The following is a 54404-nucleotide window of genomic DNA, read 5'->3' on the forward strand; positions in this document are numbered from 1 at the left end:
GCTCGAAGTCGTAGCCGTGCGTATAGGGCACGAAATGCAGGGTGATCTGCGGATGGCGCCGCTGGAAATCGGGCAGGCGCGGAATGAGCCATTTGGCACCGAAGGTCGGCAAGGTGGACAGGTGCAACGCGCCGCCGCCGTCGCCGCTGGTAATGAGCTCCAGCGTGGCGGCCTCCAGCTGCGCGAGCACGGCGCGCACCGACTTCTCGTAGCGCTCGCCCGCGGGCGTGAGCGCCAGCCGCTTGCGGCTGCGCTCGAACAGCGGCACGCCGATCCAGCGCTCCAGCTCCTGCACCTGCTTGCTGACCGCGCCCTGGGTCAGGTGCAGCGCCTCGGCGGCGCGCGACACGCCGCCGAAGCGCACCACGGTGGAAAAGGCGCGCAGCAGGTTCAGAGGCGGATTGAGGCGGCGGAGCGACATGGCTGGAAGCCCATTAAAACATTCCAGATCAGAATGTTAGCTGGTCTATCCTTTGCTTGAAGTGATGCAGCAACTTTTGCTTCATTACCCTCTGCCTCATTGGAACAGTCCCCATGCAACGTCGTCATCTTCTTTCCGCCCTGGCCGCCGTTTCTGTCGCTCCAGGAATATCTTTTGCCCAACAAGGAAAACCGATCCGCATGATCGTGCCCTTCCCGCCCGGCGGCGCCACCGACATCACCGCGCGCGTGCTCTCGGAGCCACTGGCCAAGATCCTGCAGCAGCCCGTGGTCATCGACAACCGCGCCGGGGCCGGCGGCTCCATCGGCATGGCCGAAGTGGCGCGCTCGGCGCCGGACGGCCTTGCCTTCGGCGTGGCCACGCTCTCTACCCACGGCGTGAACCCGGCCGTGTACCAGAAGCTGCCCTACGACCCGATCAAGGGCTTCGTCGCGGTGACCGAGCTGGTGAAGGCGCCGGGCGTGGTGGTCATCAACCCGCAGGTGCTGCCGGTGAAGAGCTTCGCCGAGCTGGTGAAGTACCTGAAGGCCAACCCGGGCAAGGTGTCGTACGCCTCGCCGGGCAACGGCACCATCGGCCACATGTGGGGCGAGCTGTTCAAGAGCAGCACCGGAACCTCGATGGTGCACATCCCCTATCGCGGTGCGGGCCCGGCCATCAACGACGTGCTCGCAGGCGAAGTGCCTGTGTATTTCGACCAGGTGGCCTCCTCGCTGCCGCACGTGAAGGCGGGCAAGCTGAAGGCGCTGGCCGTGTCGTGGAGCAGCCGGCTCGACGTGCTGCCCGAGGTGCCGACGTATCGCGAACTCGGCTACCCGGCCAACAACGATCCCTCGTGGTTCGGTCTTGTGGCACCCGCCGGCACGCCGGCCGACGTTGCGCTGCGCATGCAGCAGGCCGTGGCCACCGCGCTGAAGGACGCCTCGGTGCGCGAGCGGCTGGCGCTGCAGGGGCTCTATGCGTCGGGCACCACGCCGGCCGAGTTCGCGAAGCAGATCGACAGCGAGATCGAGAAGATGAAGAAGGTCGCGGCCTTTGCTCGAATCCGATTGGACTGACCCGCCTATGCATCCTGTCCTGAAACTGATCCAAACCCGCGCCCAGGTGACCAGCGTTGCCGGGCATGCGCCGCTGGTGCTCGATTCGCCGCACAGCGGCACTGTGTACCCCGAGGACTTCCGGCCCGTGTGCGACCTGGCCACGCTGCGCCGGGCCGAAGACACGCACGTCGAAAAGCTCTACGCCTTTGCGCCCGCCATGGGCGTGGCGTGGATCGAGGCGCACTTTCCGCGCAGCTACCTGGACGCCAACCGCGACACCACCGAACTGGACACCACCCTGCTCGACGGCACGTGGACCGAGCCGCTGTCGGACGACCCGCGCGTGCTTTCCAAGGTGCGGCTCGGCAAGGGATTGATCTGGAAGCTCACCGACGAAGGCCTGCCGATCTATGACCGGCTGCTGAGCGTGGACGAGGTGCGCGGGCGCATCGACCACTGCTGGCGGCCGTATCACGCCGCGGTGGCCCGGGCCATCGACGACGCGCATGCGCGGCACGGCTACAGCATTCACATCAACTGCCATTCGATGCCGGCCATCGCGGGCAGCCATGCCACCGACTTTCCGGGGCTTGCGCATGCGGACTTCGTGATCGGCGACCGCGACGGCAGCACCGCCGACCCGGCGCTGTCGCACAAGATCTGCGAGCACCTTCGCGAGCGAGGCTACAGCGTGGACTACAACCACCCTTACAAAGGCGTGGAACTGGTTCGCCGGCATGGCCGGCCAGCGGAAAACCGGCACAGCATCCAGGTCGAGATCAATCGCAAGCTCTACATGGACGAGGCCACGCTGGCGCTCGACGAAGCGGGCGCGGCGCGGCTGCAGGAGCACCTGAAGTCGCTGGTCGAGATGCTGCTGGCCACCGATCCACGCAAGGGCTGAACACCCCTGCGCGTGCGGCCCCCGCGTGCATCCCATGCGGGGTGCGTGTTGTTACAGCGACTTGACGAGCCCCACGCCTATAGTGGGCCAAGTCAAACCTCCTGGAGATTCTGTGAAGCCATTCATTGCAGCTGTTCTTGCCATTGCGATGGGCGTCCTGGTAGCGGGCTGCGCCGGCACAGGGTCGGCCGGCAGCAGTGACCGCGCCGCGTCGTCGTCGGGCAGCGGCGTCACGGTGTTCGGCACCATCGACGCCGGCGTCAGCGGCAGCACCAACCGTTCCGAACGGCGCTAGCCGGCCTTTTCGGTCGGCGCTCGGCCGGCGTTCGGTCAGCGCCTCAGCAGCGCCTGGCGCAGCACGCGTGCCGCACGGTCGCGAATGCGGCCCTGCCCCGCGTTCGGCGTGGTGGTGCGAGGCGCCACCTTTGCTGTGGCACAGGCCCACAGGAAGTCATGCAGGATGGGCGTGTCGTCGACCGTCTCGGTGCTGCCGTACTTGTGGAACTCGGGGTGCCACTGCGTGGCCGCGATGTAGCTGCGGCCGCGCTCGGGCCGGCGCCGGATGGCCTCGGGCACGCGGTCGGGCAGGCTCCAGGCCTCGATCTCGAAACCCGGTGCAAGGTCTTTCACCCCCTGGTGGTGAATGCTGTTGACCCGCGCCTTCTTCACCTCGGGGTAGAGCTTGGACAGGCGCGTGCCGTCCACGATTTCGATATCGTGGAAGTTCTGGTCGTAAGTCACCGGGTCGCGGTGCCGCACGGCCTCGGGATGATGGTGCTGCGCCTCGATGTCCTGGTACAGCGTGCCGCCGAAGGCGACGTTGATCAGCTGCAGCCCGCGACACACGCCGAAGATGGGCTTGCCGGCCTGCTCGAAGGCTTCGACCAGCGCCAGGTCGTACAGGTCGCGAATGCGGTCGCCCACCCACGCGTCCTTGAGTGGCACCTCGCCGTAGCTGCCGGGCCACACGTCGGCGCCGCCGTGCATCACCACGCCGTCGAGCCATTCGGCGTAGTGTGAGAGCTTGGTGTCGCCGCGCGCGGTTTCGCCCGTGGGGCAAGGCACCATCACCACCATGGCGCCGGCCGACATGAGCCAATGCGCGATCGACTGCTCTACGTACTGCAGCGTCTTGTTGGTGAACAGCGAGCGTGCCGGGTCCGCGTGGGAAAAGCAGGCGGACAGGCCGATCTTCAGCCGGGCGGAAACGGGTTGTGGCATCGCGATGCTGGCAGCGGGTGCAGTGCGAAAAGGAAAGTCCATTTTGGCGCTTTGGCCTCTCGCACGGGGTCGGACGACACGCCAAGTATGCTTTCAACGCTGCCACGACCAAGAAGGAAGACAAAGCCATGAAGACGATCAAGGGCCCGGCCATTTTTCTGGCCCAGTTCGCGGGAGACGAAGCCCCGTTCAACTCGCTCGACGCCATTGCCGGCTGGGCCGCCGGCCTGGGCTACAAGGGCGTGCAGATTCCCAGCTGGGATGCGCGCCTGTTCGATCTGAAGAAAGCCGCCGAGAGCAAGACCTACTGCGACGAGGTCAAGGGCACGCTTGCCGCGCACGGCATCGAGATCACCGAACTGTCGACCCACCTGCAAGGCCAGCTGGTCGCGGTGCATCCGGCCTACGACGCGGGCTTCGACGGCTTTGCGGCGCCCGAGGTGCGCGGCAACCCGGTGCGGCGCCAGCAGTGGGCCGTGGAGCAACTGCATTTCGCGGCCAAGGCCTCGGCCAACCTGGGCCTCACGGCGCACGCCACCTTCTCGGGCGCCCTGGCCTGGCCGTATCTCTATTCGTGGCCGCCGCGTCCGCCGGGACTCATCGAGGAAGCCTTCGACGAACTCGCGCGCCGCTGGCGGCCGATCCTCGATGCGTTCGATGCGGCGGGCGTGGACGTGGGGTATGAAATCCACCCCGGCGAAGACCTGCACGACGGGGTGAGCTACGAGATGTTCTTGGAGCGCGTGAAGAACCATCCGCGCGCCTGCCTGCTGTACGACCCGAGCCATTTCATGCTGCAGCAGCTCGATTACCTGGCCTACATCGACCACTACCATGAGCGCATCAAGATCTTTCACGTGAAGGACGCGGAGTTCAACCCGACCGGCAAGCAAGGCGTGTACGGCGGCTTCCAGAGCTGGATCAACCGCGCGGGCCGCTTCCGTTCGCTGGGCGACGGGCAGGTCGACTTCGGCGCCATCTTCTCGAAGATGGCGCAGTACGACTTTCCGGGCTGGGCGGTGCTCGAGTGGGAGTGCTGCATCAAGCATCCCGAAGACGGCGCACGCGAGGGCGCTGCCTTCATTGCCGATCACATCATCCGCGTGGCCGAGCGGGCGTTCGACGACTTTGCGGCCGGCGGCGTGGATGTGGCCGCAAACAAGCGGATGCTCGGTATCGCCTGAAGCTCTTTAGCTACATTTTTGATAGCGTCAGACGTACCGGCGGCGGGCACCGACAGTTAATTCATGCAATCGTTGTTTTTAAGACAAGCAACTGTCATGCCCCGCGGGCTATAATGTCGGGTTCGTTTCGATACCACGACGAAGCACTTTTCGTCACTCCGCCGGCTGACCTGTACCGTCCCTTGGATTTTTCAGGCCTCTTTCTTTCAAGCCGGCTTCACAGTGTGTTGGAGCGCCAGACCGGGCGCCCATGATTGCCACCACTGCCTTCGTTCTTGTTGAAGCGAATAGCGCGTCCGCCGCGCCGTTCTGGCCGGCCCACGCCCGTTTTCAATTATTTTTTCGGCATTTTGCGCGCACTTTCCGCGCAGCGTGCCAAGGCTTCATGGACATCATTCAACACAGTATCGCGGTGGGCAAGTACCTTGTTTCCCCGCTCATTCGCCACCAGGACGACGGCAAGTACGCCGCATCCGTCTCGATCCGCTCCGGCCGGGGCAGCGGCATGCACGACCGCGTGATGCGTTTCACGCCGCGCTTTGCCAGCCACGCCGCCGCGGTGCGCTATGCCGTCGACGAGGGCCTCTGCTGGGTGCGCGAAAGCAGCAGCCCCCGCAGCGTTGCCCCGCTCGCGCTTTCGTGCGCAGGCTGAAACAATTACGCCCATCTTCATATCCAACACACATCGAACGAGAATTCAGAGGTAATCACACATGCCCAAGGAAGAACTGATCGAAATGAACGGCGCAGTGACCGAAGTCCTGCCCGACTCGCGCTACCGCGTAACGCTCGACAACGGCCATCAGCTGATCGCCTACAGCGGCGGCAAGATGCGCAAGCACCACATCCGCATCCTGGCGGGTGACAAGGTGTCGCTCGAGCTCTCGCCCTACGACCTGACCAAGGGCCGTATCACCTTCCGCCACCTGGAGCGCCGCGGCCCGCCGCCGACGAACTCCGGCAACAACAACGCACCTCGCCGCTGATCCGCGACGGACGAAGGGCCTTGCGGCACCCCGCGAAGGGTGCTGGCAAGGCCTTTGTTTTTCCGGGTCCGGCTGCCGCACGATGACCACGACCAATTCCACAGCCGGCGGCTCCCCAGCCCAGGCCCAGGCCGACCACGGCTTTGCCACGCTGGCGCTCTCGCCCCAGATGCTGGCCAACCTCACGCAGCTCGGCTACACGCAGATGACGGCCATCCAGGCCGCCGCGCTGCCGCCGGCACTGCTCGGCAAGGACCTGATCGCCCAGGCAAAAACCGGCAGCGGCAAGACCGCCGCCTTTGCCCTGGCGCTGCTCTCCAACCTGAACCCGCGCCGCTTTGCCATCCAGGCGATGGTGCTGTGCCCCACGCGCGAGCTGGCCGACCAGGTCACGACCGAAATCCGCCGCCTGGCGCGCGCCGAAGAAAACATCAAGGTGGTCACGCTTTGTGGCGGCGTTGCGCTGCGCGGGCAAATTGCCAGCCTGGAGCACGGCGCGCACATCGTGGTGGGCACGCCGGGCCGCATCATGGACCACCTGGAGCGCGAGAACCTGAACCTCGAGGCGCTCAACACCCTGGTGCTCGACGAAGCCGACCGCATGCTCGACATGGGCTTCTTCGAGGACATCGTGAAGGTGGCGCGCCAGTGCCCGAAGGAGCGCCAGACGCTGCTGTTCTCGGCCACCTATCCCGAAGGCATCGCCAAGCTCGCGCAGCAGTTCATGAAGAGCCCCGAGCAGATCACGGTGCAGGCGCAGCATGAAGGCAGCAAGATCCGCCAGCGCTGGTACCAGGTGAAGGAAAGCGAACGGCTGCACGCCGTGAGCCTGCTGCTCGATCACTTCCGCCCCGTGAGCACGCTCGCCTTCTGCAACACCAAGCAGCAGTGCCGCGACCTGGTCGAGGTGCTGCAGGCCCAGGGCTTCAGCGCGCTGGCGCTGTTCGGCGAACTGGAACAGCGCGAACGCGACCAGGTGCTGGTGCAGTTTGCCAACCGCAGCTGCTCGGTGCTGGTGGCCACCGACGTGGCCGCGCGCGGGCTGGACATTGCTCAGCTCGAAGCGGTGATCAACGTCGACGTGACGCCCGATTCCGAAATTCACATCCACCGCGTCGGCCGCACCGGCCGGGTGGGCCAGCAGGGCGGCGCCGAGGGCCTTGCGCTCAACCTGGCCAGCATGGACGAGATGGGCAGCGTCGGCAAGATCGAGCAGCTGCAGGGCCGCGAATCCGAATGGCACGACCTGGCCGAGCTCACGCCCGGCAATGGCGAGCCGATGCGCCCGCCCATGGCCACGCTGCAGATCGTGGGCGGCCGAAAAGAAAAGATCCGCGCCGGCGACGTGCTGGGCGCGCTCACCGGCGACTGCGGCTACACCAAGGAGCAGGTCGGCAAGATCAACGTCAATGAGTTCTCGACGTACGTGGCCGTGGAGCGCGGCATTGCCGCCGAAGCGGCGCGCAAGCTCTCGAGCGGCCGCGTGAAGGGCAAGAGCGTGAAAGTGCGCCTGCTGGAACTCTGAAAGAAACCCTGTCATGCCCGTTGCTTCGGCTTCTGGCAGGCAAAATCCCCGCTGTGGCCTAATTGAGCCTCGAACATCACTTTTTTACCCGAGCTTTTCATGCCCAAGAAAATTCGTACCGAAGCCGACCGCGTTGCCACCCCGAAGCCGACGCCCCTGCCCGGCTACGCCGTGCCCAGGTCCGGTGGCGGCCAGAAGGTCAGCCTGGAACGCGGCACCGCCACGCGCAGCAAGAAGAACCCCGGCAAGCGCGCCAAGAAGGGCGGCTGATCCAGCAGCCCCCGCCGGCTCGCAAGGGCCACGACGAACGCGCCCCCGGGCGCGTTTTGTCATTGGGGCAGCCACAGGATGCACGCGCGATGTCCGACGACAACCAGATCTTCATTCCGCCCTCGTTCTTCGCGGTGTACAGCGACGCGCGCCAGCGCCTGCTGGAGCCCATCGGTGTGGTGCGGGAGCGCTACGAGATCTGTGAAGACCTGGCCAACCATCTCGTGGGCCACGCGCAGATCCAGCACCACACCGAGGTGCCGGTCGAAAGCGAGATCCTGCGGCGCATCCACGCCGGGCTGGCCACCCCGGAATCCGGCGTGTCGCCCGCCGAGGCCGGCTGGATCGTGCAGCGGCTGGCCGAACTGCTGGGCTGGCCCGGGCCGGAGCCTGAACAGGCCGGCAACTAGCTCGCCGCATCGAACCGAATGACGAGCCGAACCACCGACGTCCTGCTCACCGCGGCCGCGCCCGCCATCTGGGGCAGCACCTACATCGTCACCACCGAGCTCCTGCCGGCCAACTACCCGCTGACGGTGGCGCTGCTGCGCGCATTGCCGGCGGGGCTGCTGCTGCTACTGATCGTCCGCCGGCTGCCTGAACGCGCCTGGTGGGGCCGCATCTTCGTGCTGGGGGCGCTGAACTTCTCGATCCTCTGGGCGATGCTGTTCGTCGCGGCGTATCGCCTGCCGGGTGGGGTCGCGGCAACGATCACGTCGGTACAGCCGCTCTTCGTGGTGTTTCTTGCGAGCTTCTTCCTCGGGTCGGCGGTGCGCGCACTTTCGGTGGCGGCGGCGGTCGTCGGCATCGGCGGGGTGGCGCTGCTGGTGCTCACGCCCAATGCCGCGCTGGATGCGCTCGGCATTGCCGCGGCCTTTGCCGCCGCGGTGTCGATGGCCTTCGGCACGGTGCTGAGCCGCCGCTGGCAGCCGCCGGTTTCCGCACTGACCTTCACCGCTTGGCAACTGACCGCGGGCGGGCTGCTCCTGCTGCCGGTGGCGCTGTGGCTGGAGCCACCGCTGCCGGCGCTCAGCGCGGCAAACTGGATCGGCTTTGCCTGGCTCGGCCTGGTGGGTGCCGCGCTGACCTACATCGTCTGGTTCCGCGGCGTGGCCCGGCTGGAATCGTCGGCGGTCGCGCCGCTGACTTTCCTGAGCCCCGTCACCGCCGTGATCCTGGGCTGGGCGCTGCTCGGGCAGAGCCTGTCTGTACCGCAGGTCGTGGGCATCGTCGTCGTGATCGCGAGCATCTGGCTCAGCCAGCATGCGCAGCGCGGTGCGCCGCAGGTACTGGCAAGGCCCGCAGCGCGCTAGGCCGGCTGGGCCGAGGCTGCGCGCTTCAGCAGGCTCAGGTAGCCGGGCTGCACTTCCATGCGCGCAGTTGCGCCGCGTCGCTGCAGCAGCCGGTGCGCCTTCGGCAGGCTCCAGCAGGGCAGATTCGTGAACATGTGGTGTTCGCAGTGGTAGTTGACCCAGTAGGGCGCGACCAGCGCGCGCTCGAGCCAGCCGGCATGCGTGGTGCGCGCCTGGCGCAGCGGATCGGCCTCGTTCTGCGCCACCAGCGCATGCTCGGCGATGTTGCGCACGCGGCTCACGAGCGGCAGCCAGGTGGCCATGGGCAGCAGCCACATCAGCAGCCAGGCCCACCAGAAGCCCGCCAGTGCAAATGCCAGGAAGCCGAGGCCGTTGCCAAGCAGAAAGCGTCGGTCCTTCGCGAGCTCGCGCGCCAAGACCGTGAGCGCCGATTCACCCGGCGCGCGATTCCGGATGCCTTCGGCGATATGGCCGAAGCGCTGCTTGTAGAAGGTCTGGCCGCTCAGGTCGCGCACGACCTTGCGCCACATCGACGCACGCGTGATGGGGAAGGGCGCCGACAGCACCAGGTCCGGGTCTTCGGTCTGCTGCACGAAGCGGTGGTGCTGCAGGTGATACGGCCGGTAGTCGCGCAGCGTGGACGAGCACAGCCAGTAGGCCACCCAGTCGTTGACCTTGCGGTTGCGGTGCAATCCCGCGTGCGCGGCGTCGTGCATGAGGATGAAGAGCCCCAGCTGCCGCGCGCCAACGATCGGCACCATGAACGGCACAGTCCAGGGCCACGCGATGCCCACGAGCATCGCGGCGCCGATGACACCCCAGCAATGCGCAACCAGCCACAGCCCCTTCCATGAGGAACGGCTGGTGAGCGACTGCCACTCTTCAGCAGTGAAGAAGTCTTCGGGTTGCGCGCGGGGTGCGACGGCCATCGGGCCAGTATGCGCCGGAGGCCTCGGCAGATCACGCGTAGTTCCCCGGTGTCGGGCGCGAGGCCCTTTGGCCTACTTGTCGATGATCTTCCGGGCGAAAAGCTCGAGGTAATCCATGAGCCGGTTGGCGCCCGCGACGGCCGCGGCCTCGTTGCCGGTGGCAATGCCCTGCGCCAGTTCGAGGTGCGCATTGGCGCCTTCGACGATCTCGCCTTCATGCTGGTAGGCGTACCAGAAGCGCCGGCACTGCACGATGAGCGGAATCACCGCCTTCACCGCCGAATCGTTGTGGCTCGCCTGGTGATTGACGAGGTCGAGCGCCCGGTCGGCCTGCATGTAGTCGTTCAGGTCGCCGCGATGGGCCGCCTCGACCATCACCTCGGCGCAGCGCACGATCTCCTTGCGCTGCAACGCGGTGGCGCGGCGCGCCGAACACGCCGCAATCAGCAGTTCGAGCACCCGTCGGGTCTGGATCACGTCGAGGTGGTCGGCCAGGTCGATGGTCGACACCAGCAAGCCGCGGCGCGGCTGCTGCACGATGAGGCCGATCGACACCATGCGCATCAGCGCCTCTCGCACGGGCGTGCGGCCAAGGCCGGTGCGCTCGGCCAAGTCGGCTTCGACCACCTGGCTGCCGGGCTCCAGCTGCATGGTGGAAAGCAGCGTCTCGATCGCGTCGTAGGCGAGGTCGGCGGCCCTTCGCTTGGGCTGGAGGCGGGAGACGGTCTTCGGAGGGGCCATGGTTTTTTTCTTCTGGAGCTGCTTCGGTTTCATTGTCGGTCCACATCGTTTCCGTGGGCCGCAAGGCCTGCAAGAGTTGCGATGCGCGCCGGCGAAAGCGGCGGCCGTGGCGAGGGCGGCGTCCAGCCGAACAGGAACTGCGCCGCATCGCCGCACACGCGGCCCTGGCAGGCGCCCATGCCGCAGCGGCGATGCAGCTTGGCGTCGGTCCAGCCGTTGCAGCCGGCGAGCGCGGAAAGCGGCACGTCTTCGCAGCGGCACACGAGGGTGTCGGGCTGCGGTATCTGGCGGATCTCGGCGGACAACGCAAAGCTGCGGTTCAGCTGCGAGGCAAAGGCATTCCATCGGGCGCGTTCGTGTTCATGCTGCTCTGCGGCGCGTTCGTTGCCGACCGCTGCGAGCCCGGCGATGCTGCCCTGCGCAAGGGCGCGCTCGCTGCCGCCGAAGCCGGTGCATTCGCCGGCCGCATAGACGCCTGGCAGGCTGGTGCGCTGCAAGGCATCGATTGCCAGCGCCCGCGCACCGCCGCCTTCGGGCGTGAGAGCACAGCCGAGCATCTGGCCGAGTTGCGTGTTGGGCGTGAGGCCGAAGCCGCACGCCACGCGATCGCATTCGATCTGAACTGCGCGCCTGCCCTGGCGGAGCCTTGCGGATTCGACCTGGCCATTGCCCTGGACGGAGACGATGCGCGACGAGGTGCGGTATTGCGCATCGCCCAGCGCCAAGGCTTGAACAGCCTTGCCCGGCCAGCGCAGAAGGTTGACGGCAAACCCCGCCACCGCCGCGAGCGAGGCCTGCTCGGCGATGCGCACGACCTTTGCGCCCGCGGCGCGCGCGGTGGCTGCGGCTGCGAGCAGCAAAGGTCCGCTGCCCGCAACGACGATGCGCTCGCCCTCGACGGGCAAGCCCGCCTTGATGAGCGCCTGCAAGCCGCCCGCGCCCGTGACGCCCGGCAGCGTCCAGCCCGGAAAGGGCAGCAGCAACTCGCGCGCGCCGGTGCAGAGAATCAGCTTCTTCCATTGCATGCGCCAGCCGCGCACGGCGTCTTCGAGCAGCAGCTCGTCGTGCGCGGGTGCAGCAATCACGCGCGTGCCGCTGCACACGCGGATGTTGGCGTGGCGCTCGAGCGCCTCGCGCCACTTGCGTGCGGCCGGCGGCAGGGCGGCGCCGGGACCGTCGCGCCAGATCTGGCCGCCGGGCGCGGGGTTGTCGTCGATCACGACGATGGATGCGCCGCTGGGCGCCGCCGCCACCGCCGCGGCCATGCCGGCAGGGCCCGCGCCGACGATCAACAGGTCGCACTGCTCCAGCGCCAGGGCGGTCATGCCGTGGTCTCCACCTGCATGCCTTCGGCGCAGACCGTCTGGCAGGCCAGCATGCGGCGCCCGTCGACCCGCACGCGGCATTCCTGGCACACGCCCATGCCGCAGAACGGGGCGCGCGGCTGGCCGGTAACGGAGGTGCGCGCAGTGCCCGTGCCGCCGGCGACGCGCAATGCTGCAGCCACTGAGCTGCCCGCCTTCACGCGGACCAGGCGGCCATCGATATGCAGCTGGGTGGTGCCGATCATGCTGGTTCCAGCAGGCCGCGCGGCGCATAGGGCGCCGCGTCGAATTCGGGATTGGCGCCGTTCATCAACGCCGCGAGCAGATGTGCGCTGCCCGGCGCGGTCGTCACGCCCAGGCCTTCGTGGCCGACCGCGAGCCAGAGCTTCTCGCGCCACGGATGCTTGCCTAGAAGGGGCAGCCCGTCGGGCGTGGCAGCGCGCATGCCGGTCCACGAGCGCACGGCGGTGAGGTCCGCAAGGCCCGGCAGGTACTCGAGCGTTCGTTGCAGCATGCGCGCGAGCATCGGCGCCTCGACGGCCGGGTCGGTAGTGTCGAACTGGCGCGAGGAACCGATCAGAAGTTGCCCCGTCGGGCGCGGCTGCACGTTGAAGGCGACCGAATCTCCGTCGCTGTGGTGCGCGCTGGTGACATAGCCGAGCTCGACAAGCTGGTGATGCACGGTGCCCGGATAGCGGTCGGTAATCAGCAGGTGGCCTTTCTTGGGTCGGATCGGCAGTTCGGGGCACAGCGTGGTGGCCTCGATGCCGTTGGCCAGCACGATCTGCGGCGCGTTACGGCGGCTGCCGTCAACGAGCCGCAGCGTGCCGTCGCCTTCAATCTCATCGACCTTCGCATGTTCGACGCGGACCGAATCTCCGGCCTGCGCGAGCAGCCAGCGCGCCGCATTGGGCGCATACAGAATGCCGTCGCCAGGCACTTCCAGCGCGCCTGCAAGGCCTTTGCGAAGCGCTGGCTCTGCGCGCGCCAGTGCGGCCCCATCGAGCAGGCGGCTTTCGATGCCGTGCGTCCGCAGTCGCTGCTGCTTGCGTTCGGCCTCCGCCATTTCTTCTTCGTTCGCGGCAATCCACAGAGTGCCGCAGGCGCTGTATGCGCAGTCTTCGATCATGCGCGGCGCCAGTGCGCGCCATTGCGCCGTCGAATGGCTGCTCAGCGCGAGTTCGGCCGGGTTGTCGTCCATCACCACCAGGTGCCCCATGCCGGCGCCGGTGGCTCCACCGATTCGCGCGTCGAGCACCAGCACGCGTCGGCCGATTTGTGCCAGCGCATGCGCGCAAGCGGCACCGACGATGCCGGCACCTATGACGATGACCTCGGCGTGCACGGCCTATTGCACTTCGCGGAACACCGCGGAACCGGCTTTGCCGGGCCGCTGGTGTTGCCCCCGGTAGGGGGTTGGCGTAGCGACACGAAGTGCGCGAAGACTGGGGGCGAGCTTCATATCCGGATGCCCCACCCGAAAGGATCGTTGTCGTCGATCAGCAGCGTGGCTTCGGCGCTGATGTGCGCCCGACCGCGCAGGGTTGGAATGACCTTGCCGTCTTCCACCGTGTAGCTGGCTTCGAAGCGGCTGCCGATCACGCTGGCCTGCGTCCACAGCTCGCCCGGCGCGAGCTTGCCGTCGGCCGCGAGGCAGGCGATCTTGGCGCTGGTGCCGGTGCCGCATGGCGAGCGGTCGTAGGCGTTGCCGGGGCAGAGCACGAAGTTGCGGCTGTCCGCGCCTGCATCGTCATCGGCAAAGAGTTCGATGTGGTCGATCTCCGCGCCTTCCGCCCCCGTGATGCCCTGCGCAGCGAGCGCTTTGCGAAGTGACTCGGTGTAGCCGGTCAGCGCGGCGAGGTTGTCGCTGGCCACGCGCTGGCCGTGATCGCTCACCAGGAAGAACCAGTTGCCGCCCCACGCCACATCGCCATGCACAGTGCCGTGCCCCGGAAGCTCGACGGCCACCTGGTGAAGATGCCGGTAGGCAGGCACGTTGCGCACACTCACCGAACCATCGGCATGCAGCGTGGTCGTGACGGTGCCCACGGGCGTCTCGATGCGGTGCTCGCCCACGCCGATGCGCCCCATGTGCGCGAGGCTGGCCACCAAGCCGATGGTGCCGTGGCCGCACATGCCGAGGTAGCCGGTGTTGTTGAAGAAGATCACGCCGGCCGCTGCATCCCTGGACACGGGTTCGCACAGCAGCGCACCCACCACCACGTCGCTGCCGCGCGGCTCGAGCACCGCGGCGGCGCGCCACTTGTCGTGCCGCTCGGCCAGCAGCGCGCGGCGCTCGGCCATGCTGCCGCCACCCAGGTCGGGAAACCCGCCGGTTACCAGGCGCGTGGGCTCGCCGCCCGTGTGCGAATCGACGATCTGGATGCGCTGCATGTCTTCCTTCGGCTCAGTAGCTGGCCAGGGGAACGGGCGCTGCGTTCTTGAAGGTGTACACCGTGATCGGCGCCTGCTTCATGTTGCCCTGCTCGTCGTAGGCGTAGGTTGCGGCCACGCCCTTGTAGGTGGTCTTGTAGAGCTCGGCGCCCACCTTGTCGGGGTCGATGGAGTTGGCCTTCTGCATCGATTCGCCGATGAACATCACCTGGTCGTAGTACGAGGCCGCATAGGCGTCCGCGTCGACGTTGAAGCGCTTCTTGAACTTGGCCTTGAACGCCGGGCCGCTCTGCGCCTTTTCGAGAATGGAGCCGCCCTGTGCGCAGAACACCAGGTCGTTGACCGCGTCACCGCCCAGCTTGCCGGTGGCCGGGCTGCACACCGTGTCGCCGCCAAGCAGCTTGCCGGGCACGGCAAGCTGCTTCATCTGGCGCGCCATGGGTGCGGCCTGCGGTGCATAGCCGCCGAAGAAGATGGCTTCGGGTGCCTTGGACTTCATGTTGGTGAGGATGGCGGTGAAATCCACGGCCTTGTCGGTGGTGAACTCCTGGCCGACGATGGTGAGGCCCTGCTTCTTCGCCTCCTTGGTGAACTCTTCCGCAAGGCCCTGGCCGAAGGCGGTGCGGTCGTCGATCACGCCCACCTTGGTGACCTTGAGCACCTTGGCCGCGTACACGGCCATGCTGGAGCCGATCTGGTTATCGCTCGCGATGATGCGGTACAGGTTCTTGTAGCCGCCCTGCGTAACCTTCGGGTTGGTGCCCACGGTGGAGACCATGGTGCCGCCGCTGGCGTAGATGCGCGAAGCCGGAATGGCCACGCCCGAGCAGTACGGGCCCATGACGTACTTGACGCCATCGTCCACGAACTTCTGCGCAACGCTCACGCCGGTCTTGGCGTCGCACTGGTCGTCTTCGGACACCAACTCGAACTTCAGCGTCTTGCCCCCGGCGGTGATCTTCTTCGCGTTGAGTTCTTCGATGGCAAAGCGCACGCCGTTTTCGTTGTCCTTGCCCGCGAACGCATTGGGACCGGAGAGAGGACCGCTGTGGCCGATCTTGACGACCTGCTCTTGCGCACCGGCGTGGCCTACGAGGGTGAGGGCGGCCAGGCCCACGAGGCCGATGAACGGAACCATGCCTACTTTTGTCTTCATGCTTCTTCCTAGGTTGGGGAACGACGAAAAGACCGGTTATTACATAACCGACTGGTACTGCACAGGCCGCGTTGCCAGCGCCTTCTTCACGATTGCCTCGACCGCCGCGCGCTCCTCGCCGATGAGCGGCAGCCGCGGGCGGCGCATGTGCTCGCTGCCTACGCCCACCAGTGCATCGATCAGCTTGAGGTTCTGCACCAGCTTGGTCGACACGTCCAAGTGCAGCATCGGCGTCATCCACTGGTAGAGCTTCAGCGCTTCGGCAAACTTGCCGGCCTTCATCAGGTCGTACAGCGCCACCGTCTCGCGCGGGAATGCGCAACCAACGCCGGCCAGCAGGCCGTCGCAGCCCAGCGCCAGCCCTTCGTAGGCCAGGTCGTCCACACCCAGGAACAGCTGGTAGCGGTCGCCCACCGTGTTGCGCAGGTCCGTGATGCGGCGGATGTTGTCCGTGCTCTCCTTGATGGCCGCGATCCATTCGCAGTCCGCCAGCTCCACCATGTGCTCTGGCTTCAGGTCCACGCGGTAGGCCACCGGGTTGTTGTAGACCATGATGGGTTTTTGCGCCGCATTGGCGATGGTGCGCACATTGAGCATTGCCTCGCGCGCATCGGCCACGTAAATCACCGACGGCATCACCATGAAGCCCGCCACGCCCAGCTTGTTGGCTCCGTCCACATAGCGCAGCGCTTCGCGCGTGCTGGTTTCAGACACATTCGCCAGCACCGGAATGCGGCCGTCCGCGGCTTCGAGCGCGATCTTGGCTACCTGCAGCTTTTCTTCCAGCGTGAGCGTGCTCGCTTCACCCAGCGAACCGCAGGTGACCAGGCCGTGGATGCCGTTGCGGATTTGAAAATCGATGTGCCGCGCAGTGCCCTCGGCATCGATGCTTTCGTCGGCGTGGAACTTGGTGGTGATGGCGGGAAAGATGCCTTGCCAGCGGGGATTGGTCACGGATGGTGCTCCTGAGGTGTGCGGTGGAAATCAGGTGCACTTTAAATATATTAGCAATATATCGTCAAGACATTTCTGCTTTGCTGCGGCGGTGGGCACAAGGCCGGCTCGCCCAAGACTTGCGTGGTTGGGGTCTTATTCGACGCGCGGCGAACCGGCATTGCCAATGTCGGCAAGGCCTGAACGAAAGCGCTCGGCTTCGCTTCGCATGCCCCGCGAAATGGCTTCCCAGGTTCGTACGGGGAAGCCGGCTGGCAACAGGGCCTCCACCTCGCCCAGTGCCTCGTCCAGCGACTCCACCATGTCCAGCATGGCGTTCCACACCTCGATGCCGCCGTTCTTCATTGCCAGTTGGTGCCAATGACGCGTGTGGATGGTGTGGAAAACGTAGTGCTTGTTCCTGGAACGAACCGCCATCGCCAGGCCCGCCTTGCGCGGCTGAAACTGGTTGGGCCCGTTGCCGAAATAAGGCCACATCGAAATAATGTCGTAGAGCGGCGTCATGTCATAGACGTCGCCTTGGTACAGGCGGACCGAAAAGTTCTTGGCGTGGCCGTCTGTCGCGGCCAGAAGAAAGAAGGCCAGCTGGGTCAGGAGAAACCGGGTGCGGTCGTCGGCGCTCCGGCTTCCTTGCAGGAGCTGCAGGCAATTGGGCATGCCGGGGCCTTCGTCTTGCTCGTACTTCCTGGTCGACGGCAGCCCCATGGCTTGGCAAAAGTCTTCTTGCGGCAGGCGCGCGATCCATGTGCCGCCCTCCATCCACTCGCGATCGAAGCGCTCCACCACCAGAACCGCCTGGCCCTCGAAGGTCGCCATGGATGTAGGCGCCACAGGCAGGCCGAGCGCCTCGACGATCTGCGCGCACAGCCATTCGTTCTGCACCGAGTCGGATGCGTCCACGCGCCGGGAGCCGCCGATGAGCCCAAGCGGCAGCTTGATGATGTGCGTGGTGGGCGTGGCGCCGTGCGGGCGGCACCATGCACCATTCCAGCGGGTCAGGGCAGTCTTCTCCTGGGCGCCGGCAAGAGAGATGCGAAACAGATCTTCGTCACGCATGCTTTCGGGCGTGGCGTCGGACGGAACGGTGCGCAGCAGCTCGGCGACCTCGTTGTCGCCAAGAGGCTCGCAGTTCATGGCCCTCCAGCCCTCGGGCGCGGCTCCTTCGGGCAGCAGCTGCACGGCACCGACGCAGTCGCGCCCAATGGCTTCGAGCAGGCCGAAGGTGCCGATGTCCTTGAGCTTGAAGCGACGGCCCAGGCGCACCCGGACCGCGATGTTGTCCGGCAGCAGGTTGTCGAAGTAGTTCCTGACCACGTCGCCGCGGACTTCGAGCGTGCTGTTGATCGGGATCGACAGCGACAGCGATCGCTGCCGCGGCGACTCGAGCCACCGCGGGTGGTACCGGAAAGTGTGGGAATCACGATCGACAAGCCAGGTGCCGACCAGTTCACCGTTCATCCACGCATTCAGCGCCTGCATTACCAGGAGCCCGTCTTTGGCCGGATGACGAAGCTGCGGCGCGAGGTCGGCTTGACGTCCTTGTCCGGGTTCAGGGCTTGCAGCTGCCGTAGCAATGTGCCCGGTGCAGCCGATTGGGGCGCCGGAGCGCCAGTCTCCCCGGGAGACAGCGTGACCAGCACGGAGCCATCACTCATCTGCCTGGTCGTCCACGGCCCCGCCGGAAGGTTCACGGCTGCGTCCTGGAGCGGCTCATATGTTGTCGAGGGCTCCTCCCTCGCGTACAGGACGCCGCCCGAAGGCGTGTCTTCCCGCAGGAAGAAAGTCGCGCCGAAAGTCGACAGAAGCTTTGCCAGCTGTTCGAGACTGACAGCTCCGGGATTCGCTTCGATTTCTGCGATGCGTGCCTGGCTGACACCGACGAGCGCACCGGCTTGCGCCTGTGTCAGACCACGTTTTTTCCGTAGCGCCTTCAGGTGAGGCCGCAGCTGGTCGACGAAGCGAAGGGGATAGTCCATCTTGCAAGCAAGTTATCGTCCCTGGCTTGTTTTGTCAATATACAAGGCTTAAATTATTTTTCCTCGTTATAGGCTGAGGCTTGTATCAAGTAAAAACAAGGGGAATCTTGTAATGTCCGCCTAGTCGATCTTGGCGCCCGAAGCTTTCACCACCGCGCCCATCGCATCCCAGTCCGCGCGCAGCAGCTTCTGAAAATCCTCGGCGCTCTGCGTGCGGGGCTCCACGCCCAAGCGCTTGAAGCGCTCCTGGATCACCGGATCGGCCAGCACCTTGTTGGTGGCCGCGTTCAGGCGCTCGACCTCGGCCTTGGGCGTGCCGGCAGGTGCGAGCAGGCCGATCCATGAATCGAAGGCGTAGCCCGGCAGCCCGCTCTCGGCCACCGTCGGCAGGCTGGGCAGGAACGGGCTGCGCGCCTTGCCGGTGGACGCGAGCAGCTTCATGCGCGGGTCCGCCTGGAAACCCATCACGCCGATGCTCGAGGAGATGACCGCCTGCACGCGCCCCGCGAGCACTTCGTTTACCGCCTCGCCCGTGGACTTGGTCGGGATGTGCGTCATCTCCAGCCCCGCCTTGGCGAGGAAAGACGCCATTGCAAGATGCGTGGCGCTGCCGTTGCCGGCCGAGGCGTAGTTGTACTTGCCCGGGTTGGCCTTCACCTCCTTGATGAAGTCGGCCGTGCTCGACACGTTGAGCCCGCTCGCCACCGCCAGCACATAGCCCGCGTTGCCGATGTTGGCCACGCCCACGAAATCCTTCAGCGGGTCGTACGAGAGCTTGCTGTACAGAAAGCCGGCGATGTTGTGGCTCGCGGCGGCGAGCACCAGCGTGTTGCCGTCCGCCGGCGCCTTGGCCACGGCCGCCGCGCCCACGGTGCCGCCCGCGCCCGCGCGGTTCTCGACAACGGCGCTGGCATTGAGCGCCGCGCCAAGCTCGGCATTGAAGGCGCGCGCCACGGTGTCTTGCACCGCACCGGTGCCGAAGGGCACGACGATGTGGATCACGCGCTGTTGCGCGTGAACGGGTGCGAGGGCACCCACGGCCATGGCAGCTGCAAGGGCAGCGAGCGAACGTCGGGTGAACAGGGTCGGGGTCATTAGGGTGGCCGCTTTCATCATCGTTGGCAGTAAAAAATCAGGCGCCCGACGGCAGCCAGCGCTGTACCAGCTTCACGAAGTAGCTGGCGCCGATCGGAATGATCTCGTCGTTGAAGTCGAACGAGGTGTTGTGGATGATGCAAGGGCCGGGCCCGTGGCCGTCGAGCCGATGGTCGCCGTCGCCATTGCCCAGGAAGGCGTAGCAGCCGGGCCGCGCAAGCAGCATGTGCGCAAAGTCTTCGGCGCCCATCACGGCAGGAAAGTTGTCGGTCACCATGTCGTCGCCCACCACCTCGCGCATCACGCCGGCGGCAAAGCGCGCCTCGGCCGCGTGGTTGACCACCGGCGGCGAAGAGCGGTTGAAGAAAACCTCCGCCGTACAGCCATGCGCCGCGGCCACGCCGGCGGCCACTTCACGCAGGCGCGCCTCGATCTTGTCGATGGCTTCGATCGAAAAGGTGCGGATGGTACCGCCGACCGTCGCCACGTCGGGAATCACGTTGGACGCATCGGAACCCTGCAGCTGCGTGACCGCGAGCAGGGCACGCTCGGTGCTCGGAATGGTGCGCGGCACGATGGTCTGCAGCTGCTGCGCCAGCGTGACCACCGCGGCCACCGGGTCGATGCCGGTGTGCGGCATCGAGGCGTGCGTGCCGCGCCCCCGCACGGTGATCTTGTAGGTATTGCTCGACGCCATCAGCGCGCCTTCGTTGAGCGCGAAGCGGCCCACGTCGCCCACCGGAAAGTTGTGCAGCGCAAAGACCGCGTCGCACGGGAAGCGGTCGAACAGGCCGTCCTGGATCATCTTCTTGGCGCCGGCCTTGCCCATCTCCTCGGCCGGCTGGAAGATGAAATGCACCGTGCCATCGAAATCATTTGGCCCCTGCTGCGACAGGTGCCAGGCCGCGGCCAGCAACATGGTGGTGTGGCCGTCATGGCCGCAGGCGTGCATGCGGCCGGCATGCGTGGACTTGTGGGCGAACTCGTTGGCCTCGTTCAGAGGCAGCGCATCCATGTCGGCGCGCAGGCCGATGGTGCGCGAGCTGGTGCCCTTGCGCAGCACGCCCACAAGGCCGGTGCCGGCAATGCCGCGGTGCACCTCGATGCCCCACTCGGCGAGCAGGCCCGCGACCTTTTCGGAGGTTCGGTGCTCTTCGAAACCGAGTTCAGGGTGGGCGTGAATGTCGCGTCGGATGTCGACGAAGCGGGAGACGTTGGCGGCGAAGGAATCGACGATGTTCATGAGGATGGGGGCTGCAGCGGAGTCGTTCGGAGCGAACGATTCTGGCGCAGCTGCCCATCGAGCGCACGCTGGTTTGCGCTACACAAGCACAACCAACGGGCGCGAACACAGGCTCAGGCGAGCCGGCCTTCCTGCCGCAATCGCGCCCCGATGCGGCGGATCTCGGCCTCGCCCTGGTCCAGTGCGGCCTTGCTCGTATGCACCGAGTAGTGGCCCATCACCAGTTCATGCGGATGCTTCACGGCCGAGCCCAACACGAAAGACGTGTCGCCGCGCGCCACGAAGTCGATGGTCGCGCCGGACTCTTCGAACACCGCCAGCTCGCCCGTGCCGATGGGTTCGCCGCCGGTACCCGTGCCGAGGCGGCCCGCGCTCACCGCCACCCAGCCTACGGTGTGGCCGGCGGGCGGCGTGTAGCGCCAATGCTCGCCGTCCTTCAGCTGAACGGCCAGGTAGTTCATCGGCGCCGGTGCCGGAATGGGGCTTTGCGCTGCGCCGTAGCGGCCGAGCAGCACGCGCGCCGGGCCTTCCTTCGGCACCTGCGAGGGCGCCAGATACATGCTCTGGGCCAGCGCGTTTTCTTCCGCAGCCGGCAAGGCCACCCAGAGCTGGAAGCCTTGCACGCGCTTGGTGCCGGGCGCGGGCGCGCCGTCGTGCCATACGCCGTTGCCGGCGCGCATCCACTCGACCCCACCGGCCCGCAGCACGCCCTGCTCGCCGGTCGTGTCTTCGTACAGCGTGTCGCCTTCGATCAGCCAGGTGAGCGTTGCAATGCCCGAGTGCGGGTGCATGCCGAAGCCCTTGTGGTCGCCCGTGGTGTCGAAACCGAAGAGGTCCAGGAACACGAACGGCTTCAGAAACTCGCCCAGGTCGCCCGGGCTCATGAGCCGGACGATCGGCCCGTGCTGCGAGCCGAACGTGCGGTAGACGATGGCGCGGGCCGCGGTGGCGGCAGGGGTAATGGCGGTTGCGGCGGTCATGCGGCCTCCCTGGCGGTCTTCAGCGCCTTGGTCCACCACGCGAGGTCGTCGAGCATGCCGCTGGCGGCCTGCGCCAGGTGCGGAAAGTCGTCGAAGGTCTTGCCCTGCTGCCAGATGCCGAGAAACTCGACCATGCCGATGTGCACCGCGTTGCGCACCGGCGCCATCTGCATCTCGACGGCGACGAGCCGCAGTTGCTCCACTGCACGCGCAGCCCCCACACCGCCGTAGCCCACAAAGGCGATCGGCTTGCGGATGAACTCCTTGTAGGCCCAGTCGATAGCGTTCTTCAGCACCGCGCTCGGGCCGTGGTTGTATTCGGGCGTGACGACGATCAGCCCGTCGAGCGTGTCCAGCTTGGCGGCCCACCGTTGCGCGGCTTCGTTCTTTACCGGGCCCCAGGCCGGCGCGCCCGCTTCGTTGAAGAAGGGCAGCGGATGGTCGCGCAGGTCGATCAGTTCGAACGACAGATCGGTGCGCTGCCTGGCCAGTTCGTAAATCCAATGCGCGGGCTTTTCGCCGAAGCGGCCTTCGCGGGTCGAGCCGATGATGATTCCGATGCGGGGTGGTTGTTGTTGCGAGGTCATGGGTACAAGGTTAGGGTTGCACCCATTGATCGACTAGACGGCAGAATCGGATTTCACTCGTCCATTTGCAGAAGGAATTGCCGCCATGCTCGACCTCAACGACATCGCCATGTTCGTGCAGGTGGTGCGCCACGGCAGCTTTGCCGGGGCGGCGCGCCGGCTGGGCCTACCGCCCAACACGGTGAGCCGGCGCATCCAGCAACTGGAGGCCCAGCTGGGCACGCGGCTGATGCAGCGCTCCACCCGCAAGCTCACCCTCACCAGCGCGGGCCAGGCTTTTCACGAGCGCTGCGCGGGCGCGGTCGACGGGCTGGTGGAGGCTGGGCAAGAGCTGATGACCGGCAGCCGCGAGCCGAGTGGCCTGATCCGCGTGGCGGCAACGGCCGATTTCTTCGACTTCTTTCCCATGGAGTGGGTGGCCGACTTTCTGGCCGCGCATCCGCTGGTGCGCGTCGACTTCGTGCTCAGCGACGCCAAGGCCGACCTGATCGCCGAACAGATCGACATCGCGTTCCGCGGCGGCGAACTGCCCGATTCAGGCTATATCGCCCGCAAGCTCCTGAACGCCCTGACCGACGGCATGGTCGCCAGCCCCGCCTACCTTGCCGCGCGCGGTGCACCCGCCAACTTGCAAGACTTGGCGGCGAACCACGACTGCGTGACCTCGCCGCATCCCAGCGGCCGCACCATCTGGCGCATGGCGGGCCCTGACGGCGTGCAGGAAGAAGTGCAGGTCGCGGGCCGCTTCAGCGGCAACACCGCCCAGGCGCTGCGCAAGGCCGCAATCGCCGGACTGGGCGTCGCGCTGCTGCCGCCCACGATGGCCCGGATCGACGTTCGGGCCGGCCGGCTCGTGCCGGTGCTGCCGCAATACCAGCGCACGGGGCAGGGGCTGAGCGTGCTGTATCCGAGCCGCAAGCACCTGCCGCTGGCGGTGTCGGCGTTCATCGGCATGGTGACGAAGAAGCTGAGTGCGGAGGAGACGTTGCCGGAGATGCTGCGGGTGGCGAAGACCTAGCCTCACCGGCCGATCGATTTGCACAGAAAATGCCTTCATGAAAATCGAAAAAGACACCGTCGTCACCCTCAAGTACAAGGTCGCCGACGCCCAGGGCAAGCTCATCGAAGCCAGCCCCGAGCCGATGGCCTACCTGCATGGCGGGTACGAGAACACGCTGCCCAAGATCGAGGAAGCGCTCGATGGCAAGGAAAAGGGCTACCAGACCACGCTCAACCTTGCGCCTGAAGACGCCTTCGGCCTGCGCGACGAATCGCTGGTGCGCAGCATTCCCAAGGCCGAGTTTCCGCCGGGCGTGAAGGTGGGTGGACAGCTGCAGGGGCGGCTCGACGACGGCACCGAGCACGTTTTCACGGTAATGAAGATCAAGGGCCCGGTGGTGCTGCTCGACGGCAACCATCCGTGGGCGGGCAAGGCGTTGAAGTTCAGCCTCCAGGTGACGGACGTGCGCGCCGCGCTGCCGGTGGAGATCGAGCATCGTCACGTGCATGGGGCGCACGGGCACCATCACTGATCCTTGATCGGATCATGGATTTCCCGAACGCCTCCAACATCTCCAGTGTTTTCAGCGTCGTCGCGCCTCTACTGATCGGAGCGGCTTTCCTCTGGGTTGTGTGGCGCACCGAGTCGCGCCACGTGCTTTTAAGCCGCTTGTGGCAGTTGGTTCACGGGAAACAGGAAATCTCCGACCCACAGGTTCGCGCATTTGTTGATGAGCAAACGAGCCTTATCTCATTTCGCATGTTTGCCGGCGTGCCCGTTGCCAGTCTGAAGGAGGCGCATCAACTCATTGAATGGACGAAGCTGAACGGAGTGCAGATGCGCACGTTGAGCATCTGTGGAGAACTCTTTGATCCGGAGCTTCGTCAAGTTCGCGTCCATAAGCTGCCGTCGCGCTTTTCGCAAGCGTTGAAGCTGGCCCGATTTTTTTCGTTGTCGCGATCGGTTGCGCGTGTGTGATGAGCCTCTTCTCGTCTCAGTCGCTTCTCGTGCTGAAGGGTACGCAGCGGTATTTCTGGGCGAGCCCAACTCAGATGAAGCCGGCTTGGCCTCTCAATGTCGAGGCATTGAGAGCGGACGACTGCTCGCAAGCTGCAGGTGCGAATGCCATGCGCACGTCGTTCAGCGAACAGGAAGTCAACATTCTTTGCGGCGTGCTGAAGTCCGAGGGTACGGCCGAGTTCATGAAGAAGGCGTTGAGCGAGCAGCGATGGTCTCTGATCATGTTGATTGGGCTAGCCCTGTGGCTCTCGTGGATAGGCCTGTTTTCATGGGCAGCCGGATCCGCGGCTCACAGGTTGGCAAAGCGGGGGATTGACCCATCTCTGCAAGGTTCCCAGTTGAGTTTGGAGCTGGGCGACTAGCTACGCTTCTTCCAGAAGCGCCGCGCCTTCTCGATCTTGCCCAGCGCCTTGCGGCACGCCTTTGCGCCGGCCGCATGGCGCGCGCTGAACCAGCCGACTGCGAACCATGCGCGCGCATCGCGCTCGGCGGCTTCGCGGTAGAGCGCCATTGCCACGGCTTCGTCGTTGAACTCGCCCAGCGCGTCTTGCGCCGGGCGCAGCCGCTTCAGGTAGCGCTCGGCGGCTGAATTTTTTCCGTCGTCCGCATCGGCGAAGAGCGGCGCCACGAATTCGGCCAGGTAGCGCAGGCGCTTGAGCCGCTTGCGGGTGCGATGCTGGTCTTCGGTGGGCAAGGACTCGAAGCGCTGGCCGTCTCGGACGATCTGCTTGTGCAAACGCTGCAGGCGCTTGCGCAAGAAGCGGCGGGCATCGCCGGCATCCAGCGGCGCCGGTTGCTCCTGCTGCTGCGCAGCTTCTCCGGCTTTCGGCGCTTCCGCGTGCACCGCAGCGGTAAAGCCGATGAGCGAAACCAGCACCGACTGGAATGCCGGAGCGCGCACGATGTCGCCGGCTGACTGCGCGCCCGCCGCGCTCTGGTCTTCCGCGAGCGGATCGAACTCCGGCGCGCCCGCGCTGCGCAGTTGAGGCTGCGCCAGCTTCACGACCTGCTCGCGATCGCGCAGCGCGCCAAGGGCGCGAAAGGCTTCGACCAGGGGCGGCTCCCATTCGGTCGCGTCGAAAAGACCCGCGCTCGCATCGAGCCCCGCGAGTTCGCGCAATGCGGTGCGCAGCCGGCGGATGCCGATGCGCAACTGGTGAATCTGTTCCTCATCTGTGCTGCCGGCCGCAATCTCGCTGGCGTTGGGCAGCATCTGGGCGAGGCAAGCCGCGACCACGGCTTGCTGGATGGTGCGGCCGTCGAGCTTGTTGTCTTTTTCATCGGCGAAGCGGGGCGGCTCGGCCTTGATGGCTGGCACGACCTCGAGCTTTGCCAGCAGCCGGGCGCCGCGTTCGGCCTTGGAAACGGTGCTGAACCACAGGCCATGCTGCTGCGACCAGCGGCGCGCGAGCGCCACCAAGCCCGGCACATCGCCCCGCTTGAGTTCGAGCTCCAGTTCGCACACCGGCGATTCGCGCTGCTCGGGCGTGCCTGCGTGGGCGACGACCTTGCCGACGTCGAGTGCCAGCTCCACCACGGCGGCATTGGCGCCCGTGGTGCGCACGTCGCGCGTGAGCCGCACGATGTCCGTCGATTGGCGCTCGACCAGGGCCGCGCCGCTCTCGGCCAGCCCCTTGCCGAGCCGCTCGCCGACCGGCGTGCCCTGGTGGCGTTGCGGGTCGATCGTGGGCGATGCGCCGCCCGCCGCAGCGCCAAGATCGACGTTGTGTTCGAGCCGGTGCAAGGCGTTGTCGCCGGTGGCCTTGACGGTCTGCACCCAGCGCCGCCCTTCCTTGCGCAGGCGCAGCACGATGCCTTGCGCGGCCAGCGCCTGGTCGGCGGTGTCGAAATAGCGCGCCTGCAGCCGGGTGCGCACCACGGTGCCGCGCCGCATGGCCGCCTCGACCGGCTTCAGGCGCTCGGCGGGAATATGAAACTTGAACTCGATTTCCATGAGGGCCATGATGCCCGCTCTTTTCCGCGCGGCGCCACTTCCGGGCGGGCCAGGGATGCCCCGCGATTCCGGGCTTGAAAAAATATGTGGACGCCGTCCATTTTCTTTGATATCTTTTGTGGACGGCGTACACAACACGCCGGCAAACCACCCGATCCACTCTTCATCGACACAGGAAGACAACCATGGCCAACAAGCAAATCTTCGTGAACCTCCCCGTCAAGAACCTGGAAAAGTCCAAGGCATTCTTTGCCGCGCTGGGCTACACCTTCAACGAGCAATTCACCGACGCCAACGCGGCGTGCATGGTGATCAACGAAGGCAGCATCCACGCCATGCTGCTGGCCGAAGACTTCTTCAAGACCTTTACCGACAAGAGCCTCACCGACACCAGCAAGAGCACCGAGGTGCTGCTGTGCCTGTCTTGCGAAAGCCGCGCCGAAGTCGACGAGATGGTGGCCAAGGCGGTGGCCGCTGGCGGCACGGTGCCGCGCGCGCCGCAGGACTACGGCTTCATGTACGGCCACGGCTTCCAGGACATCGACGGCCACCTGTGGGAGCTGAGCTTCATGGACCCGAACGCCGAGATGCCCCCGCAGTAAGGTTCGGCCGAAGAGAACGAGAACGATGCCCATCGTTCCATATGCGCTCTTCACTGTTGCACGGAAGGCACCTTCCTTAAAGCACGTTCGCCCCGATATTCCGAAGAACAGTGCTGCCGCGCGTTCCGCGGCGCGATCAACGGAAAGGAATATCGAGGTGTCCAGCAACAACAGCAATGAAGAAGGCCGCAGCCCCGTGCTGCAGGTGAGCGCGCTCGGCTTTCCGTGGCAGACGATCGACCCGTTCCTGTTCTGCGTCTATCACGACGACGCTTATCCCAAGGCCAATGCGCAGATGGGGCCCGAGGCTGCGCTGGCGGGCCGGCAGATCGGCCAGGACTTCAGCCGCAAGGACGGCTGGAGCATGTACCACGGCGAAACGGTGCCGGGCTTTCCATCGCATCCGCATCGCGGCTTCGAAACCGTGACCATCGTGCGCAAGGGGCTGGTCGACCACTCCGATTCGCTGGGCGCCACCGCGCGCTTTGGCGGCGGCGACGTGCAGTGGCTCACCGCCGGCAAGGGCATCGTGCATTCGGAGATGTTTCCGCTGCTCGATGCGAACGCGCCCAACCCGTTGGAGCTGTTCCAGATCTGGCTCAACCTGCCCGCCAGGAGCAAGATGGCCGACCCGCACTTCACGATGTTCTGGTCGGAAGCGATTCCGCGCTTTGCGTCCGACGACGCGAACGGCGGCCGCACCGAGGTAGCCGTGATTGCGGGCCGCTTCGGAGATGCAGCGGGCAACGGCAACGCATCGGAGCCGATCGCCCCGCTTGCGCCGCCGCCCGATTCATGGGCTGCGCAGGCCGATGCCGACGTGGCCATCTGGACGCTGAAGATGACGCCCGGCTCGCAGTGGACGCTGCCCGCCGCAACCGGGGAGGGCACGCGGCGCATGCTGTACTTCTTCAAGGGTGCCGTAGCGCACGTAGCGGGACAGCGCATTGAAGGCCCGGCCGCCATCGAGCTGCGTGCCGATACGGCGGTGGAGTTGATCAACGGCAACGACGAGGCCAGCGAATTCCTGCTGCTGCAAGGCCGCCCGATTGCGGAGCCCGTGGTGCAGTACGGGCCCTTCGTGATGAACACGCAGGCGGAGATCAGCCAGACGCTGGCCGATTACCGCCGCACACAATTTGGCGGCTGGCCGTGGAGCGACCCGGCGCCGGTGCATGGCCGCGATGAGGCGCGATTTGCGCGGCACCCGGGTGGGCGCGAAGAGAAGCCGAAGGCTTGAGGAAGAAGACGCAGGCCAGCCTGCGGCGAATCAGAAAGTTTTAAGCAGCTCGACAGCGGGAGCGGTCATGCTGGGCACGAACTCGATCACGTGCGTGCTTGCCACGCCGCTCTGCACGAACGGGTCGCGTGCCAGCACCGCGTCGAGCGCGGCCCGGTCGCCCGAGCGCGCGAGGATCACGCCGCCCTTGCGCGGCACCTGCCGGCCCGAAGCCACGAAGAGGCCGCTTGCGTAGTGCTTTCGTAGCCATGTCATGTGCCCATCCATCAGCGCATCGAGCTCTTCAAGCGGACGGATGTAGGTGAGAGTGACGATGAACATGGACGAGGCGGCAAGTAGATCTGGAACTTGCAATCCTATGGCCTGAAGCGTGGGCATTCCGTGACACGAGAAGTAACGGAGTGATCTATGTTTTGCAGCTTCTGCTAACTTCTTTTTCATTGTTTCAACTGCCCAGAGGAGTCGTTCAATGCCGCTTCAGTCGCCGCGTTTTTTGCCGCCTGGTTTCGTACCGCCGTATCTTCTGGACCGGCTGGCCGAGCGTGCGAGCGCGCATGCAAGCGCGCGGGCGGCGCAAACGCTGATGATCGATCGCGAGCACCGCGGCCTTCGCGAGGCGGTAGCCACGCAAGGCGTCTCGTCGGGCCGGCCACCGGCTTACGTGCGGCGCGACGCTCCCCAGCGCGCCGTTCACGACGCGGAGCACACCATGAGCCTGCCCGGCCGGCTGGTGCGCGCCGAAGGGCAGGCACCCACACGCGACATTGCAGCCGACGAGGCCTACGACTACCTGGGCGCCACCTACCGGCTATACCGCGACATCTACGAGCGCGACTCCATCGACAACGCCGGCATGCCGCTCACGGGCAGCGTGCACTACGGCAACGACTACGACAACGCGTTCTGGAACGGCAAGCAGATGGTGTTCGGCGATGGCGACGGCGAAGTCATGAACCGCTTCACCATCGCGGTGGACATCATCGGCCACGAGCTGACGCACGGCGTCATCGACCACGAATCGGGCTTGATCTACCAGGGGCAGTCGGGCGCGCTCAATGAATCGGTCTGCGACGTGTTCGGTGTTCTGGTCAAGCAGCACTTGCTCAAGCAGACGGCGCAGCAGGCCGACTGGCTCGTAGGTGCGGGGCTTTTCACCGCCAAGGTAGAGGCACGCGCTCTGCGTTCGATGGCCGAGCCCGGCACGGCTTACGACGATCCGGTGCTCGGCAAAGACCCGCAGCCCGCCCACATGAAAGACCTGGTCGTCACGCGGCAGGACAATGGTGGCGTGCACATCAATTCCGGCATTCCGAACCGCGCTTTCTATCTTGCGGCCACCGCCATCCAGGGCCCGGCCTGGGAGACTGCGGGCCGCGTCTGGTACGACACCGTGTGCGACAGGCGGCTGCGCCAGGACTCTGACTTCCTGGCTTTCGCGCAACTGACGGTGGAGAATGCAGCCAGGCGCTTCGGCGCCGACAGCGCGGCGCACAAGGCCATCGGCGCCGCATGGAACACCGTGGGGGTCACACCATCATGATTCAGCTTCCGCCTTTGGACCAGGCTTCGGTCGTGCGAGTGACGCGCGAAGGCGGCGTTGCCTACCTGCCGGGCCTTTCGCGGCCGCGCAGCTACCAGTTGGGCAATTGCAGCGAAGAACTGCGCCAGCAGATCGGCGAGGCTTTGCAAAGCGCCGCACCGCATGCAGAGCAGCGCGACGGACCCGCCTCGCCGGGCGGCGACCAGCGCTTCTACCGCGTGGAAGTGGTGGTGGAAAGCGCCACCACGCATTCGGGTTCGGTCAGCTTCGAAGTGCCAGAGAACGAAGCGCCGGAAGCGTTGGTGCATCTCTGGAAAGACGCGGCCGACCGCTGAGGCGCGCGGCCTCGGTTCAGAGCCCGCCGCGAATCGTCGACACCACGAGCCACACGTTGGCCAAGCTGATCACGCCGAACAGCCCCCACGCCAGCAGCTTGACCACGGTGCCGTTGGCAAAGCCGCCCATCATTGCGCGGCTGCTCGTGAAGCGGATCAGCGGCCACATCGCAAACGGCAGCTGAAAGCTCAACACCACCTGGCTCAGCACCAGCATCTTGCCCACGCCGCCGTCGCCGAACCACCACACCCCCAGAAAGGCCGGCCCGAGTGCCAGCGCCCGCGTGATGAGGCGGCGCTGCCAGCACGGAATCTTCAGGTCGAGAAAGCCTTCCATGATGATCTGGCCTGCAATGGTGCCGGTGAAGGTCGAGCTCTGGCCCGATGCCAGCAGCGCAATGCCGAACAGCGTGGCCGCCACCGCACTGCCCACGATGGGTTCGATGAGTCGGTAGGCATCGTCGATCTCCGTCACTTCCACATGGCCTGTGCTGTGGAAGGCACTGGCCGCCAGCACCATGATGGCCGCGTTGACCAGGAGCGCGAGCGAAAGGGAGATGACCGCATCGAAGGTGCAGAAGCGCACCGCCTCGCGCCGCGCCGCATCGCTGTCGGCCACCAGCCGGGTCTGCACGATGGATGAATGCAGGTACAGGTTGTGCGGCATCACCGTGGCGCCGACCACGCCGATGGCAAGGTACAGCGCGCCGGGCTGCTGCAGCCGCTCGAAGCTCGGCGCAAAGCCCATGGCCACGCCGAACCAGTTGGGCTGCGACATTGCAAGCTCCACCACGAAACAGCCCGCGATGGTGCCCACCAGCCCGAGCACGATCGCCTCGACGCGCCGGAAGCCAGCGCCTTGCAGCCCGAGCACGAGCAGCGTGTCGAATGCCGTGATCGCAATGCCGACCGGAATCGACACGCCGAACAGCAGGTGCAAGGCGAGGGCGCTGCCCAGCACCTCCGCCAGGTCGCAGGCCACGATGGCGAGTTCCGCGCCCAGCCACAGAAAGCGGCTGACGCGCGGCGAATAGTGCTCGCGGCAAGCGCGGGCAAGATCTTTCTGCGCCACGAGGCCGAGCCGCACGCACAGCGTTTGCAGCAGCATGGCCGCCAGGCTCGCAAGCAGCACCACGAAGAGCAGGCCGTAGCCGAAGCGCGAGCCGGCCTCGATGTCGGTCGCCCAGTTGCCCGGGTCCATGTAGCCGACCGACACCAGCAGCCCGGGTCCCGCATAGCGCAGCAGCTTCTTGCCGAAGGGCAGGTCCTGCGGGACCGCCACGCTGCCTTTGACTTCGGAAGGGCAGAAGGGCGCGGTGGCGGTGCGGGGCAGGGGAAAGAACATGCGGACGATGATAGGGGTGGCGCATCGGGTCTCGCGCGGGACCGACACCAAAGCGTCGGATCTTTTAGATTCGACGCTCGCCATCCATTACCGTCACAACACCGGAGTCCATTGCAATGATCCACGTCGTCGCCGTCATTACCGCCAAGCCCGGCCAGCGCGCCCAGTTGCTCGAAGCCTTTGCCGCCAACCGCGCGGCCGTGCTGGCTGAAGAGGGCTGCATCGAGTACAGCGCCACGGTCGACGCGCAGGGCGTTCCGACGTCGAAAGCGAGCTTCGGGCCCGACACTTTCGTGGTGATCGAGAAGTGGGAAACGCTGGCCCACCTGCAGGCGCATGGTGTCGCACCGCACATGAAGGCTCATGGCGAGAAGACCAAGGCGCTGGTCGAGAGCAAGCTGATCCACGTGCTCGAACCCGTCTAAGAGATCGGGCAACGGGCCTTCGCGCGCGGCGCAATGCCTGCTACCCTCGCGCCGGGATCAGGCATCCCGAGGAGGGAATCACGGCATGGCGATCTTCTGCAGACCGCGCGGCTGGCGCGTGCGCGCTTTCACCTTGAGCCTGGGCGCAATGGCCGCGGCCGTGCTGTCGGCCGGTTGCGCGCAACTCGCTGCGCCGCCCTACGCGGCCGACTACGAAGCGCTCGACCGGCTCGAGGCCACGCGCCCCGGCATGGTGGCCGTGGCCAAGGTGCAGCCGACTGATCCGAACGACAAGATCAACAGTTTGAGCCTGCGCCGCGCGAGGCTGCTTTCGCCCAGCGGCACCTTCGCGCAATACCTGGAAGACGCGCTGATGCGCGACCTGGGCGAAATATCGGCCTACGACCCCAAGGCGCCCACCCGCATCGCGGCGCGAATACTGGTCAACGAACTCGACCTTGGCGTGATCAACGGCACGGGCCGCATGGACGTGGAGGTGGTGGTTACGCGCGCCAACGCGCAGCGGCTGCGCAAGACCTACCGCGGCGAAATCGCCTTCGATTCGAGCTACGCGAACATCGTCGCCGTGCCCGCCGGACAGGCCGCCTACCCGAGGCTGGTGCGCGCGCTTTTGCGGCAGGTGTATGCCGACCCGCAATTCATCGCGGCCATTGCGCCGTAGAACCGGAATGAGCCGCACCATGTCGTTCGCCTTTTCTTCGGCCGCACGCCTGTGCGCCGCCGCTGCGCTCGCGGCCTTGCTGGCCGCCTGCTCCCATCCGATCACCATGATCACCGAGACCGCGCCGCCGCGGTCGATGGCCCACCTCATCCCGAAGAAGGTGGCCTATGTGATGACTGACGCCCAGCGCGACCAGCAGGTGACGAGCCCCGGCGGCAGCGGCGACCGCGTGAGCTACTACCCTTACCGCGATCTGGAAAAATCGATTCGCGATGCACTGCGCGCGGTGTACCGCGACGTGATCGTGCTGCGCACCGCCGGCGACGCCAAGGCCAATGAAGCGGCGGGCGTGTCGCTGGTGTTCACGCCGCAGATCAAGACCGATTCGAGCTCGTCTTCATGGGTGACCTGGCCGCCCACTTCGTTCACCGCCGAGGTGAACTGCGTGGTGAGCGACACCGCGGGCGCCGAGGTCACGCGCGTGCGCGCGGTGGGCAACGGCTCGGCGGATTTCGGCGAGTTCAACGGCGACTATGGGCTCGCCGCCCGGCGCGCGGCCAAGCAGATGACTTCGCAGCTCAGCAGTGAGATTCGCAGAAACGAGAAGCTGCGTTAACGGTTCGACGTCAGGGCTTCTCGCTGATCGCGCGCAGCAATTCCGGATCGATCACTATGTAGTCGTGCTTTTTCGGCTCGATCTTCGGATCCTGATCATGAACGACCGCCCATCCGAAAGATGCCGCGAGAGCACCGGTGTCCGCATCCTGCGCAACGCCAAACATGCCTGCCACGAAACGGAGCTCACGCTCCTTGCCGTCACGCACGTCTATGCAACGTACAGGTGCACTCGCAAGGCTCCCCGGCACCGCTCCCATGCCGGGCCCTTGGACACCCTTGAAATCTAGCCACCCGGTTCGCTGGTTCGCCACATCGAAGCGGCCTTGCCATGTGTCGAGATACTCGTTGGGGCCGAGCGCCTTGCTTTCCCAGTCCACGATCAGATAGGGAAAGAGCGTGAGGATCCAGCCAGTCAACTCCGACGGCCCCGATCCGCTCTGGTATCGAAAGAAGGACCGCCAGAACGCAGGATCGACATCGCCGGCGGCAGTTTGCGCTATTTTTTCCAAGACCGGAACAAGTGCTGCGGCCCACCGCTCGAGACCGTATGTCGCCAGGCGCTTCACGCGCGAAATCATCGAGGTCCAATCCTCTTCTGTGCCGAGAAGATGAATCGCCGGAATGCCGCATCCCACTCGCATCTCATAGTCAAAATAGCCCTGGAACGCGTCCATCAAGCAGATCTCGAAGGCCGCCGTTTCAACTGGCGTCGTGGTCGAGAAGCATGCGCTGATCAAATCTCTGGGCTCGCCGACATGCTCTCCGATCTGCTTCGAAAACGCCTCGAAGATTTCGTGCCATGGGTTCTCTTGTCCAAGAATGAAGTCTGTTCGCTCAACGACCAATGTCTTTTTGCCTTCGTGCGCCACGAATCTTGGCCGCAACGTCTCGGTGTTCTGCCCTATGTGCGCGGCAAACCCCTGGGCAATGCAGAACCAGATGTCATCCGGCCGGATGGTGAGTGGGTGATGATCGTAAAAGGCATCGTGCGCCGCCTTCACGAATGCATGCTCCGTCGTGCAGGAAACCAGTTGCGGCGTAGCGCATGCCATTCCTTCGACGGGTCGGGCGAGCAGACTGTGAATGCGCTCCCTGGCATCGAGCTTTTGGTAAGGCTCGCCGCGGGGAACGGCCGAAACCGTGACAGTCTTCATCAATTACTCCCTTGTTCAAGGACACTGTGAACTCCAACAAAAAACGCGCCCTCAGGCGCGTTCTTGTTCTGCTGCGGCGTCTTACTTAGAGACGACCTTCACCATTTCGAGGCACTTGTTCGAGTAGCCCCATTCGTTGTCGTACCAGCTCACGAGCTTGACGAAGGTGCCGTCGAGCGCAATGCCGGCTTCGGCGTCGAAAATCGAGGTGCGCGGGTCGCCGCGGAAGTCGGTGGCCACCACCTTGTCTTCGGTGTAGCCCAGCACGCCCTTGAGTGCGCCTTCGCTCTGCGACTTCATTTCAGCGCAGATTTCCTTGTACGTGGCTTCCTTCTCGAGCTCGACCGTGAGGTCGACCACCGACACGTCGGAGGTCGGCACGCGGAAGCTCATGCCGGTGAGCTTCTTGTTGAGCTCGGGGATCACCACGCCCACGGCCTTGGCGGCGCCGGTGCTCGAGGGAATGATGTTTTCCAGGATGCCGCGGCCGCCGCGCCAGTCCTTGTTGCTCGGGCCGTCGACGGTCTTCTGCGTGGCGGTGGCGGCGTGCACGGTGGTCATCAGGCCGCGCTTGATGCCCCACTTGTCGTTCAGCACCTTGGCAAGCGGGGCCAGGCAATTGGTGGTGCAGCTGGCGTTGCTCACGATGGCCTCACCGGCGTACTTCTTGTCGTTCACGCCGTAGACGAACATGGGGGTGTCGTCCTTCGAAGGGGCCGACATGATCACCTTCTTGGCGCCCGCATCGAGGTGCTTCTGGCAGGTTTCCTTGGTGAGGAAGAGGCCGGTCGACTCGAGCACGATGTCGGCGCCGACTTCGTTCCACTTCAGCTGCGAGGGATCGCGCTCTTGCGTGAGGCGGATCTTCTTGCCGTTGACGATCAGCATGTTGCCTTCAACCGTGACTTCGCCCTTGAAGCGGCCGTGCACCGAGTCGTACTGGAGCATGTAGGCCAGGTAGTCGGGCTCGAGCAGGTCGTTGATGGCGACGATCTCGATGTCGTTCTTGAAGTTCTGCACCGCGGCGCGCAGCACGTTGCGGCCGATGCGGCCGAAGCCGTTGATACCGAGTTTGATAGCCATCTGATTTGCTCCTAAGGTTGAAAAACTTTGTGATCGAACGGAAAGATGAAACGCCTTGCTGCCGGCTCAGTCGCGCAGGGCGGCTTCGACGGTGGCGGCAACGTTCTCTGCCGTGAAACCGAAATGCTTGAACAGCGCCGGTGCGGGTGCCGACTCGCCGTAGCTGTCGATGCCCACGACGGCCGCGCAGCCGTATTTCCACCAGCCGCCGGTGCAGCCCATTTCGACGGCGATGCGCGGCAGCTTCTTGGGCAGCACGCTCTTCTTGTAGGCCACGTCCTGGCGATCGAAGGTGGTGGTCGAGGGCATCGACACCACGCGCACGGCAATTTTCTTCTCGGCCAGCAATTTCTGCGCGGCAAGGGCCAATTGCACTTCGGAGCCGGTGGCAATGATGACCGCAGCGGTCTTCTTGCTCTTGAGGCCGACGGCCTCGGGCTCCGACAGCACATACGCACCGCGGCTGATGTCGCCGAGGTCGCCCTTTGGCGCATAGGCAATGTTCTGGCGGCTGAGCAGCAGCGCCGTGGGGCGCGACTGGTTCTGCAGCGCCACGGCCCAGGCCACGGCGGTTTCGGCCGTGTCGCCCGGACGCCAGACGTCGAGGTTGGGAATCAGACGCAGCGAGGCGGCGTGCTCGATCGACTGGTGCGTGGGGCCGTCTTCGCCCAGGCCGATGGAGTCGTGCGTGAACACGTGCACCACGCGGCGCTTCATCAGCGCGGCCATGCGGATGGCGTTGCGGCTGTAGTCGCTGAAGGTAAGGAAGGTGCCGCCGTAGGGAATGAAGCCGCCATGCAGCGCCACGCCGTTCATGATGGCCGCCATGCCGAACTCGCGCACACCGTAGTTGATGTGGCGGCCGATCACGCCGTGGGGCGGCTCGGCCTTGTCGGCGGTGCTGTCGGGCTTGGGCTCGTCTTCGGCGCCCTGGGCGGGCTGCTGCGGCTGGCCCATGACCACGGCACCGGTCTTCGCATCGAAGCGCAGGGCCGCGGTGCTCTTGGTGTTGGTGAGGTTGGAGCCGGTGAGGTCGGCGCTGCCGCCGAGCATTTCGGGCAGGGCTGCAGTGAAGGCCTCCAGCGCCAGCTGGCTGGCCTTGCGGCTGGCCACGGTTTCGCCCTTGGTGTGGGCGGCCACCACGGTGTCGAACGCCACCTGGTGGAAGTTCTTGGGCAGCTCGCCCTTCATGCGGCGGGTGAACTCGGCGGCCAAGCCCGGGAAGGCTTCAGCGTAGGCGGCGAACTTGTCGTTCCAGGCGGCTTCGGCCCTGGCGCCCTCGGCCTTGTGGTCCCAGTCGGCGTAGGCTTCCTGCGGCACTTCGAAGGCAGGGTACGGCCACTCCAGCGCGGCGCGGGTGAGGGTGATTTCATCGGCGCCCAGTGGCTCGCCGTGGGCCTTGGCGGTGTTGGCGCGGTTCGGGCTGCCCTTGCCGATCTGCGTCTTGCAGATGATGAGGGTGGGCTTCGAATCTTCCTTCTTGGCCTTGGCAATGGCCTTGGACACGTCCTTGGCGTCGTTGCCGTCGATCGGGCCGATGACGTTCCAGCCGTAGGCCTTGAAGCGCTCTTCGGTGTTGTCGATGAACCAGGGCTTGACCTGGCCGTCGATGCTGATGCCGTTGTCGTCGTACAGCGCAATCAGCTTGTTCAGATGCCAGGCGCCGGCCAGCGCGCAGGCTTCGTGGCTGATGCCTTCCATCATGCAACCGTCGCCGAGGAAGGCGTAGGTGTGGTGGTCGACGATGTCGTGGTTCTTGCGGTTGAATTCGGCCGCGAGCAGCTTCTCGGCCAACGCAAAGCCGACTGCATTCGTGATGCCTTGGCCCAGCGGGCCGGTGGTGGTTTCCACGCCGGGGGTCACGTCGACCTCGGGATGGCCGGCGGTCTTGCTGTGCAGCTGGCGGAAGTTCTTGAGCTCGCTGATGGGCAGGTCGTAACCCGTGAGGTGCAGCACCGCATACAGCAGCATCGAGGCGTGGCCGTTCGAGAGCACGAAGCGGTCGCGGTCGAACCAGTGCGGGTTGGCCGGGTTGTAGCGCAGGTGTTCGCCCCAGAGTGCGACGGCCATGTCGGCCATGCCCATCGGTGCGCCCGGATGTCCGGAGTTAGCTTGTTGGACGGCATCCATGGCCAGCGCGCGAATCGCGTTGGCCATCAGGGCTTGGTTTGCCATGGGCGGTGGACTTTCGGGGAATGTGGATTGGGGGGAACCCGCAATTTTACCGGGCTCGCTCCAACCCGCTCCAATACGGCCTGAACACCCGACTGATGTTCTTTGGCGACACCCGGACTGCTAGAGTTGCCACCCATGCACGGGCTGCACCTCACCGCCGATCTCCACGACTGTCAATGCGCAATGCAATGGCTCACCGACAAGGAGGCGCTCGGCGCCGTTTGCCTGAAGGCCGTCACGGCCGCCGGGCTGCAGCCGGTGGGCAAACTGGTGCACGGGTTTCCGGCCACTCCGCAGGGGCCGGGCGGCGTCACAGCCACGGTGCTGCTGGCCGAATCGCACCTGTGCATCCACACCTGGCCCGAGCAGCGCGGCGCCACGCTCGATGTGTATGTGTGCAACTTCGGCGCCGACCATTCGGCCAAGGCGCATGCGCTGATGGAATGCCTGGTGGCGCTGTTCCAACCCGGCCGCAGCGAACGCAACGAGCTCGTACGCGGCCAGGTCGGCCAGGTGGCCGCTTGAAGCCGGCGCCCTCCTCGGTGCGAGCCATGATCCTCGCGGCCGGCCGCGGCGAGCGCATGCGGCCGCTGACCGACACCACGCCCAAGCCGCTGCTCGAAGTGCGCGGCAAGCCGCTGATGCAATGGCCCATGGAAGCCCTGGCGGCCGGCGGATTTACCCAACTGGTGGTCAACACCGACTGGCTGGGCGAGCAGATTTCCGGCCGCTTCGGCCCCGAATCGCAGCTTGGCGAGCAGCGCGCGCTATCAATTTCATATTCCGACGAAGGCCGCGACTTTGGCGGCGCGCTGGAAACGGCGGGCGGCATCGTGCGCGCGCTGCCGCGGCTGGGCGATATTTTCTGGGTGGCGGCCGGCGATGTGTTCGCGCCGGATTTCGCCTTCACGCAAGCCTCGGTGGAGCGCTTTGCGGCAAGTGGCAAGCTCGCGCACCTGTGGCTGGTGCCCAACCCGCCGCACAACCCGAAGGGCGATTTTGGCCTCTCGGCCGAGGGTTTGGCGCTCAATTCGGCGGCCGAGAAGTACACCTTCTCGACCATCGGCCTGTACCGCGCCGCGCTCTTTTCGCCGCCTTACTGCAGCATTCCCGCCGGCAACCCGGCGGGCCTCAAAGCCCCGCTGGCACCCATCTTGCGCGCCGCGATGGACAATGAACTCGTGAGCGCCGAGCTCTACACCGGGCCCTGGACCGATGTGGGAACGCCCGAACGGCTTCTTCAACTGAACACGCCAAGATGACCTCAGAAGACAACAAGATCTACGCCGAGCGCCGCGCGCGCCTCGCCTCGCAACTGGGCAAGGACGGCATCGCCATCGTGCCGACCGCGCCCGAGCAGCAGCGCAACCGCGACACCGACTTCCTGTTTCGGCACGACAGCTACTTCTATTACCTGACAGGCTTTACCGAACCGAACGCCTGGCTGGTGCTGGCGGGCGACGGCCGTAGCACGCTGTTCTGCGCGCCCAAAGACCTGGAGCGCGAGATCTGGGACGGCTACCGCCTGGGCCCCGACGCGGCCCCCGAGGCGCTAGGCGTGACGGAGGCCTTTTCGGTCAACGACCTCGACGCCAAGCTGCCCAAGCTGCTCGAGAACAGGTCGACCGTGTGGTTTCCGTTCGCCACCCACAAGGGGCTCGAAACCCGCGTCGACGGCTGGCTTCAATCGGTGCGCGCGCGCGTGCGCTACGGGGCGCTGTGTCCGCAGGAGCAGCACGACCTGTGCGGCCCGCTCGACGAAATGCGGCTGATCAAGGACGCGCACGAGCAGGACATCATGCGGCGTGCCGCGCAGATCAGCGCCAGGGCGCACATTCGCGCGATGCAGCTTTCGGCCCGCATGCTGCGCGAGGGCAAGGACGTGCGCGAATACCACCTCGATGCCGAGCTGCTGCACGAGTTCCGCCTGGGCGGCTCGCAGTACCCGGCCTACGGCTCCATCGTGGCGGCGGGCGCCAATGCCTGCGTGCTGCACTACCGCGCCGACGCGGCGCCGGTGCGAAGCGGCGAGCTGGTGCTCATCGACGCCGGCTGCGAGCTCGATGGCTACGCGAGCGACATCACGCGCACCTTTCCGGCCAACGGCAAGTTCAGCGGCCCGCAGCGCGCGCTGTACGACCTGGTGCTTGCCAGCCAGGACGCATCGGCCGCAGCCACCAAGGCCGGCAACCGCTTCAACGACCCGCACGACGCGGCCGTGAAGGTGCTGGCGCAGGGCATGCTCGACCTGGGCCTGCTCGACGCAAACAAGGTGGGCAGCGTCGACGACGTGATCGACTCGCGCGCCTACTTCCAGTTCTACATGCACCGCACCGGCCACTGGCTGGGCATGGACGTGCACGACTGCGGCAGCTACGTCGAGCCCACGCAGGTGGGCGAAGTGAGCGAGCGAAAAGATCCGCTGTCGAACGAGGTCATCAAGAACCGGCCGAGCCGCATCCTGCATCCGGGCATGGTGCTGACGCTGGAGCCCGGCATCTACGTGCGGCCCGCCGACGGCGTGCCCGAGCAGTTCCACAACATCGGCATCCGCATCGAAGACGACGCGATCGTCACCGTCACGGGCTGCGAACTTATTTCGCGCGGCGTGCCAGTGAAGGCGGACGAGATCGAGGCACTGATGCGAGCTTGACCGCCCGCTGAGACACCGGCGGCGGCGCATGCCGCGCCTGCAGGAAGTCGATGAACACCCGCAGCTTGCGCGGTATCTGCGCGGAGCTCGGGTGATAAAGGTAGAAGCCCGGAAAGGTCGGCCACCAGGGTTCGAGCAGCGGCACAAGCCGGCCGCTGTCGATGTCGCCGCGAACCGAGCCTTCGAAAGCCACCGCAATGCCCGCGCCGTCGCGCGCAGCGGCCAGCAGCACGTCGCCGTCGTTGCTGATCAGCGGGCCGGCCACTTCAATGTCGAGCACGCGGCCGTCCTGCGCATACTCCCACCGATAAAGGCCGCCCGTGGTCAGGCGGTAGTTCATGCATTGGTGCTCGCGCAGGTCTTCGGGCGTCTTCGGCAACTGGCGTTTCGCAAGGTAGCGCGGCGACGCAACCGTCACCATGCGTTGCGGCCCGCCCATCGGCAACGCCACCACGTCTTGCGCCAGGCTTTCGCCAAGCCGGATGCCCGCATCGAAACCGCCTTCGACCAGGTCGACCATGCGGTTGTCGCAAACCAGCTCCAGCGTGATATCGGGAAACGCTTCGGCAAAGTCCCCCAAGTGCGGATACAGCAGGAGCTCGGCCGACGCGCGCGCAACGTTCAGCCGCAGCAGCCCCGCCGGCTTGTCGCGCGCCTCATTGATGCTTTCGACCGTTTGCGCGAGAGCGGCAAGCGCCGGCTGCGCACCCTTCAGAAGTTGCTGGCCCAGTTCGGTCACGCCCACGCGGCGTGTGGTGCGGTCGAGCAGGCGCACGCCCAGGCGCCGCTCGAGCGTGCGCAAGGTCTGCGACAGCGCCGAAGGCGAGACGCCCAGCTCTTCCGCCGCCCGCGTGAAGCTGGCGTGGTGCGCAACGCGTGCGAAGGCGGCAATGGCGGGGAGCAGTTCGGGCGACATGCGCCCGATTATCGAGACCGCGGCAGACTCAGGCTACTTGGCCTGCAGCAACGCCCCCGCTTCAAGCAGCACCAGCTCGTTGTCGTCGGCCTTGTTCGGCTCGCGGCTGCTGGAGAACGGCAGGTTGTTGTCGTTGCCGACCACGATGTGCGTGGCGTCCACCACGTCGACGTTCTCGATGGTGAAGAACGGGAACTTGAGCACGCCGTTGTTCAGCGGCTTGCGCGCGAGCTTGGCCGGGTCGGCGATGTTCAGCAGATCGATGTAGCCGATCTTGCGCACCGCGCCGCCCACGTTGGCGTCGTTCAGCTCGACCTTGTAGACGCGCTTGAACTTGGCGATGTCGTGGAAGCAGTCGGTGCGCTTCTGGCCTTCGGGGCAGGCCTTGTCGCTGGTGCCTTCGCCGTTGTCGCGCTCGATGATGAGGCCCGTGGTGCCATCGATCATGTTGAAGTCGCCGATGGCATGGCCGTTGGCCTCGAGCACGTAGTGCCAGTGGCGGCCCGTCCACGTTTCGGAGGCCACGTCGAACTCCAGCACGCGCAATGCTTCCTTGCCGTCCTGTTTTTCGTAGTCCTTGGTCTCCGCGTTCCACACCGGGCCTTCGAGCAGCGCATAGAGCTTGCTGCCGTCTTTCGACGCGGCCATACCTTCGAAGCCCTTGGAGCGCTTGACCTGGAAATCGACCGCGCCACCCGGTGCCCCCGGCGTGGTGACCGAGGGATGGTCCGGCGAGCGAACGGCCCTGCCGCCCACCAGCGTGTCGAACACCGCGAGCACCTTGCCCTTCAGGTCGGCCTTGATCAGGAAGGGACCGAACTCATCGCCGATCCACATCGCACCGCCGGCAAACTGCAGGCTCTCGGGATCGAAGTCGGACCCCGTGAGGTAGCGCTGCTTCGTGCCTTCATGAACGATGCGGAAGGGCACCTTCTTGTCGGGGTCATGCAGGAAAACGGTGTCGAGGCGGTTGAACTTGCCGCTCTTGAAGTCCACCTTGTAGTGGTTCAGGTAGAGCATGAAGTCGGGCGAATTGGCCTTGGCGCCCGCACCGTTGTCGGTAAGGATCCAGAACGAGCCGTCGTCCATCTTCTTGATGCCCGAATGGCCCTGCAGCGGCTGGCCCTTGAAGGGCACCGAAACGCCCGTGCCGCGCCCGCCCGAGAGACCCTCCACAGTGCCCAGCGCCTCCACGCGCTTGCCCGAGGTGAACTTGCCGCTCACTTGCAGATCGGCCGGCGCGTCCTTGGGCGCGGCAACGAAGCTCTGCGCGGGCAGCACGGCATGGCCGGCGAGCGTGACCGGAAAAACGGTCTGTGCGGCGGCGTTGCCGCAAGCAAATGCGCCGGCAAGGGCGACGAAGGAGAGAGAAGCGATGCGCGTCATGAGAGCAAGAAGAAAGGTTTCAATCGAAACGGGAGACCATGCCGATTGCGCGTGACGCGGCCATGACATGCAGCGTTCAGAACTGGAGCGAAGGCTTGTTCGCCAGAAGCCGGGACACGGCCAGTGCGGCGAGGATCGTCACGCGGCGACCATGCCCGCAACGTGCCCACGCGTAAACGCTTCTTCAAAGATGGAGTAGCCCGACCAGTCCGCATGCGCGAACGAGAGACGCCCGGCGGCAACGTGGCCGCGGTGCGCAGTACCCATGCGCGCCAGCAGGCCCGGCGTTGGAATGGCCATGGCGTGGCCGTAGCGGGTGATCTCGACGCGCGTGGCCAGTTCCGGCAGGTCCGGGTGAGGCACCGAGAGTTCGGTAAGCAAGTCGTCGCGCCATCCGGTCCAGGGGCGGTCCTGCAACAGGCGGCGTCCGTCCACCGAGTCGTAGCTGCTCGGCCCGAGGGGGCGGTACCAGCTGATGACGGTGCCGCGCGGCGTAGGGTCGAGCGTCTGGTGGCGCGCGTCGACGTACCCCAGGCCGCGTGTGCCGTACACGACGTTGTCCCAGCTCGCCGCTGCGCCGGGACGATCGGCAAACGGGCCGCTCAGGTGCACGTTGGCGACCAGCCAGGGCGCATAGCGCACGTGCGCGACGGCATTGCGCAGCACCTCCGGCGCGTTCTCGACGATGCGGGCGGCGATGAACACCGGCAGCGCGACGATGCAGCGCTCGGCCTGCCAGCGCACCAGCGATTTTGTTTCGGCGTCCCAGGCGTCGACCTCCACGCCCCCGCGCAGATCGGCGATGCGCGTGACGACCTGCCCCGTATGCAACCGGTCACCCAGGGGCTCGGCGAGCCGCTTGGTGAGCCAGCCGTTGCCCTCGGGCCAGGTGAGCACGCCGTCGCGTTCGGGGTTCGAATCCGCACCGACGCCCGACGAGCCCGGCGCATGAAACCCGTGCCGGCTTGCGAAATAGTGGATGCCGGCCCAGGCCGAAACATGGGCGATGCCGGCGCCGTAATCGTCGCGGCAGCAGTAGTCGAGGTACCAGCGCAGTTGCGGATCGCTGAAGCCTTCGCTGTCGAGCCAGCGCTCGAACGGAACGGCGTCAAGCGCGAGCAGCTCGGGGGTTGCCGCCACCTTGAGCGTGGGAATGGCGAAATGCGCCGCGTGCTGCAACGCATCGATTCGTTGCGCGAACTTGCGGTACTGCGCATGGGTGCTCTCGCCGACGTCGTGCACGGGCAGGAGGCCGTCTTGCCACTCGCCGCGAAAGAACAGGCGCTCCTGCGGGCTGTGGCAAAGGTTGCGTTCGTCGTATTCCCAGCGACCGGCCACGCGGCGGCGCAGGCCCAGTTCCTCCAGCAGGTCTTGCACCTCGCGGGCGTTGTCGTCGGGCACCGGCAGGTAATGCGCGCCCAGCGGGCAGGCAATGCCGTTGACCATGCCGGCACGGGAGTTGCCGCCGGCCGTGTCTTCGAGTTCGAGCAGGGCGAAGTCTTCGATGCCCGAAAGCCGCAAGGCGCGCGCCGCGGCAAGGCCTGCAACGCCACCTCCGGCGATGACCACGCGCGTGCGCTTCACGGTTGCAGGGGCCTGGCTCTTGAGCGCGCCGTCGCGCATGGCGTGGCCTCGCGCCATGTCGATGCCGGTGAAGCCGCCTTCGATGATTGGCTGCGGCGCCTCGCAGCCCGCGAGGGCAAAGGCGCCCGCCGCACCCACTGCACCGAGAAAATCGCGCCGCCGCATGCCGGGGCTAGTGCGTCATGACCTTGCCCCACTCTTGTTCGTAAGTGGTGACGAGGGTCTGGTTCGACAGGCGGTTGACCTCCGCCGGCACACGCGCCATGTCGAGTGGAAAGTCGAACATCAACGGCAATGTCGAAGGTGCCAGGAAACGCAGTCCGGAGGGCAGCGCATCCGGCATGCGGTACGGGCGGCGGCTGGCGATGATGTAGCCCCACTCGCCGAAGCTCGGTACATGCGCGTGATACGGCGTCGCCTTCAGGCCGACCGACTCGATGGTGGTTGCCACGGTCCAGTAGCTCTTGCGCGCCACCAGCGGCGATGTGGTCTGGATGACCGCATAGCCGCTCGCGGAAAGACGCTTTTCCAGCAGCGAATAGAAGCTGTTGGTGTAGAGCTTGCCGATGGCAAAGTTGGTCGGGTCGGGAAAGTCCACCACGATGACGTCGAACATGTCTCCGGGTTGCTGCAGCCACTGGAAGGCGTCGGTGTTGACGACCTTCACCTTGGGTGACGACAGCGCATGTCCGTTGAGCGCAGCCAGCGTTTCATGCCCGGCAAAAAGCTGGGTCATGTTCGGATCGAGCTCCACCAGCGTGACCGATTCGACCGACGGGTACTTGAGAATCTCGCGCACCGCCATGCCGTCGCCACCGCCGAGCACCGCCACCATCTTCGGTGCGCCGTGCGCGGCCATCGCCGGATGAACGAGCGCCTCGTGGTAGCGGTATTCGTCGCGCTCGGCGAACTGCAGGTTGCCGTTCAGGAACAGTCGGTGCCCGAGTTGCCCGCGCGTGACCACGATGCGCTGATAGGGCGAACTGGCGCTGAACACGATGTGGTCCTGGTAGAACTTGTCTTCGGCCAGCGTGGTGATGTGGTCGGCCCACACAAAGGCGCCAAGCAGCGCCGCGAGCGCAAGAAAGCAAGCCACCGCGTGGGCACCCATGCGGCGCAGTTCATGGCGAAACAGCCATAGCGCCCACACGGCCACGGCCGCGTTCATGAAGCCGAACAGGAGCCCCGTGCGGATCATGCCGAGCTGCGGCACCAGGATGAGCGGAAAAGCCACCGACACGGCCAGCGCACCGAGATAGTCGAAGGTGAGCACCTGCGACACCAGGTTCTTGAGCTGGATGTTGCGCTTGAGGATGCGCATCACGAGCGGTATCTCGAGCCCCACCAGCGTGCCCACCACCATCACCAGGCCGTAGAGCAGCAGGCGGAAGGCGCCGGGCACGTACGCGTTGGCCAGGAAAAGAATGGCCGGCAGTGCGCCGCCGATGAGCGCAACCAGCAGTTCGATGCGAAGGAAATGCGCGGGCAGCTGCCGCTCGAAATAGCGCGAGAGCCACGAGCCGACGCCCATGGCGAAGAGATAGGTGCCGATGATGGTGCTGAACTGCAGCACCGAGTCGCCGAGCAGGTAGGAGCTCAGCGCGGCCGCGGTCAGTTCATAGACCAGGCCGCAGGCGGCCACCACGAACACGCTGGCGAGCAGCGCAATTTCAACGGGCTGCGGCCCCTTGGCCGGCGACGCCGGACTGACAGGAGCGTCCACGGAAGCCAAGCAAGCGCTAATGGATTGCCGCGGCCACGATGACGCAGATGCCCAGGCTCATGGCCGCGACCACCAGCCCCAGCGCGACGTTCTGCTTCTCGACGATCTCGCCCCACAAATCGTAGGGCGTGAGCTTGTCGATGATCAGGAAGCACAGCCAGAAGATCAGCACGCCAAGCAGCGCATACACGAGCGATCCGAGGACCACGCCCGGTTTCAGCCATTCAAATCCCATGGGGACCTCCAGTCGTAGTAGCAGTAGTGAGAGAAGACATCGCGAGAAACTCCGCCGTCATTTGTGGCCGCCGCCGCTCGAATAGCCGCCGTACGAGCCGCCCGTGCTGCGCGAGCTCGAACAGTTTTGCACGCTCGGGTCGCAGCGCGACGAGCAGGTGCTCAGGATGATGAGCAGAACGATGACGATGATCACGATGAAGATGATCGTGCCGCAGCCCATGCCCGACGCAGCGCTGACGGGCAGTGCGTCGCCGCGCACGAACATGTCCTTCTTGTCGTCGAGCTTGAACGCGGCGGACACCGCGCCGCTGTCGAGCTTGCTGCCCGATGACCACGTCAGTTCGTTGGCCGAGCGCTCCATCGACAGCAGCGCATTGCCGCTGGCGAAGTCGCGGTTGAAGGTTTTCTGTCCGCGCTCGACCTGCCAGTAGAACTCGCCCGCCACATAGGTGGTTTCGGCGTTGTAGGCGTATTGCTGGGTGTAGCGCTTGCCAAGATAGCTGGCGCTGCTGCCGTTCTCGGCCATGACGGGCGCGCCGGTGGTCGGCTTGACCATGCTCCAGCCGTCTTCGGCGTCGACCAGGAAGCTGAAGCCGCGCTTCTTGTTGTACAGCAGGTACTCGCTCCAGCCGAAGTGCTCGTCGTCGCCCGGCTCGGTGCCCATGCGGTGCTGGAAGCCCACCACCTGCCACTGTGCGCCCTGCAGCTGGCCCACGCTGCCGATGGCGATGAGCGGGCGAACGGGTTCGTTCTGCTCCGCGTGCTTCAGCTCGCCGCCAATGCCTTGCGACAGGTCGATGATGCTGTCGCACGAGCCGCAGGTGATGCTCTTGCTGTCGGCCAGGTTGACGGTAACGGGCGCGCCGCAATTGGGGCAGTTGAAGGCGCGGCCTTTTTCGTCCTTGGCGGATTCGTCGCGCAGGCCGCTGAGCTGCAGGTCTTCGAGCTGTACCGAGCGGCCCAGGTACGCGCCCGGAGGCTGCGTGCTGTAGTCGAGACTGAGCACCAGCCCGTTGCCGCTGCGCAGCTCGACCATGGGGAACGAGCGGCCCAGTTCCGGCAGATGCGAGAGCTCGCCCTGGGCGGAAAGCAGCGCCACCTGTTCGTTCGACGAAACGGTGTAGCTCTGGCCGTTGAACGCGCTGGTGGCGCCCACGCGCAGGTCGGTGGGCGGCGGCGCGACGCGCTGCAGTTCGAACGGCAGCGCAAAGACATAGGCGCCGTTGTCCTCGCTCAGGACGCCGGCTCGGCCGTCGTCGAGAGCGGCAATCCATTCGGTCCAGCGCCCGCCAGGGTGGCTGTATTGCAGCCGCCCGACGATGGTGAACGGCTGGTCCTGGATGCGGCCGGCTGCAAGCAGCTGCAGCGGACTGAAATCGTCGAACAGCTCGGCCATCTTGCCGATGCGCGCGAGCGTGTCGCCCTGGCGCACGACGGTGCTCTGGCAATACGGGCACACCGCATGCGTCGATTGCGCGGAACGGAATTCGACCGGTGCGCCGCAGCCAGGGCAGGGCGCACGGTAGGCGCGCTGGGCGCCTGGTTGCTCAGCCATTGCCGGTGCTTAGACCAGCTTCTTGAGCAGCTCCGCCTTCTTGGCGTCGAACTCTTCCTGCGTGAGGATGCCCTTGGTCTTGAGCTCGCCGAGCTTTTCGAGCGTGGTCATGACGTCGTTCGGGCTCACCACGGCAACAGCAGGCTGCTGCTGGGTTGCCGCAGCCTGCGCCGCTGCGTTGGGGCTCAGGCCCTGCGCGAGGTTTTGCGCCAGCACCTGGCCGAGCGCCACGCCGGCACCCAGGCCCATGGCGTCGCCCGCAATGCCGCCGCCGTTGGCAGCGCCCTCGGCAAACTTGGGAATGGCTTGCGCGGTCTGGTATTGCATGAACTTGCCCATGTCGTTGCCGACCATGCCCATGCCGATCTTCTGGTCGAGGATCTTCTGCAGCTCTTCGGGCAGCGAGACGTTCTGGACCGTGATGTTCTCGAGCTTGATGCCGATCTTCTCGAACTCGGGCACCAGCTGCGCGGCCAGCGCCTGCGCAAACTGGATTTGGTTGGCCGCAAGGTCGAGAAAGGGCACGCCGCTGGAGGCAATGGCGTTGCTGATGTTCTGCAGCACCAGGCCGCGCAGCTGGCCGTCGAGGTCCGCCACGCTGTAGATGTCGCGCGTGCCGGAAATCTCGGTGTGGAACAGCTTGGCGTCGCCAATGCGGAACGAGTAGTTGCCGAAGGCGCGCAGGCGCACGGCGCCGAAGTCCTTGTCGCGGATGGTGATGGGCTGCGGCGTGCCCCACTTCTGGTCGACCTGCTGGCGCGTGCTGAAGAAGTACACGTCGCTCTTGAAAGGGGATTCGAAGAGCTTGTCCCAGTTCTTGAGGTACGTGAGCACGGGCAGCGTCTGCGTCGTGAGCTTGTACATGCCGGGACCGAACACGTCGGCCACCTGGCCTTCGTTGACGAACACGGCCACCTGCGACTCGCGCACGGTGAGCGAGGCGCCGTTCTGGATTTCCATCTCGGCCATGGGGAAACGCCAGGCCAACGTGCCATCGCCAGTCTCGGTCCACTGGATGATGTCGATGAACTGTTTCTTGATGAAATCCATCAGGGCCATGGCCGCTCCTCGTCGAATTTTTTTACAGACTGCGCATATTGCCACATCGCCTTGACAGGCCGGCGTGCTTTCGGCAAGGCCCATGCCCCGCCATGCGGCCTATGGCGTCATGGGCCGAGGTCTACAATCGGCGCCCCCAGAAGAAGCGCCACCAGGAGCAACGGCACATGTCCGATTCGACGAACTCATCGACCCCTACGCCCGAAGACAAGCGCGCCGAGTTGCGGCGCGCCGCCCTCGAGTACCACGAGCTTCCGGTGCCGGGCAAGATTGCCATCGCCGCGACCAAGCAGATGGTGAACCAGCGCGACCTGTCGCTGGCCTATTCGCCCGGCGTGGCCGCGCCCTGCGAGGAAATCGTCAAGGACCCGGCCAACGCCTTCAAGTACACGGCGCGCGGCAACCTGGTGGCGGTGATCACCAACGGCACCGCCGTGCTGGGCCTCGGCGACATCGGCCCGCTGGCGGCCAAGCCGGTGATGGAAGGCAAGGGCGTGCTTTTCAAGAAGTTCGCCGGCGTGGACGTGTTCGACATCGAGATCGACGAAAAGGACCCGGCCAAGCTGGTCGAGGTGATCGCCGCGCTGGAGCCGACCTTCGGCGCCATCAACCTCGAAGACATCAAGGCCCCCGACTGCTTCTACGTCGAGCGCGAGCTGCGCAAGCGCATGAAGATCCCGGTGTTCCACGACGACCAGCACGGCACGGCCATTACGGTGGCTGCGGCCATGCTCAACGGCCTGAAAGTGGCGGGCAAGGACATCACCCAGGTCAAGCTGGTCACCTCCGGCGCGGGCGCCGCGGCGCTGGCCTGCCTGAACCTGCTGCTCAAGGTGGGCCTGAAGCGCGAGAACGTGTTCGTGACCGACCTGGCCGGCGTGGTCTACGAAGGCCGCGAAGAGCTCATGGACGACGACAAGCGCCAGTACATGCAGAAGACCTCGGCGCGCTCGCTCGCCGAGGTGATCGAAGGTGCCGACGTGTTCCTGGGCCTGTCGGCCGGCGGCGTGCTCAAGCCCGCCATGGTGGCCAAGATGGCGCCCCGCCCGGTGATCTTTGCGCTGGCCAACCCGAACCCCGAGATCTCGCCTGAAGACGCCCACGCGGTGCGCCCCGACGTGATCATGGCCACGGGCCGCACCGACTACCCGAACCAGGTCAACAACGTCCTGTGCTTCCCGTACATCTTCCGCGGCGCGCTCGACTCGGGCGCCACCACCATCACCGACGAGATGGAAATTGCCGCGGTGCACGCCATTGCCGACCTGGCCCAGGCCGAGCAGAGCGAGCGCGTGGCTGCCGCCTACGTCGGCGAAAAGCTGTCTTTCGGCCCTGAATACCTCATTCCGAAGCCGTTCGATCCGCGCCTGATGATGAAGATCGCTCCGGCGGTGGCCAAGGCTGCGGCGGAGAGCGGCGTGGCCACGCGCCCCATCAAGGACATGGACGCCTACCGCGACCGCCTGCAGAGCTTCGTCTATGCCTCGGGCACCACCATGAAGCCAATCTTCGACGCCGCCAAGCGGGCGCAGAAGAAGCGCGTGGCGTACTGCGAGGGCGAGGAAGAGCGCGTCCTGCGCGCCGCGCAGATCGTGGTGGACGAAGGCATTGCGCGCCCCACGCTGATCGGCCGCCCGGCCATCATTGCGCAGCGCATCGAGAAGTTCGGCCTGCGCCTGAAGGAAGAGCTGGACTACGACATCGTCAACGTCGAGCAGGACCACCGCTACCGCGACTTCTGGCAGACCTACCACCGCATGACGGAGCGCAAGGGCCAGACGGTGCAAACCGCCAAGATCGAGATGCGCCGCCGCCTGACGCTGATCGGCGCCATGCTGCTGCACAAGGACGAGGTCGACGGCATGATCTGCGGCACCTGGGGCACCACGCTGATCCACCTGCACTACATCGACCAGGTGATCGGCAAGCGCCCCGGCGGCTGCGAAAGCACCCCGCAGGACGTGCCGGTGTACGCCTGCATGAACGGCCTGCTGCTGCCCGACCGCCAGGTGTTCCTGGTCGACACCCACGTCAACTACGACCCCTCGCCCGAGGAGCTGGCCGAAATCACGACCATGGCGGCCGAGGAAATGATGCGCTTCGGCCTCAAGCCCAAGGCCGCGCTGTTGTCGCATTCCAACTTCGGCACCAGCAACGAGCCCAGCGCGGTCAAGATGCGCAAGACGCTCGACCTGCTGCGCGTACAGGCGCCCTGGCTCGAAGTGGACGGCGAAATGCACGGCGACGTGGCGCTCGACAGCAAGCAGCGCGCGGTCGTCATGCCGCACAGCGCGCTCGCGGGCGACGCCAATCTGTTGGTTTTTCCGAACATCGATGCAGCCAATATTTCTTACAACCTGCTCAAGACCGCGGCAGGCGGAAATATCGCCATCGGCCCGGTGCTGCTCGGTGCTGCCAAACCTGTGCATATTCTCACGGCCAGCGCAACTGTTCGGCGCATCGTGAACATGACAGCTTTGACTGTCGCTGACGCAAACGCGGAGCGATAGGCCCTCTGGCGAGAGTGGCTGCCCACTTAAACAGCCGCTCCCCGCCCCTTCGCACTGCTCAAACTTTGGGCAGTCGCTTGCTATTTTCGCCAGCGTGGTGCACACTCGCGGGCTTGAATTTGCGGGTTAACCCCAGGTTTGCCCGCCAATTCGGAACCCCGCTCTTTTCTTGTGGTGCCCCATGGCGGCTTACGCCTCGATCACGTCCTCTGTCACTAAGTTTGCGCTCACCGGCTTTGTGCTGGCGGCGTTGGCGACGGGGGCCGAGGCCCGCGAGTGGTTCGGCACCGGAAAGCCCGCCCAGGAATCGATCGCACTGTCCGAATTGCCGGTTCAGGGCCAGCGAACCTACGAAGCCATCCTGAGTGGCGGCCCCTTCCGATACGAAAAGGACGGCACTGTATTTGGCAATCGCGAGCGTCTTTTGCCGCCGGCGCGGCGCGGTCATTACCGCGAGTACACGGTGGCAACACCCGGCTCGCGCGATCGCGGTGCGCGGCGCATTGTCTGCGGCGGTGAACAGCGCACGACACCCGAGGCCTGCTGGTATACGGCAGACCACTACGCGAGTTTCAGACGGATTGCACCATGAGCGATGACAACGACTTGAGCGGCGCCCCGAAGCGCCCCGAAGAAATGATGATGACTATGGAAAGACCAGCGGAGATGACCTTATCCCTTCGTGCCGTACGCCCGAACATCGTGCAATCGATTCGTGCGTTCCGCGTGAACGACCTGCAGGAAGCCGCCAATGCAGCGGGCCAGCACTTCCTGTACGCCAACCTGGGCAATGCCCAGACCAAGCAGGACGTTCTCGACCTCATCGCGCAGCAGTTCACCTTTCCGGCGCACTTCGGCAAGAATTTCGACGCGCTGTACGACTGCATGACCGACCCGTTGCATAAATCGGGCCCGCAGCCCGGTTTCGTCATCGTGCTCGAGCAGATTCCGGCCAACGCCAAGTTCGACAAGGAAGCACGCGAGCAACTGCTCGACATCTTCCGCGACGCCTCCGACTACTGGGGAGACCGGAAAGTCCCGTTCCGGTGCTTCTATTCTTTTCTGTAGCCCGTTCTGCACACACCAGCCAAGCAGAACGGGCGAACGAGGCTCAGCCGAACGGCGCAGCACTCGATGGCATCGAAATCAACGGCGGCACAGCTGCCGCGGCAACCGGCACCGAGCCGGAAGGCGAAAAAATGCCGACCGATAAACTGGTCGACGTTTCTCCGCTTGCATTGCGCATGAGCAGCCCGTTCAATGCGGGTTACTGGCTGGCGGCGGCTTAAAGCCCTCGCCCCCGTCGCAATAAAAAAGCCCGTTTCGACGGGCTTTTTTATTTGGGCTCGGGAGGGACGGCCTGCGCCAAGGCCACGTATTCGGCCACTGGCACTTCCTCGGCCCGGCGCTGGGCGTCGAATTCGCCCGCAAATCCATGCTCTTCGAGCCACCTGCCCAGGGTATGCCGCATGATCTTGCGGCGCTGGCTGAAGGCGACCTGCACGATCTCACCGAGCCGCGCGGCATCGACGGCCGGCGGCTGCGCCAGCGGCACCATCCGCACCACAGCGCTGTCGACCCGCGGCGGCGGATCGAAGCTCTCCGGCGGCACGAACAGCACGTTTTCCATCTCGTAGCGCCACTGCAGCATCACGCTCAGGCGGCTGTAGTCAGAAGTGGCGGGCTTGGCGACCATGCGGTCGATCACTTCCTTCTGCAGCATGAAATGCTGGTCGGCAATCAGGTGGGCGAAGCCTAGCAGATGAAACAGGATGGGCGTCGAGATGTTGTAGGGCAGGTTGCCGACCACGCGCAGCGGCGTCGGAAACCGGGCGGCCAGCTCGGCGAAATCGACCTTGAGCACGTCCGACTCGATCACATCGAGCTGCGGATGGTCCCGCAGGCGCTTGGCCAGGTCGCGGTCGAGCTCGACCACCGTCAGGCGCCCGAGCCGTTCGACCAACGGCTGCGTGAGCGCCGCCAGCCCCGGACCGATCTCGACCATGGCATCGCCGGGCTGCGGTGCGATCTCGTGCACGATCGCATCGATGATGCCGCCGTCGGACAGGAAATGCTGCCCGAACCGCTTCCTGGCGATATGTGCCATCAGGACTGCGGCGCCTCGCGGTACTCGACGTAGGCGCGCGCGCGCACTTCCTGCACCCAGGTGGTGAAGGCTTCCTCGACCCGCTGCTCGCGCAGCACCGCGCGTGCGGCTTCACGCTGCTCGGCCTGAGTGAGCTTGGATTCGCGGCGGCCGACGACCTGGATCAGGTGGACGCCGAATCGGGACACCACGGGGTCGCTGATCTGGCCAGGTGCCAGACGGTCCATGGCTTCTTCGAATTCAGGCACGAACTGGCCCGGGCGCGACCAGCCGAGGTCGCCGCCTTCCTTGGCGCTCGCGTCCTGCGAGTTGTCGCGCGCCAGACCGGCAAAGTCGGCCGAGCCGGCTTGCACGCGGCGCTTGAACTCGGCCAGCTGCGCAACGGCCTGCGCGGTGGTGCGCTTGGGATCATTGAGCAGCAGGATATGGCGCACCTGGGTTTGCGTAACGGTCGCGTCTGTGGCGCCCAGCTGGGCCTTGGCCAGCACCTTCAGCACATGAAAGCCCGCGCCCGAGCGGATGGGGCCCGCAATGCCGTTGACGGGCACCGACTGGGTCGCTTCGACGAACAGCGTCGGATAGCGGTCGGCGGTGCGCATGCCGATGGCGCCGCCGTTGGCGCGATCGGGCGAATCGGAGTTTTCCTGCACCAGCTTGGCAAAGTCTTCGCCCGAGCGAGCGCGCTGCGCGAGCCCCTGCGCCTTCTGCTGCAGCGTGGCAACCTGCGCATCGGTGGCGTTCTCGGGTACGGCGACCAGCAGCTGCGCGAGATTGATGTTCTGCAGGGCCGCGGCCTTGGTGGGCGAGTTGCGCTGGTCGCGCAGGTATTCGTCGGCTTCGGAATCGCTGACCTTGACCTTCGATTCGACTTCGCGGTCGCGCAGGCGCGTGAGCAGCAACTGGTCGCGCAGGTCGTTGCGGAACTGGCGAGGCGTGATGCCTTCGGCCGCGACACGGCGGCGCAGTTCTTCGAGGCTGAGCTCGTTCTGGCGTGCCACGGTTTGCTCGGCCTGGTCGATCGCCACGTCGTCCACCTTGATGCCGTTTTCCTTCGCCAGCTGGAGCTGCGCGCGCTCGGAGATCAGGCGCTCGAGCACCAGGCGTGTGAGTTCAGCGCGGGGCACGCGCTCGGCCTCCGGGTTTTCGCGGACCAGGCGCGTGACGCGCGTCTGCACCTCGGTGTTGGTGATGGGCTCGGAATTGACCAACGCAACGATGTACTCGGCCGATCGCTGC

General features: G+C 65.7%; 57 protein-coding genes and 1 pseudogene (2 of these 58 cut by a window edge). 27 read left to right on the plus strand and 31 right to left on the minus strand.

Features of this window, described 5'->3' with window-relative positions:
• On the minus strand, positions 1-421 hold the beginning of the coding sequence (locus M0765_RS08170; protein ID WP_258503024.1) for a LysR substrate-binding domain-containing protein. Its footprint begins 503 nt before the window's first position; 421 of the gene's 924 nt are visible here — the first part of the coding sequence; it begins with the start codon at positions 419-421; its stop codon lies beyond the left edge, outside the window.
• A gap of 113 nt (positions 422-534) precedes the next feature.
• Between M0765_RS08170 and M0765_RS08175 the strand changes: the two genes are divergently transcribed.
• The 3 genes from M0765_RS08175 to M0765_RS08185 all read left to right on the plus strand — a co-directional run bounded on the left by M0765_RS08175 (position 535) and on the right by M0765_RS08185 (position 2681).
• Entirely contained in the window at positions 535-1500 is a 966-nt protein-coding gene (locus M0765_RS08175; RefSeq protein ID WP_126749619.1) for a tripartite tricarboxylate transporter substrate binding protein BugE, read from the plus strand.
• A 7-nt stretch (positions 1501-1507) separates the two neighbouring features.
• Positions 1508-2386 (plus strand): N-formylglutamate amidohydrolase, encoded by an 879-nt coding sequence (locus M0765_RS08180; protein ID WP_258503027.1) that lies wholly within the window; start codon positions 1508-1510, stop codon positions 2384-2386.
• A 112-nt stretch (positions 2387-2498) separates the two neighbouring features.
• On the plus strand, positions 2499-2681 hold the full coding sequence (locus tag M0765_RS08185) for a hypothetical protein (RefSeq protein WP_258503028.1): 183 nt from the start codon (positions 2499-2501) through the stop codon (positions 2679-2681).
• A 35-nt stretch (positions 2682-2716) separates the two neighbouring features.
• Here the strand turns inward: M0765_RS08185 and M0765_RS08190 are convergent, their stop codons facing one another.
• On the minus strand, positions 2717-3607 hold the full coding sequence (locus M0765_RS08190; RefSeq protein WP_258503029.1) for a gamma-glutamyl-gamma-aminobutyrate hydrolase family protein: 891 nt from the start codon (positions 3605-3607) through the stop codon (positions 2717-2719).
• Between the two features lie 128 nt (positions 3608-3735).
• Here M0765_RS08190 and M0765_RS08195 point away from each other — a divergent pair, with 128 nt between their 5' ends.
• The 7 genes from M0765_RS08195 to M0765_RS08225 all read left to right on the plus strand — a co-directional run bounded on the left by M0765_RS08195 (position 3736) and on the right by M0765_RS08225 (position 8885).
• Positions 3736-4791, plus strand: coding sequence for a sugar phosphate isomerase/epimerase family protein (locus M0765_RS08195; RefSeq protein ID WP_258503030.1), 1056 nt, complete (start codon positions 3736-3738; stop codon positions 4789-4791).
• Between the two features lie 385 nt (positions 4792-5176).
• Positions 5177-5443, plus strand: coding sequence for a hypothetical protein (locus tag M0765_RS08200; RefSeq protein ID WP_126749632.1), 267 nt, complete (start codon positions 5177-5179; stop codon positions 5441-5443).
• Between the two features lie 61 nt (positions 5444-5504).
• Positions 5505-5777 (plus strand): translation initiation factor IF-1, encoded by a 273-nt coding sequence (gene infA / locus M0765_RS08205; protein WP_015867950.1) that lies wholly within the window; start codon positions 5505-5507, stop codon positions 5775-5777.
• An 82-nt stretch (positions 5778-5859) separates the two neighbouring features.
• Positions 5860-7302 (plus strand): ATP-dependent RNA helicase DbpA, encoded by a 1443-nt coding sequence (gene dbpA, locus M0765_RS08210; RefSeq protein WP_258503032.1) that lies wholly within the window; start codon positions 5860-5862, stop codon positions 7300-7302.
• Positions 7303-7401: 99 nt separating this feature from the next.
• On the plus strand, positions 7402-7572 hold the full coding sequence (locus M0765_RS08215) for a hypothetical protein (protein WP_165442121.1): 171 nt from the start codon (positions 7402-7404) through the stop codon (positions 7570-7572).
• A gap of 89 nt (positions 7573-7661) precedes the next feature.
• The gene (locus M0765_RS08220; RefSeq protein WP_258503036.1) at positions 7662-7982 is read left to right on the plus strand and encodes a hypothetical protein; all 321 of its coding nucleotides are present in this window, start codon (positions 7662-7664) and stop codon (positions 7980-7982) included.
• Positions 7983-8000: 18 nt separating this feature from the next.
• Positions 8001-8885, plus strand: a complete 885-nt coding sequence (locus tag M0765_RS08225; protein WP_258503037.1) for a DMT family transporter — start codon at positions 8001-8003, stop codon at positions 8883-8885.
• Here M0765_RS08225 and M0765_RS08230 read toward each other — a convergent pair.
• From M0765_RS08230 to M0765_RS08295, 14 genes are all read right to left on the minus strand, one after another.
• Complete coding sequence (locus M0765_RS08230) at positions 8882-9814, minus strand: fatty acid desaturase family protein (protein WP_258503038.1); 933 nt, start codon at positions 9812-9814, stop codon at positions 8882-8884. The genes M0765_RS08225 and M0765_RS08230 overlap by 4 nt on opposite strands.
• Positions 9815-9886: 72 nt before the next feature.
• Complete coding sequence (locus M0765_RS08235) at positions 9887-10555, minus strand: GntR family transcriptional regulator (protein WP_258503040.1); 669 nt, start codon at positions 10553-10555, stop codon at positions 9887-9889.
• A gap of 29 nt (positions 10556-10584) precedes the next feature.
• The gene (locus tag M0765_RS08240; RefSeq protein ID WP_258503042.1) at positions 10585-11880 is read right to left on the minus strand and encodes an NAD(P)/FAD-dependent oxidoreductase; all 1296 of its coding nucleotides are present in this window, start codon (positions 11878-11880) and stop codon (positions 10585-10587) included.
• Positions 11877-12125, minus strand: a complete 249-nt coding sequence (locus M0765_RS08245) for a (2Fe-2S)-binding protein (RefSeq protein ID WP_258503044.1) — start codon at positions 12123-12125, stop codon at positions 11877-11879. The genes M0765_RS08240 and M0765_RS08245 overlap by 4 nt, the downstream gene beginning before the upstream one ends.
• Entirely contained in the window at positions 12122-13225 is a 1104-nt protein-coding gene (locus M0765_RS08250) for an NAD(P)/FAD-dependent oxidoreductase (protein ID WP_258503045.1), read from the minus strand. The genes M0765_RS08245 and M0765_RS08250 overlap by 4 nt, the downstream gene beginning before the upstream one ends.
• 113 nt (positions 13226-13338) lie before the next feature.
• Positions 13339-14274 carry a 4-hydroxyproline epimerase gene (locus tag M0765_RS08255; RefSeq protein WP_258503046.1) on the minus strand — a complete coding sequence of 312 codons (936 nt, stop codon included), beginning with the start codon at positions 14272-14274 and terminating at the stop codon, positions 13339-13341.
• A 13-nt stretch (positions 14275-14287) separates the two neighbouring features.
• A complete protein-coding gene (locus tag M0765_RS08260) occupies positions 14288-15430 on the minus strand; it encodes a branched-chain amino acid ABC transporter substrate-binding protein (RefSeq protein WP_258503047.1) in 1143 nt (380 codons plus the stop codon).
• Positions 15431-15469: 39 nt separating this feature from the next.
• Positions 15470-16384 (minus strand): dihydrodipicolinate synthase family protein, encoded by a 915-nt coding sequence (locus M0765_RS08265; protein WP_258503048.1) that lies wholly within the window; start codon positions 16382-16384, stop codon positions 15470-15472.
• Positions 16385-16519: 135 nt separating this feature from the next.
• Positions 16520-17863, minus strand: a complete 1344-nt coding sequence (locus M0765_RS08270) for a type II toxin-antitoxin system HipA family toxin (protein WP_446751543.1) — start codon at positions 17861-17863, stop codon at positions 16520-16522.
• Positions 17863-18360, minus strand: a complete 498-nt coding sequence (locus tag M0765_RS08275) for a helix-turn-helix domain-containing protein (protein ID WP_258503050.1) — start codon at positions 18358-18360, stop codon at positions 17863-17865. Before M0765_RS08275 ends, M0765_RS08270 begins: the two co-directional genes overlap by 1 nt.
• A gap of 120 nt (positions 18361-18480) precedes the next feature.
• Positions 18481-19455, minus strand: a complete 975-nt coding sequence (locus M0765_RS08280) for a tripartite tricarboxylate transporter substrate-binding protein (protein ID WP_446751544.1) — start codon at positions 19453-19455, stop codon at positions 18481-18483.
• A 37-nt stretch (positions 19456-19492) separates the two neighbouring features.
• A complete protein-coding gene (locus tag M0765_RS08285; protein ID WP_258503051.1) occupies positions 19493-20698 on the minus strand; it encodes a M20 aminoacylase family protein in 1206 nt (401 codons plus the stop codon).
• A 113-nt stretch (positions 20699-20811) separates the two neighbouring features.
• Positions 20812-21678 carry a pirin family protein gene (locus M0765_RS08290; RefSeq protein WP_258503052.1) on the minus strand — a complete coding sequence of 289 codons (867 nt, stop codon included), beginning with the start codon at positions 21676-21678 and terminating at the stop codon, positions 20812-20814.
• Positions 21675-22265 (minus strand): NADPH-dependent FMN reductase, encoded by a 591-nt coding sequence (locus M0765_RS08295; RefSeq protein ID WP_258503053.1) that lies wholly within the window; start codon positions 22263-22265, stop codon positions 21675-21677. Before M0765_RS08295 ends, M0765_RS08290 begins: the two co-directional genes overlap by 4 nt.
• A gap of 85 nt (positions 22266-22350) precedes the next feature.
• Between M0765_RS08295 and M0765_RS08300 the strand changes: the two genes are divergently transcribed.
• The 3 genes and pseudogenes from M0765_RS08300 (at position 22351) to M0765_RS29415 (ending at position 24647) form a co-directional block, all read left to right on the plus strand.
• On the plus strand, positions 22351-23283 hold the full coding sequence (locus M0765_RS08300; protein WP_258503055.1) for a LysR family transcriptional regulator: 933 nt from the start codon (positions 22351-22353) through the stop codon (positions 23281-23283).
• Positions 23284-23320: 37 nt separating this feature from the next.
• On the plus strand, positions 23321-23797 hold the full coding sequence (locus tag M0765_RS08305) for an FKBP-type peptidyl-prolyl cis-trans isomerase (RefSeq protein WP_258503056.1): 477 nt from the start codon (positions 23321-23323) through the stop codon (positions 23795-23797).
• Between the two features lie 14 nt (positions 23798-23811).
• Positions 23812-24647 (plus strand): annotated as a pseudogene (locus M0765_RS29415) (DUF6216 family protein).
• Here M0765_RS29415 and M0765_RS08320 read toward each other — a convergent pair.
• Positions 24644-26248, minus strand: coding sequence for a CYTH and CHAD domain-containing protein (locus M0765_RS08320; protein ID WP_258503060.1), 1605 nt, complete (start codon positions 26246-26248; stop codon positions 24644-24646). The pseudogene M0765_RS29415 and the gene M0765_RS08320 sit on opposite strands and share 4 nt — an antisense overlap.
• Before the next feature lie 176 nt (positions 26249-26424).
• On the opposite strand from M0765_RS08320, the gene M0765_RS08325 reads away from it, so the two are divergent.
• Positions 26425-26841, plus strand: coding sequence for a VOC family protein (locus M0765_RS08325; RefSeq protein WP_258503061.1), 417 nt, complete (start codon positions 26425-26427; stop codon positions 26839-26841).
• A 25-nt stretch (positions 26842-26866) separates the two neighbouring features.
• The gene (locus M0765_RS08330; RefSeq protein ID WP_258503062.1) at positions 26867-28081 is read left to right on the plus strand and encodes a pirin family protein; all 1215 of its coding nucleotides are present in this window, start codon (positions 26867-26869) and stop codon (positions 28079-28081) included.
• Positions 28082-28111: 30 nt separating this feature from the next.
• Here M0765_RS08330 and M0765_RS08335 read toward each other — a convergent pair whose 3' ends face one another.
• Positions 28112-28402: a YciI family protein gene (locus tag M0765_RS08335; protein ID WP_157616473.1), complete on the minus strand. Its 291-nt coding sequence runs from the start codon at positions 28400-28402 to the stop codon at positions 28112-28114.
• 148 nt (positions 28403-28550) lie between these two features.
• On the opposite strand from M0765_RS08335, the gene M0765_RS08340 reads away from it, so the two are divergent.
• Positions 28551-29621 (plus strand): M4 family metallopeptidase, encoded by a 1071-nt coding sequence (locus M0765_RS08340; RefSeq protein WP_258503065.1) that lies wholly within the window; start codon positions 28551-28553, stop codon positions 29619-29621.
• A complete protein-coding gene (locus tag M0765_RS08345; protein ID WP_258503066.1) occupies positions 29618-29956 on the plus strand; it encodes a protealysin inhibitor emfourin in 339 nt (112 codons plus the stop codon). Before M0765_RS08340 ends, M0765_RS08345 begins: the two co-directional genes overlap by 4 nt.
• 16 nt (positions 29957-29972) lie before the next feature.
• Here M0765_RS08345 and M0765_RS08350 read toward each other — a convergent pair whose 3' ends face one another.
• Positions 29973-31301, minus strand: a complete 1329-nt coding sequence (locus tag M0765_RS08350; RefSeq protein ID WP_258503067.1) for an Nramp family divalent metal transporter — start codon at positions 31299-31301, stop codon at positions 29973-29975.
• A gap of 116 nt (positions 31302-31417) precedes the next feature.
• On the opposite strand from M0765_RS08350, the gene M0765_RS08355 reads away from it, so the two are divergent.
• The 3 genes from M0765_RS08355 (at position 31418) to M0765_RS08365 (ending at position 33024) form a co-directional block, all read left to right on the plus strand.
• Positions 31418-31726: a putative quinol monooxygenase gene (locus M0765_RS08355; RefSeq protein WP_258503068.1), complete on the plus strand. Its 309-nt coding sequence runs from the start codon at positions 31418-31420 to the stop codon at positions 31724-31726.
• An 85-nt stretch (positions 31727-31811) separates the two neighbouring features.
• Positions 31812-32408 carry a hypothetical protein gene (locus M0765_RS08360; RefSeq protein WP_258503070.1) on the plus strand — a complete coding sequence of 199 codons (597 nt, stop codon included), beginning with the start codon at positions 31812-31814 and terminating at the stop codon, positions 32406-32408.
• Between the two features lie 19 nt (positions 32409-32427).
• On the plus strand, positions 32428-33024 hold the full coding sequence (locus M0765_RS08365) for a hypothetical protein (protein ID WP_258503071.1): 597 nt from the start codon (positions 32428-32430) through the stop codon (positions 33022-33024).
• Positions 33025-33034: 10 nt separating this feature from the next.
• Here M0765_RS08365 and M0765_RS08370 read toward each other — a convergent pair whose 3' ends face one another.
• From M0765_RS08370 to M0765_RS08380, 3 genes are all read right to left on the minus strand, one after another.
• Positions 33035-34180 carry a DUF4419 domain-containing protein gene (locus tag M0765_RS08370; protein ID WP_258503072.1) on the minus strand — a complete coding sequence of 382 codons (1146 nt, stop codon included), beginning with the start codon at positions 34178-34180 and terminating at the stop codon, positions 33035-33037.
• Between the two features lie 81 nt (positions 34181-34261).
• A complete protein-coding gene (gene gap / locus M0765_RS08375; protein WP_126749283.1) occupies positions 34262-35263 on the minus strand; it encodes a type I glyceraldehyde-3-phosphate dehydrogenase in 1002 nt (333 codons plus the stop codon).
• Positions 35264-35329: 66 nt separating this feature from the next.
• Positions 35330-37438, minus strand: coding sequence for a transketolase family protein (locus tag M0765_RS08380; RefSeq protein WP_258503073.1), 2109 nt, complete (start codon positions 37436-37438; stop codon positions 35330-35332).
• Positions 37439-37573: 135 nt separating this feature from the next.
• Between M0765_RS08380 and speD the strand changes: the two genes are divergently transcribed.
• The 3 genes from speD to M0765_RS08395 are packed head-to-tail and all read left to right on the plus strand — an operon-like array spanning position 37574 to position 40091.
• Positions 37574-37963 carry an adenosylmethionine decarboxylase gene (gene speD, locus M0765_RS08385; protein WP_258503074.1) on the plus strand — a complete coding sequence of 130 codons (390 nt, stop codon included), beginning with the start codon at positions 37574-37576 and terminating at the stop codon, positions 37961-37963.
• A gap of 26 nt (positions 37964-37989) precedes the next feature.
• The gene (locus M0765_RS08390; RefSeq protein ID WP_274708771.1) at positions 37990-38700 is read left to right on the plus strand and encodes a nucleotidyltransferase family protein; all 711 of its coding nucleotides are present in this window, start codon (positions 37990-37992) and stop codon (positions 38698-38700) included.
• Positions 38697-40091 carry an aminopeptidase P N-terminal domain-containing protein gene (locus M0765_RS08395; RefSeq protein WP_258503076.1) on the plus strand — a complete coding sequence of 465 codons (1395 nt, stop codon included), beginning with the start codon at positions 38697-38699 and terminating at the stop codon, positions 40089-40091. Before M0765_RS08390 ends, M0765_RS08395 begins: the two co-directional genes overlap by 4 nt.
• Here M0765_RS08395 and M0765_RS08400 read toward each other — a convergent pair.
• The 7 genes from M0765_RS08400 to M0765_RS08430 form a co-directional block, all read right to left on the minus strand.
• A complete protein-coding gene (locus M0765_RS08400; protein WP_258503077.1) occupies positions 40033-41007 on the minus strand; it encodes a LysR family transcriptional regulator in 975 nt (324 codons plus the stop codon). The genes M0765_RS08395 and M0765_RS08400 overlap by 59 nt on opposite strands.
• 33 nt (positions 41008-41040) lie before the next feature.
• Positions 41041-42393: an esterase-like activity of phytase family protein gene (locus M0765_RS08405; RefSeq protein WP_258503078.1), complete on the minus strand. Its 1353-nt coding sequence runs from the start codon at positions 42391-42393 to the stop codon at positions 41041-41043.
• A 138-nt stretch (positions 42394-42531) separates the two neighbouring features.
• Positions 42532-44142, minus strand: a complete 1611-nt coding sequence (locus M0765_RS08410) for an FAD-dependent oxidoreductase (RefSeq protein WP_258503080.1) — start codon at positions 44140-44142, stop codon at positions 42532-42534.
• 7 nt (positions 44143-44149) lie between these two features.
• Positions 44150-45700 (minus strand): polyamine aminopropyltransferase, encoded by a 1551-nt coding sequence (locus M0765_RS08415; RefSeq protein WP_258503082.1) that lies wholly within the window; start codon positions 45698-45700, stop codon positions 44150-44152.
• Between the two features lie 16 nt (positions 45701-45716).
• Positions 45717-45935, minus strand: coding sequence for a DUF350 domain-containing protein (locus M0765_RS08420; protein ID WP_015868006.1), 219 nt, complete (start codon positions 45933-45935; stop codon positions 45717-45719).
• Positions 45936-45992: 57 nt separating this feature from the next.
• A complete protein-coding gene (locus tag M0765_RS08425) occupies positions 45993-47492 on the minus strand; it encodes a DUF4178 domain-containing protein (protein ID WP_258503084.1) in 1500 nt (499 codons plus the stop codon).
• Positions 47493-47501: 9 nt separating this feature from the next.
• Complete coding sequence (locus M0765_RS08430; RefSeq protein WP_157616494.1) at positions 47502-48551, minus strand: SPFH domain-containing protein; 1050 nt, start codon at positions 48549-48551, stop codon at positions 47502-47504.
• Between the two features lie 167 nt (positions 48552-48718).
• Between M0765_RS08430 and M0765_RS08435 the strand changes: the two genes are divergently transcribed.
• From M0765_RS08435 to M0765_RS08450, 4 genes are all read left to right on the plus strand, one after another.
• The gene (locus M0765_RS08435) at positions 48719-51061 is read left to right on the plus strand and encodes an NADP-dependent malic enzyme (RefSeq protein WP_258503086.1); all 2343 of its coding nucleotides are present in this window, start codon (positions 48719-48721) and stop codon (positions 51059-51061) included.
• A gap of 181 nt (positions 51062-51242) precedes the next feature.
• A complete protein-coding gene (locus tag M0765_RS08440) occupies positions 51243-51653 on the plus strand; it encodes a ribonuclease domain-containing protein (protein ID WP_258503087.1) in 411 nt (136 codons plus the stop codon).
• Between the two features lie 50 nt (positions 51654-51703).
• Positions 51704-52129 carry a barstar family protein gene (locus tag M0765_RS08445; RefSeq protein ID WP_086012221.1) on the plus strand — a complete coding sequence of 142 codons (426 nt, stop codon included), beginning with the start codon at positions 51704-51706 and terminating at the stop codon, positions 52127-52129.
• Positions 52108-52350 carry a hypothetical protein gene (locus M0765_RS08450; protein ID WP_200934360.1) on the plus strand — a complete coding sequence of 81 codons (243 nt, stop codon included), beginning with the start codon at positions 52108-52110 and terminating at the stop codon, positions 52348-52350. The genes M0765_RS08445 and M0765_RS08450 overlap by 22 nt, the downstream gene beginning before the upstream one ends.
• A gap of 47 nt (positions 52351-52397) precedes the next feature.
• On the opposite strand, the gene rsmA is transcribed toward M0765_RS08450, so the two are convergent.
• Positions 52398-53168 carry a 16S rRNA (adenine(1518)-N(6)/adenine(1519)-N(6))-dimethyltransferase RsmA gene (rsmA, locus tag M0765_RS08455; protein WP_258503088.1) on the minus strand — a complete coding sequence of 257 codons (771 nt, stop codon included), beginning with the start codon at positions 53166-53168 and terminating at the stop codon, positions 52398-52400.
• Positions 53168-54404, minus strand: partial view of a peptidylprolyl isomerase gene (locus M0765_RS08460; protein ID WP_258503089.1) — the 3' portion only. It continues 167 nt past the right edge of the window; 1237 of the gene's 1404 nt are visible here — the last part of the coding sequence; the start codon falls outside the window, past its right edge; the stop codon is at positions 53168-53170. The genes rsmA and M0765_RS08460 overlap by 1 nt, the downstream gene beginning before the upstream one ends.

The organism is Variovorax sp. S12S4 (assembly GCF_023195515.1).
Lineage (GTDB): Bacteria > Pseudomonadota > Gammaproteobacteria > Burkholderiales > Burkholderiaceae_C > Variovorax.

Bases quoted from the DNA above. Each gene is read 5' to 3' on its own strand.
- M0765_RS08175 (WP_126749619.1), top strand. From the start codon at position 535: ATGCAACGTCGTCATCTTCTTTCCGCCCTGGCCGCCGTTTCTGTCGCT.
- M0765_RS08180 (WP_258503027.1), top strand. From the start codon at position 1,508: ATGCATCCTGTCCTGAAACTGATCCAAACCCGCGCCCAGGTGACCAGC.
- M0765_RS08190 (WP_258503029.1), bottom strand. From the start codon at position 3,607: ATGCCACAACCCGTTTCCGCCCGGCTGAAGATCGGCCTGTCCGCCTGC.
- M0765_RS08195 (WP_258503030.1), top strand. From the start codon at position 3,736: ATGAAGACGATCAAGGGCCCGGCCATTTTTCTGGCCCAGTTCGCGGGA.
- M0765_RS08200 (WP_126749632.1), top strand. From the start codon at position 5,177: ATGGACATCATTCAACACAGTATCGCGGTGGGCAAGTACCTTGTTTCC.
- infA (WP_015867950.1), top strand. From the start codon at position 5,505: ATGCCCAAGGAAGAACTGATCGAAATGAACGGCGCAGTGACCGAAGTC.
- dbpA (WP_258503032.1), top strand. From the start codon at position 5,860: ATGACCACGACCAATTCCACAGCCGGCGGCTCCCCAGCCCAGGCCCAG.
- M0765_RS08215 (WP_165442121.1), top strand. From the start codon at position 7,402: ATGCCCAAGAAAATTCGTACCGAAGCCGACCGCGTTGCCACCCCGAAG.
- M0765_RS08220 (WP_258503036.1), top strand. From the start codon at position 7,662: ATGTCCGACGACAACCAGATCTTCATTCCGCCCTCGTTCTTCGCGGTG.
- M0765_RS08225 (WP_258503037.1), top strand. From the start codon at position 8,001: ATGACGAGCCGAACCACCGACGTCCTGCTCACCGCGGCCGCGCCCGCC.
- M0765_RS08230 (WP_258503038.1), bottom strand. From the start codon at position 9,814: ATGGCCGTCGCACCCCGCGCGCAACCCGAAGACTTCTTCACTGCTGAA.
- M0765_RS08235 (WP_258503040.1), bottom strand. From the start codon at position 10,555: ATGGCCCCTCCGAAGACCGTCTCCCGCCTCCAGCCCAAGCGAAGGGCC.
- M0765_RS08240 (WP_258503042.1), bottom strand. From the start codon at position 11,880: ATGACCGCCCTGGCGCTGGAGCAGTGCGACCTGTTGATCGTCGGCGCG.
- M0765_RS08245 (WP_258503044.1), bottom strand. From the start codon at position 12,125: ATGATCGGCACCACCCAGCTGCATATCGATGGCCGCCTGGTCCGCGTG.
- M0765_RS08255 (WP_258503046.1), bottom strand. From the start codon at position 14,274: ATGCAGCGCATCCAGATCGTCGATTCGCACACGGGCGGCGAGCCCACG.
- M0765_RS08260 (WP_258503047.1), bottom strand. From the start codon at position 15,430: ATGAAGACAAAAGTAGGCATGGTTCCGTTCATCGGCCTCGTGGGCCTG.
- M0765_RS08270 (WP_446751543.1), bottom strand. From the start codon at position 17,863: ATGCAGGCGCTGAATGCGTGGATGAACGGTGAACTGGTCGGCACCTGG.
- M0765_RS08275 (WP_258503050.1), bottom strand. From the start codon at position 18,360: ATGGACTATCCCCTTCGCTTCGTCGACCAGCTGCGGCCTCACCTGAAG.
- M0765_RS08280 (WP_446751544.1), bottom strand. From the start codon at position 19,455: ATGACCCCGACCCTGTTCACCCGACGTTCGCTCGCTGCCCTTGCAGCT.
- M0765_RS08285 (WP_258503051.1), bottom strand. From the start codon at position 20,698: ATGAACATCGTCGATTCCTTCGCCGCCAACGTCTCCCGCTTCGTCGAC.
- M0765_RS08290 (WP_258503052.1), bottom strand. From the start codon at position 21,678: ATGACCGCCGCAACCGCCATTACCCCTGCCGCCACCGCGGCCCGCGCC.
- M0765_RS08295 (WP_258503053.1), bottom strand. From the start codon at position 22,265: ATGACCTCGCAACAACAACCACCCCGCATCGGAATCATCATCGGCTCG.
- M0765_RS08300 (WP_258503055.1), top strand. From the start codon at position 22,351: ATGCTCGACCTCAACGACATCGCCATGTTCGTGCAGGTGGTGCGCCAC.
- M0765_RS08305 (WP_258503056.1), top strand. From the start codon at position 23,321: ATGAAAATCGAAAAAGACACCGTCGTCACCCTCAAGTACAAGGTCGCC.
- M0765_RS08320 (WP_258503060.1), bottom strand. From the start codon at position 26,248: ATGGCCCTCATGGAAATCGAGTTCAAGTTTCATATTCCCGCCGAGCGC.
- M0765_RS08325 (WP_258503061.1), top strand. From the start codon at position 26,425: ATGGCCAACAAGCAAATCTTCGTGAACCTCCCCGTCAAGAACCTGGAA.
- M0765_RS08330 (WP_258503062.1), top strand. From the start codon at position 26,867: ATGCCCATCGTTCCATATGCGCTCTTCACTGTTGCACGGAAGGCACCT.
- M0765_RS08335 (WP_157616473.1), bottom strand. From the start codon at position 28,402: ATGTTCATCGTCACTCTCACCTACATCCGTCCGCTTGAAGAGCTCGAT.
- M0765_RS08340 (WP_258503065.1), top strand. From the start codon at position 28,551: ATGCCGCTTCAGTCGCCGCGTTTTTTGCCGCCTGGTTTCGTACCGCCG.
- M0765_RS08345 (WP_258503066.1), top strand. From the start codon at position 29,618: ATGATTCAGCTTCCGCCTTTGGACCAGGCTTCGGTCGTGCGAGTGACG.
- M0765_RS08350 (WP_258503067.1), bottom strand. From the start codon at position 31,301: ATGTTCTTTCCCCTGCCCCGCACCGCCACCGCGCCCTTCTGCCCTTCC.
- M0765_RS08355 (WP_258503068.1), top strand. From the start codon at position 31,418: ATGATCCACGTCGTCGCCGTCATTACCGCCAAGCCCGGCCAGCGCGCC.
- M0765_RS08360 (WP_258503070.1), top strand. From the start codon at position 31,812: ATGGCGATCTTCTGCAGACCGCGCGGCTGGCGCGTGCGCGCTTTCACC.
- M0765_RS08365 (WP_258503071.1), top strand. From the start codon at position 32,428: ATGTCGTTCGCCTTTTCTTCGGCCGCACGCCTGTGCGCCGCCGCTGCG.
- M0765_RS08370 (WP_258503072.1), bottom strand. From the start codon at position 34,180: ATGAAGACTGTCACGGTTTCGGCCGTTCCCCGCGGCGAGCCTTACCAA.
- gap (WP_126749283.1), bottom strand. From the start codon at position 35,263: ATGGCTATCAAACTCGGTATCAACGGCTTCGGCCGCATCGGCCGCAAC.
- M0765_RS08380 (WP_258503073.1), bottom strand. From the start codon at position 37,438: ATGGCAAACCAAGCCCTGATGGCCAACGCGATTCGCGCGCTGGCCATG.
- speD (WP_258503074.1), top strand. From the start codon at position 37,574: ATGCACGGGCTGCACCTCACCGCCGATCTCCACGACTGTCAATGCGCA.
- M0765_RS08390 (WP_274708771.1), top strand. From the start codon at position 37,990: ATGATCCTCGCGGCCGGCCGCGGCGAGCGCATGCGGCCGCTGACCGAC.
- M0765_RS08395 (WP_258503076.1), top strand. From the start codon at position 38,697: ATGACCTCAGAAGACAACAAGATCTACGCCGAGCGCCGCGCGCGCCTC.
- M0765_RS08400 (WP_258503077.1), bottom strand. From the start codon at position 41,007: ATGTCGCCCGAACTGCTCCCCGCCATTGCCGCCTTCGCACGCGTTGCG.
- M0765_RS08405 (WP_258503078.1), bottom strand. From the start codon at position 42,393: ATGACGCGCATCGCTTCTCTCTCCTTCGTCGCCCTTGCCGGCGCATTT.
- M0765_RS08410 (WP_258503080.1), bottom strand. From the start codon at position 44,142: ATGCGGCGGCGCGATTTTCTCGGTGCAGTGGGTGCGGCGGGCGCCTTT.
- M0765_RS08420 (WP_015868006.1), bottom strand. From the start codon at position 45,935: ATGGGATTTGAATGGCTGAAACCGGGCGTGGTCCTCGGATCGCTCGTG.
- M0765_RS08425 (WP_258503084.1), bottom strand. From the start codon at position 47,492: ATGGCTGAGCAACCAGGCGCCCAGCGCGCCTACCGTGCGCCCTGCCCT.
- M0765_RS08430 (WP_157616494.1), bottom strand. From the start codon at position 48,551: ATGGCCCTGATGGATTTCATCAAGAAACAGTTCATCGACATCATCCAG.
- M0765_RS08435 (WP_258503086.1), top strand. From the start codon at position 48,719: ATGTCCGATTCGACGAACTCATCGACCCCTACGCCCGAAGACAAGCGC.
- M0765_RS08440 (WP_258503087.1), top strand. From the start codon at position 51,243: ATGGCGGCTTACGCCTCGATCACGTCCTCTGTCACTAAGTTTGCGCTC.
- M0765_RS08445 (WP_086012221.1), top strand. From the start codon at position 51,704: ATGACTATGGAAAGACCAGCGGAGATGACCTTATCCCTTCGTGCCGTA.
- rsmA (WP_258503088.1), bottom strand. From the start codon at position 53,168: ATGGCACATATCGCCAGGAAGCGGTTCGGGCAGCATTTCCTGTCCGAC.